The sequence below is a fragment of the Sporomusa sp. KB1 genome, assembly GCF_007830295.1.
GTDB lineage: Bacteria > Bacillota > Negativicutes > Sporomusales > Sporomusaceae > Sporomusa.
Genome location: NZ_VLKC01000002.1, coordinates 810,640 through 868,310 on the forward strand (window position 1 = coordinate 810,640; position 57,671 = coordinate 868,310).

Annotated in this window: 48 protein-coding genes and 1 riboswitch (2 of these 49 only partly in view); of the genes, 2 read left to right on the forward strand and 46 right to left on the reverse strand. The window is 42.3% G+C overall.

What is annotated here, in order from left to right; translation table 11 throughout:
* From SALPA_RS07605 to SALPA_RS07665, 15 genes are all read right to left on the reverse strand, one after another.
* Positions 1-43, reverse strand: partial view of a DUF2064 domain-containing protein gene (locus SALPA_RS07605; protein WP_145091844.1) — the start only. 785 nt of this gene lie to the left of the window's left edge; only the first 43 of its 828 coding nucleotides appear in the window; the start codon lies at positions 41-43; its stop codon lies beyond the left edge, outside the window.
* Between the two features lie 569 nt (positions 44-612).
* Positions 613-2,586, reverse strand: a complete 1,974-nt coding sequence (locus tag SALPA_RS07610; RefSeq protein WP_145091847.1) for a methyl-accepting chemotaxis protein — start codon at positions 2,584-2,586, stop codon at positions 613-615.
* 554 nt (positions 2,587-3,140) lie between these two features.
* Positions 3,141-4,703 (reverse strand): L-lactate permease, encoded by a 1,563-nt coding sequence (locus SALPA_RS07620; protein WP_222427902.1) that lies wholly within the window; start codon positions 4,701-4,703, stop codon positions 3,141-3,143.
* A gap of 479 nt (positions 4,704-5,182) precedes the next feature.
* The gene (locus SALPA_RS31405; protein WP_255450970.1) at positions 5,183-5,317 is read right to left on the reverse strand and encodes a hypothetical protein; all 135 of its coding nucleotides are present in this window, start codon (positions 5,315-5,317) and stop codon (positions 5,183-5,185) included.
* A gap of 151 nt (positions 5,318-5,468) precedes the next feature.
* The gene (locus tag SALPA_RS07625; RefSeq protein WP_145091856.1) at positions 5,469-5,819 is read right to left on the reverse strand and encodes a 4Fe-4S dicluster domain-containing protein; all 351 of its coding nucleotides are present in this window, start codon (positions 5,817-5,819) and stop codon (positions 5,469-5,471) included.
* Positions 5,806-8,133: a molybdopterin-dependent oxidoreductase gene (locus SALPA_RS07630; protein WP_145091859.1), complete on the reverse strand. Its 2,328-nt coding sequence runs from the start codon at positions 8,131-8,133 to the stop codon at positions 5,806-5,808. The genes SALPA_RS07625 and SALPA_RS07630 overlap by 14 nt, the downstream gene beginning before the upstream one ends.
* Before the next feature lie 499 nt (positions 8,134-8,632).
* On the reverse strand, positions 8,633-9,961 hold the full coding sequence (locus SALPA_RS07635) for an MFS transporter (protein ID WP_255451406.1): 1,329 nt from the start codon (positions 9,959-9,961) through the stop codon (positions 8,633-8,635).
* A 119-nt stretch (positions 9,962-10,080) separates the two neighbouring features.
* Positions 10,081-10,221, reverse strand: coding sequence for a zinc finger protein (locus SALPA_RS28840; RefSeq protein WP_169717949.1), 141 nt, complete (start codon positions 10,219-10,221; stop codon positions 10,081-10,083).
* A gap of 116 nt (positions 10,222-10,337) precedes the next feature.
* Positions 10,338-10,688, reverse strand: coding sequence for a 4Fe-4S dicluster domain-containing protein (locus SALPA_RS07640; protein ID WP_145091856.1), 351 nt, complete (start codon positions 10,686-10,688; stop codon positions 10,338-10,340).
* The gene (locus SALPA_RS07645; protein ID WP_145091859.1) at positions 10,675-13,002 is read right to left on the reverse strand and encodes a molybdopterin-dependent oxidoreductase; all 2,328 of its coding nucleotides are present in this window, start codon (positions 13,000-13,002) and stop codon (positions 10,675-10,677) included. The genes SALPA_RS07640 and SALPA_RS07645 overlap by 14 nt, the downstream gene beginning before the upstream one ends.
* A 285-nt stretch (positions 13,003-13,287) precedes the next feature.
* Entirely contained in the window at positions 13,288-13,512 is a 225-nt protein-coding gene (locus SALPA_RS07650; protein ID WP_145091866.1) for a hypothetical protein, read from the reverse strand.
* 109 nt (positions 13,513-13,621) lie between these two features.
* On the reverse strand, positions 13,622-13,762 hold the full coding sequence (locus SALPA_RS28845) for a hypothetical protein (RefSeq protein WP_186450964.1): 141 nt from the start codon (positions 13,760-13,762) through the stop codon (positions 13,622-13,624).
* Between the two features lie 452 nt (positions 13,763-14,214).
* Positions 14,215-16,242: a sigma-54-dependent Fis family transcriptional regulator gene (locus tag SALPA_RS07655; RefSeq protein ID WP_145091869.1), complete on the reverse strand. Its 2,028-nt coding sequence runs from the start codon at positions 16,240-16,242 to the stop codon at positions 14,215-14,217.
* A gap of 598 nt (positions 16,243-16,840) precedes the next feature.
* A complete protein-coding gene (locus SALPA_RS07660; RefSeq protein ID WP_145091872.1) occupies positions 16,841-18,166 on the reverse strand; it encodes an MFS transporter in 1,326 nt (441 codons plus the stop codon).
* A gap of 126 nt (positions 18,167-18,292) precedes the next feature.
* Positions 18,293-19,429 carry a uroporphyrinogen decarboxylase family protein gene (locus tag SALPA_RS07665; RefSeq protein ID WP_145091874.1) on the reverse strand — a complete coding sequence of 379 codons (1,137 nt, stop codon included), beginning with the start codon at positions 19,427-19,429 and terminating at the stop codon, positions 18,293-18,295.
* Between the two features lie 203 nt (positions 19,430-19,632).
* Here SALPA_RS07665 and SALPA_RS07670 point away from each other — a divergent pair, with 203 nt between their 5' ends.
* Positions 19,633-20,511, forward strand: a complete 879-nt coding sequence (locus SALPA_RS07670; RefSeq protein WP_145091878.1) for a LysR family transcriptional regulator — start codon at positions 19,633-19,635, stop codon at positions 20,509-20,511.
* 284 nt (positions 20,512-20,795) lie between these two features.
* Here the strand turns inward: SALPA_RS07670 and SALPA_RS07675 are convergent, their stop codons facing one another.
* The 29 genes from SALPA_RS07675 to SALPA_RS07805 form a co-directional block, all read right to left on the reverse strand.
* Positions 20,796-21,149, reverse strand: coding sequence for a hypothetical protein (locus SALPA_RS07675; RefSeq protein WP_145091881.1), 354 nt, complete (start codon positions 21,147-21,149; stop codon positions 20,796-20,798).
* A gap of 23 nt (positions 21,150-21,172) precedes the next feature.
* Positions 21,173-22,621, reverse strand: a complete 1,449-nt coding sequence (locus SALPA_RS07680; RefSeq protein WP_186450965.1) for an aldehyde dehydrogenase family protein — start codon at positions 22,619-22,621, stop codon at positions 21,173-21,175.
* Positions 22,622-22,693: 72 nt separating this feature from the next.
* Complete coding sequence (locus SALPA_RS07685) at positions 22,694-23,311, reverse strand: 2Fe-2S iron-sulfur cluster-binding protein (RefSeq protein ID WP_145091887.1); 618 nt, start codon at positions 23,309-23,311, stop codon at positions 22,694-22,696.
* The gene (locus SALPA_RS07690) at positions 23,299-25,308 is read right to left on the reverse strand and encodes an NADH-ubiquinone oxidoreductase-F iron-sulfur binding region domain-containing protein (RefSeq protein ID WP_145091890.1); all 2,010 of its coding nucleotides are present in this window, start codon (positions 25,306-25,308) and stop codon (positions 23,299-23,301) included. Before SALPA_RS07690 ends, SALPA_RS07685 begins: the two co-directional genes overlap by 13 nt.
* The gene (locus tag SALPA_RS07695; RefSeq protein WP_145091893.1) at positions 25,305-25,766 is read right to left on the reverse strand and encodes an NAD(P)H-dependent oxidoreductase subunit E; all 462 of its coding nucleotides are present in this window, start codon (positions 25,764-25,766) and stop codon (positions 25,305-25,307) included. Before SALPA_RS07695 ends, SALPA_RS07690 begins: the two co-directional genes overlap by 4 nt.
* Positions 25,767-25,902: 136 nt before the next feature.
* Positions 25,903-26,244 (reverse strand): 4Fe-4S dicluster domain-containing protein, encoded by a 342-nt coding sequence (locus tag SALPA_RS07700; protein ID WP_145091896.1) that lies wholly within the window; start codon positions 26,242-26,244, stop codon positions 25,903-25,905.
* 16 nt (positions 26,245-26,260) lie between these two features.
* Entirely contained in the window at positions 26,261-28,492 is a 2,232-nt protein-coding gene (locus tag SALPA_RS07705) for a molybdopterin-dependent oxidoreductase (protein WP_145091899.1), read from the reverse strand.
* 28 nt (positions 28,493-28,520) lie between these two features.
* A complete protein-coding gene (locus SALPA_RS28850) occupies positions 28,521-28,691 on the reverse strand; it encodes a hypothetical protein (protein ID WP_186451312.1) in 171 nt (56 codons plus the stop codon).
* Between the two features lie 726 nt (positions 28,692-29,417).
* Positions 29,418-31,541, reverse strand: a complete 2,124-nt coding sequence (locus SALPA_RS07710) for a sigma 54-interacting transcriptional regulator (RefSeq protein ID WP_145091902.1) — start codon at positions 31,539-31,541, stop codon at positions 29,418-29,420.
* A 258-nt stretch (positions 31,542-31,799) separates the two neighbouring features.
* A riboswitch (molybdenum cofactor riboswitch) is annotated at positions 31,800-31,912 on the reverse strand.
* A 162-nt stretch (positions 31,913-32,074) separates the two neighbouring features.
* On the reverse strand, positions 32,075-34,048 hold the full coding sequence (locus SALPA_RS07715) for a methyl-accepting chemotaxis protein (RefSeq protein WP_186450966.1): 1,974 nt from the start codon (positions 34,046-34,048) through the stop codon (positions 32,075-32,077).
* Between the two features lie 215 nt (positions 34,049-34,263).
* Entirely contained in the window at positions 34,264-35,508 is a 1,245-nt protein-coding gene (locus SALPA_RS07720; RefSeq protein WP_145091909.1) for an OFA family MFS transporter, read from the reverse strand.
* Between the two features lie 219 nt (positions 35,509-35,727).
* Complete coding sequence (locus tag SALPA_RS07725; protein ID WP_144034135.1) at positions 35,728-35,868, reverse strand: hypothetical protein; 141 nt, start codon at positions 35,866-35,868, stop codon at positions 35,728-35,730.
* 434 nt (positions 35,869-36,302) lie between these two features.
* The gene (locus SALPA_RS07730) at positions 36,303-37,736 is read right to left on the reverse strand and encodes an MFS transporter (RefSeq protein ID WP_145091912.1); all 1,434 of its coding nucleotides are present in this window, start codon (positions 37,734-37,736) and stop codon (positions 36,303-36,305) included.
* Positions 37,737-37,784: 48 nt separating this feature from the next.
* A complete protein-coding gene (locus SALPA_RS07735; protein ID WP_145091915.1) occupies positions 37,785-39,176 on the reverse strand; it encodes a hypothetical protein in 1,392 nt (463 codons plus the stop codon).
* 102 nt (positions 39,177-39,278) lie between these two features.
* Positions 39,279-40,667, reverse strand: a complete 1,389-nt coding sequence (locus tag SALPA_RS07740; RefSeq protein ID WP_145091918.1) for an aromatic acid/H+ symport family MFS transporter — start codon at positions 40,665-40,667, stop codon at positions 39,279-39,281.
* 217 nt (positions 40,668-40,884) lie between these two features.
* Positions 40,885-41,220, reverse strand: coding sequence for an oxidoreductase (locus SALPA_RS07745; protein ID WP_145091920.1), 336 nt, complete (start codon positions 41,218-41,220; stop codon positions 40,885-40,887).
* Between the two features lie 29 nt (positions 41,221-41,249).
* Positions 41,250-43,394, reverse strand: coding sequence for a molybdopterin-dependent oxidoreductase (locus SALPA_RS07750; protein ID WP_222427903.1), 2,145 nt, complete (start codon positions 43,392-43,394; stop codon positions 41,250-41,252).
* Positions 43,395-43,402: 8 nt separating this feature from the next.
* A complete protein-coding gene (locus tag SALPA_RS28855) occupies positions 43,403-43,702 on the reverse strand; it encodes a hypothetical protein (RefSeq protein WP_186451313.1) in 300 nt (99 codons plus the stop codon).
* Positions 43,703-44,278: 576 nt separating this feature from the next.
* On the reverse strand, positions 44,279-44,416 hold the full coding sequence (locus tag SALPA_RS28860) for a hypothetical protein (protein WP_186450967.1): 138 nt from the start codon (positions 44,414-44,416) through the stop codon (positions 44,279-44,281).
* Positions 44,417-44,773: 357 nt separating this feature from the next.
* The gene (locus SALPA_RS07755) at positions 44,774-46,861 is read right to left on the reverse strand and encodes a sigma-54-dependent Fis family transcriptional regulator (RefSeq protein ID WP_222427904.1); all 2,088 of its coding nucleotides are present in this window, start codon (positions 46,859-46,861) and stop codon (positions 44,774-44,776) included.
* Positions 46,862-47,223: 362 nt separating this feature from the next.
* Positions 47,224-47,412: a hypothetical protein gene (locus SALPA_RS07760; protein ID WP_145091926.1), complete on the reverse strand. Its 189-nt coding sequence runs from the start codon at positions 47,410-47,412 to the stop codon at positions 47,224-47,226.
* Positions 47,413-48,147: 735 nt separating this feature from the next.
* A complete protein-coding gene (locus SALPA_RS07770) occupies positions 48,148-48,396 on the reverse strand; it encodes a hypothetical protein (protein ID WP_145091931.1) in 249 nt (82 codons plus the stop codon).
* A gap of 314 nt (positions 48,397-48,710) precedes the next feature.
* On the reverse strand, positions 48,711-49,466 hold the full coding sequence (locus SALPA_RS07775) for an ABC transporter ATP-binding protein (RefSeq protein ID WP_145091934.1): 756 nt from the start codon (positions 49,464-49,466) through the stop codon (positions 48,711-48,713).
* Positions 49,463-50,272, reverse strand: a complete 810-nt coding sequence (locus tag SALPA_RS07780; RefSeq protein ID WP_222427905.1) for an ABC transporter permease — start codon at positions 50,270-50,272, stop codon at positions 49,463-49,465. Before SALPA_RS07780 ends, SALPA_RS07775 begins: the two co-directional genes overlap by 4 nt.
* A gap of 66 nt (positions 50,273-50,338) precedes the next feature.
* A complete protein-coding gene (locus SALPA_RS07785; protein ID WP_145091937.1) occupies positions 50,339-51,319 on the reverse strand; it encodes an aliphatic sulfonate ABC transporter substrate-binding protein in 981 nt (326 codons plus the stop codon).
* Between the two features lie 80 nt (positions 51,320-51,399).
* Positions 51,400-52,362, reverse strand: coding sequence for an arsenosugar biosynthesis radical SAM (seleno)protein ArsS (gene arsS, locus SALPA_RS07790; RefSeq protein WP_145091940.1), 963 nt, complete (start codon positions 52,360-52,362; stop codon positions 51,400-51,402).
* A 287-nt stretch (positions 52,363-52,649) separates the two neighbouring features.
* Positions 52,650-53,351, reverse strand: coding sequence for an aspartate/glutamate racemase family protein (locus SALPA_RS07795; RefSeq protein WP_145091943.1), 702 nt, complete (start codon positions 53,349-53,351; stop codon positions 52,650-52,652).
* A complete protein-coding gene (locus SALPA_RS07800) occupies positions 53,348-54,238 on the reverse strand; it encodes a PhzF family phenazine biosynthesis protein (protein WP_145091946.1) in 891 nt (296 codons plus the stop codon). Before SALPA_RS07800 ends, SALPA_RS07795 begins: the two co-directional genes overlap by 4 nt.
* Before the next feature lie 329 nt (positions 54,239-54,567).
* Positions 54,568-55,419 (reverse strand): YitT family protein, encoded by an 852-nt coding sequence (locus SALPA_RS07805; protein WP_145091949.1) that lies wholly within the window; start codon positions 55,417-55,419, stop codon positions 54,568-54,570.
* Between the two features lie 176 nt (positions 55,420-55,595).
* Here SALPA_RS07805 and lepB point away from each other — a divergent pair, with 176 nt between their 5' ends.
* A complete protein-coding gene (gene lepB, locus SALPA_RS07810; protein WP_145091952.1) occupies positions 55,596-56,159 on the forward strand; it encodes a signal peptidase I in 564 nt (187 codons plus the stop codon).
* Between the two features lie 98 nt (positions 56,160-56,257).
* Here lepB and SALPA_RS07815 read toward each other — a convergent pair whose 3' ends face one another.
* Positions 56,258-56,854, reverse strand: coding sequence for an ECF transporter S component (locus tag SALPA_RS07815; protein ID WP_145091955.1), 597 nt, complete (start codon positions 56,852-56,854; stop codon positions 56,258-56,260).
* A gap of 222 nt (positions 56,855-57,076) precedes the next feature.
* Positions 57,077-57,671, reverse strand: the 3' portion of a protein-coding gene (locus tag SALPA_RS07820) for a Na/Pi cotransporter family protein (RefSeq protein ID WP_145091958.1). The gene runs 320 nt beyond the window's last position; the window shows 595 of its 915 coding nt (coding positions 321-915); the start codon falls outside the window, past its right edge; its stop codon occupies positions 57,077-57,079.

Genomic DNA, 57,671 nt, shown 5'->3' on the forward strand with positions numbered 1-57,671 from the left:
CGGCCTTAGGAACTTTGGTAAATACAACTATTGCATTGCGCATTACTATTCCCCCTATAAATAAACTAAGCTACTTTAAATATATACCAAGCACAGGTAAATTTCGGTATCCTTGCATCCGCTAAGCTCAGTATTTCTCTGTTATATCGCATTCATATTATTATCTAAATACTTTATAATGCAAAATTCATGCCAATTAGTTTTCTTAATAAACAAACCCCCAAACCTCTTATAGATAAAGCATTTGCGCTTATTTTTATTTTTGTAATTCCTTTTTCTTTTTTTCATTTTGAGAAATTCCTCATTTTTATTGTCTCATTTTAAAATCAATAACGCTTCTTTTTCAGTACACACCAAAAAGGAAATTTGATTAAAATAACCACAAAGATATTTTAATGCAAATTTTATGCCAACCTAAAAAACAGCGCAAAAGCTCGATATTTCGTAGAAAAAGCTACTTTTAGTCAATAACAAGATGAACCAAATTGATTTAAATTTTCTATTTTGGGACAGCAATTCAGTCTCCTCGCAGAAGCTTAAAACTTTTGATCCCGCCTGAATAAAAAAAGCAGCCTTTTCCATAAACAAATACTCTCTCACAATTAACTAAACCTAAACTTTGAATCTACTGACTACGTTTTGCAATTGTTCCGCCAGTTCAGCCAGATTCTGACTGGAAGACGCGATTTCCTCCATTGAAGCTGACTGTTCTTCGGTTGCAGCGGAAACGGTCTGTGCCTGGCTTGCTATCTCCCGACTTATCGTTTCCACTTCTTTCACCGTCTCAAGAACCTTTTCGCTATTGAAAGCCAATTCATCCATTCCATTGGCGGCGTCTTGTGCAATGTCTGCAACTTCCTTCACATGTCCGTTGATGTCCCGGAAGGCTATACCTGCTTGATCAACGACCTCATATCCCCGCTTCACTTCCTGGGTTCCATTGGTCATAGCAGTCACTGCATTTTCTGTCTTTCCTTGAATATCGCTAATAAGTTCGGCAATCTTTTTTGCCGCCTCTTGCGATTGCTCTGCCAACTTGCGTACTTCCTCGGCTACCACCGCAAATCCTCGACCTTGTTCGCCGGCTCGTGCTGCCTCAATGGCAGCGTTGAGTGCTAACAGATTTGTTTGGCTAGCGATACCAGCGATTGTTTCGACGATTTGTCCAATTTCTTTGGAGCGTTCACCAAGCTCAACAACTACTTGTGCTGAATTATCCACTGTTTGCTTGATACTGTTCATCTGACTCACAGCAGTAGTAACAGCCTTATTGCCTTCTGCAGCTGAATTCACCGCTCTGCTGGCGATGTTTACTGCATTGCGCGTTTTATCAGCTTGCTGCCGTGCTTCACTCGTAATCTGTTGCATAAAGTCAACAGCTTTTGTTACAGCACTGGTCTGGCGTGCGGCTCCCTGAGCGGTTTCGACAATAGAACCAGCCACCTGGCTGGCTGCCTGGGCTGACTGATCGGCATTGGCGGTCAGTTCTTCCGAAGAAGCAGCTACCTGCTCTGAAGTACTGCCGATCTGGCGCACCAGGTTGTGAAGATTCCCAGTCATCGTTTCGAACGCTCTCGCCAGATGCCCCAGTTCATCTTGGGAATTGACGTTAATTTCCGCCATTCTAAGGTCACCAGCAGCGATGCCATTTGCTGCTGCCTCCAATGTTTGCAATGGTTTTGAAATACGAGAAGCTATCATCAAGATTGCCAAACTGGCGATAATAAGCACAACCATGATAGTACCAATGGAAACCCAAGTAAAAGCATCCAATTTGCCAGTCACTTCACTTGCTGGCACATTGACTCCGATTGACCAGCTAGTCCCCGCTATCGGTGCATAAGCTAAATACTTAGACGAACCGTCATAATTGTAACTTGCAAGACCACTTTCACCCTGCACCATTTTTTCCTCTGCCGCCTTCAGCGCGGGGTTGGCATTAGAATCTGTCAGCACATTTGTCTTGTTGGCAATTTCTTTATTGGGATGGATAATTGTTAACCCATCTTTACGCAGCAGGAATGCATAACCGGTCTTTCCAACTTTGATACCGAGAACCTTTTTTTCTACTTCCTCAATATTGACTGGTCCGGCCAAAACGCCGATAATTCGCCCATTAGCTTGGATAGGGACAGCGATAACCACAATGAGCTTACCAGTTCCTTTGGACATAACCGGGTCAGAAATTACAGTTTCCCCCTTTATCCCCTGTTTAAAATAGTCACGATCGGCCAGATTTCCGGTTTCACCTTTGGAATCAAAATAATTCCCAGTGCTGTCAATCCAAAGAATGTTCTCATACATCTTATTCCTGGCCAATTCTGCCCCAAGATAAGGTGCAATACCCTCACGGTTGCCGCTAACCGCGAGAGGCGACCTGGCGATAGTTGCCATCTCCGTCACAGTACCTGACAACCACATGCCGATTTCCTTACCACTGTTTTGTACCAGGTTAGTAATTTCTACTTCAATATCTTTTGTCAAAATTTTCTTTGCCTGCCAATAATTCAGTCCCGCCAAAGCAGCAAGTGTCACCACAAATAGTGTGATAATCGCCACCAGTAGTTTAACTTTAATACTTTTCATGCCATCGCCTCTATTTACTATTTCTCTTGCCTCAGATTCATGGAATTCTTTGGTACAGCCATTTCATCAGCAGCATTGTTATTGCTTGATGACGGCGGTGTATTTCGGTTGCAAAGCTTTGCCATACCATCTTTAGGAGTATCTTGATGTCTGCCACAAGGATTCACGCACTTCAGTCCGCTATAATGACACATAATGGCAGGTTGTCGAACTTGTTCCGGCAGAGTTGCACGGCATTTTTTACAGTTTTTAATACCAGCTAAATTATGACCTCCACATGCAGGACATTTTACTATTTGAATCGGTGGTTTACATTTCCCGCAAGATGGGTTACAGACCCAGCACACAATACTTCCGCCTCTCTTTCCCATACGTGTATATTTTTCTTAGTCTAACATACTCCACCTCGGTACAAGACCTTGTTCTAGTAAACATATTGTTAGTTGATAACTCTATGCCATTATTTCAGAAGATTGCGAAATCACTGTCGTTCAGACGTCTCAGACAACCTGCTTTTTAGCAGTAAAAAATCCCAGTTCAGGTTCTCGTAATACTTAAGCCAACATATAACACATAGCAGCGGTTATCAGTACTAAAACAATTGAAATTGGGAAGGTGGTTTTCATTACTTTATTCTCTTCTCCGAAAGCATCTATGACATAAGCCGCATTTTGTAGCTTTCCCGGTGAACAAACACTGGCCAAACCAGCCCCTATGCCTGTAGCGGCAGTAACAATCCGTGGATCAACATGTATCATATCAGAAGTTAATATATTATATTTAGCAAACATGGCCAAGGCCGAAGCTTCGCTTGAAGTAACAAAGCCGCCAAACATCCCCAATGGCGCGGTAATCAACGGATAAAAGGAACCAAATAGTTCTGCGGACTCCAAAGCCAGAACTGAAACCATGTTATGTGTGGGATCAACATTCTTCCAGACTCCGCCGACGTTTTCTAAACCGGTATTATTCATTAGCAAGCCTAACATAAAGAATACAGCTAATGATAATACTGGTTTGGGAGCCCTTAACAGCCAATTGTTTAGGGTTTCTTGAATCTCTTTCTTTTTAGGCTTAAGAAAAATTGCCGAAAGTAGTGTACTTATCAACACCCAGGTATAGGCATTCCAAAGCGGTCGAATCTTGATTACCTGACCGGGTACTACGGAAACTGCCATCTCAAATTCTTTAAATAATAATTTATTTAAAGGCGGATAAAAATTAACGATTAACAAGGCTGCGATCAAAATAATCCAAGGAGAAAATGCCGTAATCAAAGACATCTCCTTTTCTATTTGCAGTTCTTCCGGTGTTAAACAAGCCTTACAAATAATCGGCTTGCCAATTACTTTAAGATAAAGCATCATCACCAACATCACTGCAATACCTGCAATTATTCCGGTCAATACTACTCCCGAGCTAAAAGCTGGGATATAGGCAATAGCCACAGCCGTAAAACCTGCCGTCAAACCGGCAAGCAGACATGGAAAAAATCCTTTTACCATCGTCTTTAATCCACCCACAAGCCACATCATGGCAAATGCAATTAAAGTCGATATGACCGGTAAATATTTAGAAAAAACCTGAGCAGCTTCAACCAATGGAACACCAGTAAAATCCGAATAAGTTACTAGTGGCGCTCCTAACATTGAATACGTACAAAGGGCGTCGAATCCCAGAGCAGGCAAAGCAATCGCCATAAATTTAGAATAGCCCATTGCTACCATAATCGGCGGTAAAACAGTTACCGGTGTTGCCCCGGCTGCTACTAGCATCATACCTGCACCCAGATTAACTGTCATTATTTGTGTAGCTGAATCCGAAAGAGCTAAGGTTTTTAAAAAAACAGCAATTCTTTTCAATGCGCCGGTAGCTTCCATAAAGTTAATCTGAAGAATTGATGTGACCGCCATTAGAGTAATGGGGAAAGAAGCGATAATCCCGGCGGCACTCGCCCTCATACTAAGCTCAAAAGACGTATAAAAGAAAAAGTATCCTACCAACATGCACAATACCCAGCCAATAAGAGCACTGGTATGGGTAGCTACATTCTTCCAGGTCAGTAACAAAAAAATTATAATAATTGGTAACAAAGTTAAAAAGCTCAACAGTTCCACATAAATCCCCCTCATTTTCCTATTTGCAGCTTAGTAGCACAGATGATATTTTTTTATAAAGTAAGTCAAATCAGCCTATGGGGAAATGGGGTGGGTTCTTCCACCCAAATCACTTTGGTACATTCCAGGATTTGATAGTTAATTGCATGCGTAATAAAGCGTACTTCGTACATTACGGGTACCCCTATGTATCTGTACTATTATTTAATTTGGAATCCATTTATTAGTTTTAATTTAATTGATTCATTTTCTTCCCTTCTCGTTTCCACTATAGTCAGGTCTCAGAAACTGACTACAGTGGAAGCGAGCTTGTACTTGTGTTTTTGCATGTTGTAAAGCGATATTACAAGGGGTTCCACAAACTTATTCTTGAGGTCGCCTTGATATTTTGATATTTCCCTTACTCATTCTAAAACATGTTAGTAAGGTTCGTACCGTGCGAACCTTACTAACAATGAACCGTATTACGGCTTACCTTATTATTTTTTTTCAGCTTCTGGCTTAGGCAAATCGGCACCACACTTTTTACATTTCGTAAGTTTGGGTGGATTAAAACCTTTACAGGCAGGACATTGCGTCATCATTTTGTTTAATTCCGGCGGTCTAAAACACATAAAAACCCCTCTTTTCTTTTATTAATTTTTAATACGATATTTACTGTTAAACCGCACTTGCCACAGATAACGCATCGCTTACCGAGAAAGTGCTTGTTTACTCTTTGGTGTCAGAACTTTTACCTCATCAGCCACAATAAAATTGGATTCCTTACTTAGAAAACAGCACCATTTTAGGTTTTTCTTCCATCTTCTTAGCAAGTTCTTCAATGGTTCCATAATACATAACATTGCTTTGGCAATGGTGCACGCAGGTCGGTTTCCGGCCTTCTTCAACCCGCTTGGAACAAAGATCACAAAGCGATGTGGGAACAGGAATGTAATTCCATTCCCAGCTGCCATCTGGATTCTGACGGGGACCTTCTTCTACTACTTTAATCCCGTATTGACCTACTTGGAGGTCTAATTCTTTCTTACATGCCACTTCGCAGCTATGACAATTTGTACAATATTCATAATCGATTAGTAAGCCATAGCGACCTTTTTCATTATTTTTTGACATAGCCAAAACCCCCCAGCTTGGTTACTATTTTCGACGGTAATTCTTTATCATTCTCAGGGGTCAATTTATATACCTTACAAATGGTTGATTTATACGGAGCGCCATAATGAGTCGGACCGTGTACGCCCATCGTTGTAAGGTTGTTGATGTTGCTATCAAATACCCCAAACAAAGTAGGTTCTGCTCCCTCTTTTTCCGGGAACCACCAGCCGTGTTCGCCGCGAACTACTTTAGGATCAAGACCTGCATTAAATCTTGCGATCTGTTTGCACTTGCCACGGCGATTTTCAAGCCATACCCAGTCTCCTTCAATGATTCCCAATGCTTTTGCTGTTTCCGGGTTGATATCCATCATCGGTTGCGGATGGATTTCACGCATGGTTGGTAACTGTCTGTGTTCGGAGTGGAAGCAACCCCACAGCCGGTTACCAGTGGTAAGAATCAACGGATATTCTTTCATAAGCTCCGGTGTGGTATTAGGACCTTCATTTGGTTCAATATGGAAACCAAGGGAATCAAATCCCCAAACATCAAACAAGGTGGAGGTAATTTCGTACTTGCCGGTTGGAGTTACGAAACCTGGCTGACCATCTTTACGGAGCAAGCCTTTTTCGTATTTCTTATAGGTGTAATCCCAATCCCACCAGTCTTGCACTTTTTCAACAAGATCAGCAAAGTCATAATCTACGCCATCGTCATCTTTAAGGAAATCATCCAGGAAGTCTACGTCGGTATTGTATTGTTCAAAGCGGTCAGGTCTGATCCGCTTGCCTAAGTCAAGAACAATTTGCTCGTCTGTTTTGGTATCTTCGTAGGTGTCAGCCGCTTTAGTCAGGGCACGTAGCGGGGTCCACCATGATCTAAAGCTGTTACGTTCAACACTCATCGCAACAGGCAGAACCAAATCGGCGCAAGCCACTGCCGTCGGGGTCATGAACAAGTCAACAACTACGTTGAAAGGTACTTTTTTCATAGCCGCATATACGCGAGGCGCTTCACCGGCCATGTTGGTAATTGGATTGGTTCCTTGCATCCACAGCATTTGCACAGGATACGGCAGGCCGCTTTCCAGGGTTTCCAGAAGTTTATCAGGCGGGATAAACGGAGTGTAACCAGATTCATGGATAGGGGACTCATAGGTGCCAATTCGCTTTAACAGCATTTCTTCCGATATATTTTCCAAACCACTGCCATATTTTTTACCACGGTTGTAAGCATACCGTTGTAACACCATGCCGCCTGGTACGTCAATGTTGCCGGTGATTGCCATTAAATCTGTGATTAAGCAAGAAGCTTCCATGGCTGCCATCTGCATATCAATAGCCAGACCCCATTGAATAGCTCCATTTTTGGCATTTGCATACATACGTGCCGCTTTTATGATCAAATCTTTAGGAATCCAGGTAATTTCCGCTACTTTTTCCGGCGTATATTCCTGTACTCTTTCGACTAACTCATCAAAACCATATGTCCAATTTTCAACAAAATCTTCATCATAAAGTTTCTCATTGATAACCACGTGAAGGATACCAAGAGCAAGGGCAGCGTCAGTACCAGGACGAATCTTCAACCAGGCATCTGCTCTGGCTGCCAGCCAAGTCAGGGCAGGGTCTACAACAACTAATTTGGTACCAAGTCTCATCATATCCACAAGCCAGTGACCAAGGAAACCGTCACCATTAGACACCAGCGGATTGTTGCCCCAAACTAGAATCACTTCCGGCTTCTTCCATTCAGGACGGGCTTCACGCAGCGGGTGAGTCTGCGAGCAGTCAGCAATCAGGCAGTCACCGGCTTTAATCAAATTGGCTGTCATCCGTGGCTGATAGCAGGAGTCTGCACTCAGGAAGCCAAAGGACACATTCGGGCTACCAAAAATGGTACGCGTGATTACTGCTGGCTGCCACATAGCGTTACGGCCTGTACCAACCAAGGTAACAATGCTTTCTACACCGTGATTTTCTTTGATGTCATTATATTTGCTTTCAATCAGATCATAAGCTTGATCCCAGGTAATTCGTTCCCACTTATTCTCGCCTCTTTCCCCAACCCTTTTAAGAGGCCATTTCAAGCGTTCGGGACTGTACACCTGCTCAACCATATTGATGCAACGCAAACATAATCTGCCACGGTTAACCGGAGAATTGGGATCACCCTCAATTTTCTCCAGCTTGCCATTCTTCGTGTACAAAAGTACTCCGCAACTGCAGTGACACCCTGGAGCCGTCCACACTGCGGTACGAGTTACGTCATACTCGCCTTCCTGCCAACGGGCTGCCGTTTTATAAAGCTCTTTGTTAATTTCTTCAGACATGCTTTTCCCTCCTTAACTCTTTTGGGTAACATTAGTACAACTGAGACGCTGTTTATCGGCCCCCCTACTATCTAAAACTAAAATCAATAACATTCATGGTACCGCTTACTAATAATGCAAAATGTGTGCCAACTCTGACAACATTGTCCTAAACCCTGCTTTTTCAAGACTTTCCGCTATGTACAACCCACTCCGGTTCACTAGCTAACCGCTTCATTTGAAGAATCATTGATTTCTTTTGGGAATTTATCATCCAACCAAAACTCAGACTTCTATATGGGCATTAGCGCTTTTGGAACTATCCTTTTTGTCCATTTTTGGTTGTTTGAATCCACCTACTTTATTATTACTCATCATAATACCTCCTCTTAAAAATCACTTACTTTTTTTGTAACTCTTAAACCGATTCTCATAACTGTGTAAAACGAACTCCTATCTTGCAATCGTTCTATAAAGCAGAAGAGCCTAGCATCAAAGGTAACGTGCTCAGGAGTTTCTATCAAGCGGTCTTTTCTTCATCTGTGCTTGTTTGGCTGGCCGCACTGTATTTTTTGTTTGTCATAAGAATCCATGCACAACCAATTGCAATGATAGACAGGATCAGATTAAACCACATGCAAGCTGTAAAGGCTGAAACAGGATAAGGAGTAACCCCTCTAGAAACACTCTGAATGATTAGGCCCCAGATTTGTTGGCCTACACCTGCAGCGACAACCCACACGGAGGTGTTCAAAAAACCCATGGTTGTTCCCAGATAGGAAACAGGAAAGGCTTCACGGCAGAAGATAAAGGTGGTTGAAATTACAAACATCTGCAGCCCGCCAAGGAAAAAGTTAAATACCTTCAGCTCGGTTACACCAATCGTACCGGGCTGTGTCATCAGCCAGATCCAGTTCAGTGCTACTAAAATAACCCCATAGAACATTGTTTTCCTGGAGCCCAGCGCTTTCACAATCACCCCGCTAAGGAAACAGCCAACCACGATGCCCCATGCATACCACACCATAATGCTGCCAATCATGGGTTTTTCAAAGCCGAATACATTGGCCAGATAAACGCCTTCCCACATGCCGCCAAAGCACTGCGCATGGGAGTTCCCACCCAGTGAAAGCAAAAAGACCAGCCAGAGAAGCGGACTCTTCAATACGGTGCCGATCCCTGCTTGTTCTGCATTCGCAGCATCATCCGTGGCTATCGGAGCGATTCCTGCCAACTCATCAGGCGTTAACAAACCTTTTTCACCAGGTTTGTCTCTGAGGAACAGAAATGCGACTACGGCAAGTACAAAGCTAAAAATGGCCACGAACACCATAGCCGGGCGCCATCCCACAGTGTCCATAAGTTGGCCCAAGGGAGCTGTTCCCACTACACTTCCCAGAGCCCCAAGTCCCATAAACAGGCCCCATAGAAGAGGATACTGGGCACTAGTAAACCATGCAGAGGTGATCTTCGCTCCGCCGATCAGGAATCCTGATACTGCTAGCGCTAAAATAACACGACCGATTACCAGCATGGTGAAACCCTGTGCTCCGGCGAAAACGAACCCGCCAATACCACCCAGAATCAAAAGAGCGGTTATTCCCTTACGGGCACCGATTTTGTCCATCAGTGTTCCCACCGGCGCTTGGGCAATCGCGTAAACCCACGTATAAGCAAGTCCCATGAATCCAAAGGTTATAGCCGTTAGTTGGAGGTCTTTCATCAAATCCGGCCCCATGATTCCGGGCGTCATTCGATGAAACAACGTGAGCATATACGCTAAAATGACGATAATATACATTGGCCATTGATGCCTTTTTAACTTAGTAAGCATTTTTTGTTTATTCATATCCAAGATACTCGCCTCCTCGTATTCATTCATTTTAGAAAGATTCGCCATCCTTTAAGCGAATGGCGAATCTTCATCCACGCAATTCCACGTGGCTTACCTATGAATTTATCAGAATCTTATTCTTTGGGTTTTTCGGCACCGCACTTTTTACATTTCGTCAGTTTAGTGGAATTGAAGCCTTTGCAGGCCGGGCACTCCCAAACCAGTTTTTCTGCTAACGGTGGTACAAATCCGCCCTTGGCATTAGTTGCTCCCATGAAAATCCTCTCCTTCTTTTTAGCTTTTAGTGTGATTTAATGTTAAACTTACGTTTAACATTAAATCTCAGCTTACTATGGCGCAATGTTATTCTTCCTACTACAAAAGGTGTTCCTTACTTAGAGAACAGCACCATTTTAGGTTTTTCTTCCATTTTCTTAGCAAGTTCTTCAATGGTTCCATAATACATAACATTGCTTTGGCAATGGTGCACGCAGGTCGGTTTCCGGCCTTCTTCAACCCGCTTGGAACAAAGATCACAAAGCGATGTGGGAACAGGAATGTAATTCCATTCCCAGCTGCCATCTGGATTCTGACGGGGACCTTCTTCTACTACTTTAATCCCGTATTGACCTACTTGGAGGTCTAATTCTTTCTTACATGCCACTTCGCAGCTATGACAATTTGTACAATATTCATAATCGATTAGTAAGCCATAGCGACCTTTTTCATTATTTTTTGACATAGCCAAAACCCCCCAGCTTGGTTACTATTTTCGACGGTAATTCTTTATCATTCTCAGGGGTCAATTTATATACCTTACAAATGGTTGATTTATACGGAGCGCCATAATGAGTCGGACCGTGTACGCCCATCGTTGTAAGGTTGTTGATGTTGCTATCAAATACCCCAAACAAAGTAGGTTCTGCTCCCTCTTTTTCCGGGAACCACCAGCCGTGTTCGCCGCGAACTACTTTAGGATCAAGACCTGCATTAAATCTTGCGATCTGTTTGCACTTGCCACGGCGATTTTCAAGCCATACCCAGTCTCCTTCAATGATTCCCAATGCTTTTGCTGTTTCCGGGTTGATATCCATCATCGGTTGCGGATGGATTTCACGCATGGTTGGTAACTGTCTGTGTTCGGAGTGGAAGCAACCCCACAGCCGGTTACCAGTGGTAAGAATCAACGGATATTCTTTCATAAGCTCCGGTGTGGTATTAGGACCTTCATTTGGTTCAATATGGAAACCAAGGGAATCAAATCCCCAAACATCAAACAAGGTGGAGGTAATTTCGTACTTGCCGGTTGGAGTTACGAAACCTGGCTGACCATCTTTACGGAGCAAGCCTTTTTCGTATTTCTTATAGGTGTAATCCCAATCCCACCAGTCTTGCACTTTTTCAACAAGGTCAGCAAAGTCATAATCTACGCCATCGTCATCTTTAAGGAAATCATCCAGGAAGTCTACGTCGGTATTGTATTGTTCAAAGCGGTCAGGTCTGATCCGCTTGCCTAAGTCAAGAACAATTTGCTCGTCTGTTTTGGTATCTTCGTAGGTGTCAGCCGCTTTAGTCAGGGCACGTAGCGGGGTCCACCATGATCTAAAGCTGTTACGTTCAACACTCATCGCAACAGGCAGAACCAAATCGGCGCAAGCCACTGCCGTCGGGGTCATGAACAAGTCAACAACTACGTTGAAAGGTACTTTTTTCATAGCCGCATATACGCGAGGCGCTTCACCGGCCATGTTGGTAATTGGATTGGTTCCTTGCATCCACAGCATTTGCACAGGATACGGCAGGCCGCTTTCCAGGGTTTCCAGAAGTTTATCAGGCGGGATAAACGGAGTGTAACCAGATTCATGGATAGGGGACTCATAGGTGCCAATTCGCTTTAACAGCATTTCTTCCGATATATTTTCCAAACCACTGCCATATTTTTTACCACGGTTGTAAGCATACCGTTGTAACACCATGCCGCCTGGTACGTCAATGTTGCCGGTGATTGCCATTAAATCTGTGATTAAGCAAGAAGCTTCCATGGCTGCCATCTGCATATCAATAGCCAGACCCCATTGAATAGCTCCATTTTTGGCATTTGCATACATACGTGCCGCTTTTATGATCAAATCTTTAGGAATCCAGGTAATTTCCGCTACTTTTTCCGGCGTATATTCCTGTACTCTTTCGACTAACTCATCAAAACCATATGTCCAATTTTCAACAAAATCTTCATCATAAAGTTTCTCATTGATAACCACGTGAAGGATACCAAGAGCAAGGGCAGCGTCAGTACCAGGACGAATCTTCAACCAGGCATCTGCTCTGGCTGCCAGCCAAGTCAGGGCAGGGTCTACAACAACTAATTTGGTACCAAGTCTCATCATATCCACAAGCCAGTGACCAAGGAAACCGTCACCATTAGACACCAGCGGATTGTTGCCCCAAACTAGAATCACTTCCGGCTTCTTCCATTCAGGACGGGCTTCACGCAGCGGGTGAGTCTGCGAGCAGTCAGCAATCAGGCAGTCACCGGCTTTAATCAAATTGGCTGTCATCCGTGGCTGATAGCAGGAGTCTGCACTCAGGAAGCCAAAGGACACATTCGGGCTACCAAAAATGGTACGCGTGATTACTGCTGGCTGCCACATAGCGTTACGGCCTGTACCAACCAAGGTAACAATGCTTTCTACACCGTGATTTTCTTTGATGTCATTATATTTGCTTTCAATCAGATCATAAGCTTGATCCCAGGTAATTCGTTCCCACTTATTCTCGCCTCTTTCCCCAACCCTTTTAAGAGGCCATTTCAAGCGTTCGGGACTGTACACCTGCTCAACCATATTGATGCAACGCAAACATAATCTGCCACGGTTAACCGGAGAATTGGGATCACCCTCAATTTTCTCCAGCTTGCCATTCTTCGTGTACAAAAGTACTCCGCAACTGCAGTGACACCCTGGAGCCGTCCACACTGCGGTACGAGTTACGTCATACTCGCCTTCCTGCCAACGGGCTGCCGTTTTGTAAAGCTCTTTGTTAATTTCTTCAGACATGCCTTGCCCTCCTTAACTCTTTTTGGATAACATTAATTCAACTGAAACTGTTTTATTCGATCCCCTCTACTACTTAGAAATAAATCGAAAATATTCAATGTTACCACTTTTCTAATATTGCAAAATGTGTGCCAACCTTCACAACAGTTTTAAAACTCCCGGTTTTTCAACACTTTCAGCTAGTTATCCACTATTCCGGCTTACTAGCCAACCGCTTCATTTAAAGAATCATTGATTTCTTTTGGGAATTTATTCTGCTCCAAACCAAGAACAGATTGCAGGCAATCATTGTTCGGGATGAGTATTTTCCTTTTCAATTTCCTTTGTGATAAATTCCAATTCTTCCACCAGCCGCGACCGTTGTTCCCTAATCCAGTCTTCGCCATGTTCGCTTATGAGGCCCGTCGCACTGCGCAATACGAATGTCTCCAGTAATTTGCCACCGGGAAGCGAGTCAATCTCGAGCAATTTTAAGAGATATGGCAGTGTTAGTTTATTTTCATCATTCATATTTTTGCTCCTTATATTTATCCTTTTAGAACAATTCGCCATCCTTTCAGAATGGCGAATCTTCGTCCACGTAATTCTACATGGCGCAGCTTATGATTTTGTCTGAATCCTATTTGGGGGGCTTTTCGGCACCGCACTTTTTACATTTTGTCAGTTTTATGGAATTGAATCCTTTACAGGCGGGACACTCCCAAACCAGTTTTTCTGCTAACGGTGGTACAAAGCCACCCTTAGCATTAGTTGCTCCCATAAAAATCCTCTCCTTCTCGTGTTTTAGTGTGATTTAACGTTAAACTTATGTCTAACAATAGGCCGCCGCTTTTGCAGCATACAATCTAACGCTAACTCACAACTATCAAGATTTTTCTTTCCAATCTTCTAAGAATGCAAAATATGTGCCAAGCCTAACGTAGCGCCTTTAACTCCCGTTTCTTCAATGTTTTCGGATATTTATCCGACACTCTAGCCAATAGTCAACCGGTTCATTTAAAGAATTACTGCTTTATTTTGAGAATCCGATTTTTTTTACAAACTAAAATTGCCAAAGACAGACTACGGCGAATGTCATTACCAGAACTAGTATTGATGTTATATGGACATAAAAATACTACTTCCCGTCATACACAATATCTCTTAGCAGAATAAGATTAGTGTATATGACGGGAAGTAGAGATTACCGCAAGAATAAAATTCTTACATTAGTTAATCAATATTAATATTATATTCTTTCAGTTTTCTATAAAGCGTAGATTTGCCTATTCCCAGTAAATCAGCCGCCTTAGTTATATTATTTTTAGTTTTATATAAGACATTCTCAATGGATATCTTCTCCAATATTTCAATGGTATATACTTCTCCTATATTCCCAACAGCAGCAGTTTGAGCAGGCTCGCCATTTAGAATTATTGCCGGCAGGTCTTCCGCTTCGATAATTTGATTCTGCGCAGTATTAACTGCATAAATCACAGCATTCTCCAATTGCCGTACATTGCCTGGCCAATTATATTCACTCATTATATTTCGTGCAGATGGGCCTATTGTCGGAACTTCCCACCCCATCTTTTCACAGTATTTCTTGATAAAATATTGACCTAGTAGCGTCACATCATTTTCTCTTAATCGCAGAGAGGGAAGGTTGATTGACAAAACTGACAGGCGAAAATAAAGGTCTTCGCGAAAAAGCTTCTCCCTTATCATTTGATAGAGATCTTTATTGGTGGCGGCAACAACGCGAAAATCTACCCGTTTATAGCGCCGCCCGCCAACACGCATAACTTGCTTGTCCTCTAAAACTCTAAGCAAGACAGCCTGTAGTTCCAGCGGCATATCCCCAATTTCATCTAAGAAAAGTGTTCCACCATGGGCTAACTCTATTTTTCCTGGCCTCCCGCCACGCTCTGCACCAGTAAAGCTCCCGCCCTCATAACCAAACAATTCACTTTCAATTAATTCCCGGGGCAGTGCTGCACAGTTTACTGCCACAAACGGTCCATTGGGCCGATGTTTGCTATGTATGGCCTGGGCGAAAAGTTCTTTTCCAGTGCCGCTCTCACCAATTAGCAGGATATTTTCCGGAGAACTGGCAAAACGTTTTCCTAGTGCTACTGCTTTCTTAAATTCTTTGCTCTCACCAATAAGATCGTCAAAACTATAATTAGCCATAGCACCTGACCGGCTGTTTACCATAGCGTTTACTTTTTCGGCGCTTACCAACTTTATAACCGCTCCGTCTACTTGCCCGGTAGTAGAGTTTACCACTCGAATATTAATCATATAATTCTGCTCACTATTACAGACGCAAAGGCTCTCTTCTATATCAGCATTTTCCCCATCTGCAATCAAAGCCATGAGACGAGACTGGCTGTTTAAAAATTCACGGATATTTCTATTCTCTGTTTTTCCTTTCTCCAACCCCAGCATCTGACTGCCTTCTTTGTTTATATGAATTATCTCGCCAGTTGAATCTATGGTAATAATGCCTTCGTCGATGACCGCTAAAGTCACTTTAAGCGTATAATTAGCCATCTTTAGCCGTTCATTAGTAATTTGCAATTGATCATAACTTCTTCTTAATTTTAGTTTATTTTCAACATCGGCTGCCATGGCAGTTACCAGACCCAGAGCATGTGAATTCAAATTAACAAAAACGTCATCATCCAAAGGTTCATTCATTAAATGCTGACTCAGAACCATGATAGCAATAATATCACCGTTGTCATCTATTATGGGAGCTGCTGAAGTATTAGAATTATTAAAGGTCACACAGTAATGCTCCGGCCCCAGCAATTGCACCGGACGCCTAAGCTGCATGCTTAATATGTGTGCACAGGTACCCATAGTTTTTTCGTTCCAAACGATTCCTGTCATTGAGTTGCGTTCTGGAACTAACCTTAACAAATCGCCTTCATTTAACAACAGAACGCCATTTTCATCAAATAAATAAATAGCATATCGGGAAGCAAACATCAAGTCTTTCAATTTCACGGCTTCAAATATGGATTTAGCAACATCAATCAGCAAATGTTTTTTTTGCAAAAGCTTCTCAAGTTGCTCGGGGTCTAAACGTTCTGCTATTATCTCAGTGTAAGGGCTGATACCCATCGCTTGAGATTTAATCCAAGATTCAGCCACTTCCGGATTAATATGAATACTGCTACGTGGATCCTCATTATCTTTGAAAAATCTTATCTTGCTTTGCTGTATTTCCAGCCAACGATTTTTGAGTTTCAATCCCCTGCCCCCTCTTCATTTTAGATTCTTGGTATTCGCCAGGTGGTTGAGTCCTCAATTTTTCGAATTTATTTCGCAAATTAATCCAAGCTTCTGCCGATTTCTAAGTGAATTTCTTACAGCTTTCATTGCTAAACCGGCAGGACTAACAACTAGACGCTTTCCAAGCGTACTAAAGATAACCCTCCCCTTATAAAGATGTACTTATAGGCGGCCATAGTACATCCTTATTTTAGAATATAAAGAGCATTCACATCCTCTTGCCATACTACATTTTGGCATTAAAAAAGGCAGCCTCATTTACCAGACTTCCTTTGCATAATAAAGCAGGCATAAAAATTTACTCTTCATATCCTTCAGTCATCACTTCCATATGGGAAACAATAACTAAGAACTTCTTGTGGTAATATATGCTATTCTCGAAATTCAAAAAAAATCCTGCAACCATTTTTGATATTTTCTGATATTTCTCGATATTTCATGATATTTATTTCATATATTTAACCTTTTAATGTTTCAAAATTTAAAAATTTAAAAACCCCCGGCTTAGCCGAGGGTTTTGCTTGAACGTGTGCCACCCTTTATTACTAGGCTACACCTAAATGGCGCTAGTGCGATCTGCGGTAGATTCAGACCTATGCAAAGTTTTAATAAGATAGATTGCGCAAAATGAACTAACTACCAACGTAGCTGCTTGTACCCACATTGCCAATTCAAAGGCTTCCACCGGATAAGGTGTTTGCCCTTTTGAGATAGTGTTGATAATTAGACCCCACACTTGTTGAAATACACCTGTACCAAAAATCCAAGCAAAAGTATTACACACTCCAATAGCCGTACCTACCTGCGAGGCTGGAACAAGTTGTCTAACAACGGCAAAACCTCCTACTACTGCATACATACCACAAAAACCAATGGTTGCATAGATAATCTTTAGTTCCATAATACTAAGGGTTCGCAAATTAGTCAGCATATACAACCATGACAATAGAAATATTACTGCCCCCGATAACATGACTCCGGCATTACCAATCTTTTTACTAACCCATCCAACTACAATGCTCCCTAAAATTGCTCCCAATGCAGCATAAGTTAATATTCCTGCAACCTCCCCCTTAGTGAGACCATACACGTTGGAGAGAAGAACTCCACCCCATAAGGCTACAATAACTTGGCTAGTGGCATTCGTCCCGAGAGCAAACACCGCAATTAGCCATAAGCGCGGTTGAGCAAGCACTTGCTTGGTTGATATCCACCAGTGAACCTGGGGGGAATCCTGCTTTATTTGAAGAGTTGTATCTTCGTCAAGCTCATCAGGTGCAGGTAATCCAATATCGGATGGATGGGATTTTATTACTAGATAAGAGATTATTGCCATTGCTACACATGTAATGGTAATAATCACAAAGGAACTACGCCAGCCAGTTTGGTTTATCAAAACTTGGAGTGGTGCAGTAGCAAATAATCCACCTAATGCGCCAAAGCCCATATAAATACCATTAATTGTGGCAAACTGTTTTGCGGAAAACCAAGAGGAAATTATCTTCACACCGGCAATAAATATCCCTGCCAACGATACAGCCACCAACATTCGTCCAACAACAATCATTGCTAGAGATTCAGCCATACTAAAAATAAAACTGCCAATTGCAGTAACTAATAAACTGAGAACTAAACCTATACGGGAACCTACCCGGTCGATTATTGCTCCGGCGGGAGCATTGGCAATCGCATACGCCCAGAAGAAGGTAAGCCCTAATAACCCGAATTGTGCGGCGTCAAGTTTCAAATCACGGATCAGATCTGGCCCCATAACCGCGGGCGCTTGGCGGCAAAAAGGACTAAGCATATATGCAATGCAAATAATCGCATACATAGTCCACTGATATTTTTTTAGTTTTTCGAGCATCATGCTTTTATCCATAAACACCACTCCCAACTTATTTACTAATTATTGCCCTATTTATCTACGCATTAAATACAGCATCCTTCTCCCTAAGGAAAAAAAGAACTACGAAATACTTATAGTAGTTCTTCATACACTAGTTTCTTAGTTATAACGTCCATATTTTTCTACTGCATCAAAGAACGCTTTAACATTTTCGTGCTTCGAATTCATAGGTACCGTACAACCCGAAGAATAAAGGAAGCCTTCTCCGTTTTTAAATGTACTAAACAATTTTTTAGCATACTCATCTACCTCGTTTGGCGATGCAACAGTAAATAATCCTGCACTTACATCTCCCTTTATCGCACAATGCCCCTTTAAAATATCATGTGCTTTAAAGATATCTGTTGCGCTGTCCAGTTCAAGGACAAATTTTTTCGCAGGTAAATCTAAGAAGGTTTCGAGATTTTGCGTCCAGTCAGAGTCAAAATGCAGAATTGGTACGATATTCTTTTCGGCTAGTCTAGTTACTATTGATTTTAGATAAGGATGTCCAAATCTTTCATAATTTTTCTTTGATATGAACTGACCACTGCATCTGACGCCACCTATAAATACCCTATTTATCCCGGTGGCTTCTATCCCTTTTACCGCAGCCTCAACGGTTCCGTCACAACAAATCCAGAGTAACTCCTGAAGCTCATCGGCCATTTGGTACATATCTTTATAAAATTTCTCCATAGACCGGCTCATGGACAAAGTATCAAACGGTATCACTCCGGCAAATGAACCCCAAGTCGCACTTTGACTGCGGCGAAGTGTTGCCTCTAATTCTTTTTTCCGTATTTCAGCTGCAAGTTTGATGCCTTCTAGTACTTCTTCCCGAGTCTTTATATGAGCTCTTTCCAAAAAGATTAATCTATACTCCCCGCTTCCCCTTTCCTTTAGAATGTTATAATCCTCGCGTGTCATGGCCTCAAATTCTACCATCTGGTATTGATCGTTATCAGCCAATTCAACACCTGGATATTTACACCGCATTGAACCCACTACTTTGGCAACAGGTCCATACCGAAGTTGCTGCATATAGGCATTGCTATCCCAAATTGGGTATGCCTCTTTCACTTTGTCAATTGAGGCGAGACATTTGTTCCAATCCCAGTTAAATTCCTTGTTTGTAATACCGGCAAACTGACCAGCGTACTGTTCAATTAACGGTGCGCAAACTACTCTATCCACGGGTTCGAGATTAATCGTTGCCACAATTCGTTCTTCAGCCGTCATAACATCTTTACTCATTCAAATAATCCTCCCTATCATTTCATTTTTTAATTTTTCAGACTTATATGTACATTTCTATTATAAAACAGATTAATTTTAACGGAGATAAGTGTTATGTATAAGAGGATAATAAAATTTTATAAGATTCAGAGTTTTCATCCATTGTTCTAATATAGATAACTATGTATAATTAAAATAAGGGTACTGACTGGGGAGAGATTATGGATATAAAGCAATTACGATATTTTATCTCTGTGGCTAAGCATCTTAATTTTACCAAAGCGGCACAAGAGCATTTTATGACACAACCTGCTCTTAGCCAACAAATTGCTGACCTCGAACGTCATCTTGGAGTAAAACTGTTCATCCGTAACAGACATTCTGTTTTTTTAACTCCAGCTGCTGATGAGTTATTGCCAGAAGCGAAATATCTTGTATCTAAGTCGGATGAATTCATTCAACTTGCAAACCAGGTTCAGAGCGGTATGGCGGGCTGTTTAACAATTGGCGTTTTAGGCCTTTCTGAGCGAAGCTTTCTCCCTTCGTTAATTTTAACTTATCGCTCAAAATATCCGCATATCAAAATATCTTTACAGCTACTATCAATGGGTGCCCTAGATAAAGCCCTTGAAGCTCAAAATGTAGATGTAGGATTTACATTAATAGAAAAACCTGCACCAAGCTTTTTGAACTGGAAAACCCTCAAAAAAGACACTCTTTGCGTAGTATCGCGTAATGATAACCCATTAACAGAAAGCAACTATATTAGTTTTTCGGATTTAACTAAAGAAACAGTGTTTTTTCAGGATCGTTTAACGTCTCCAAGGGGCTTTAATAATCTAACACGAGTTTGTTCAAATAGGGGTTTTACGCCTAACGTTAACTTAGCCCCAAATTGGGGAACAGTACTTATGTCTGTTGAGTCTGGAATGGGGATCTCAATACTCCCCCGTTTAATCCCTAATACTTATGGCAGTCCCAACCTCCAGTTATCTGGCCTGGAAGGCAATGATACTCAAGTTGAGTTTGTAATCGCTTGGAATTTAGCAAATTCAAATCCGGCTATTTCCCTTTTTCTAAACGAGTTGGAAAAAAATTAATTTTTAGAAAAATAAAAAAAATTAGATAAAAAGCAGGGCTGGAAAAACTTAGAGATAAGTTTATTCACAGCCCTGCTTTATCTATATTTTTGTTTCGAAACTATATACGATGTGTTAAATATTTTTGCAGGTAGGGATGGTACATTGTCAATGCATCACCTACCGGCGCCTATGACAAGAGGCTTTTTGCCCTACTTTTCGATTGTGGAGTACAACCTATCATCACGGCTAGTTTTCTTATGCTAACCCTCCAGCATGTGATGTTCCTTTGCTGACAGACTGGATTATTTGTTTTGGGCATTCAATTTTTCCAGCATTTGAAAGGCTCTTTCATCCAGAAATCTTCTAACCAGTTTACTATCGATGCCACCTACGATGCAAGGCTCTCCATTGATGACAGTGATGGGAAAAAGCTTGCCAGCTTCAACTAATTGGCGGCATTTGTCATTCTGTATCCCTTTAACATCAGTATCGATATATTTTATGGCAACACTGTTACCGAAGCTCTGCTTTAATTCTTTAACTAAGTTTTCATACGAAGCAAGCTCCAAAGCAGCTTGCTTGCCTGCTTGATCAAGCTCAGAATTCGGGTTGGTTCCGCCATACACTTCAATTAATATACAGTCCTTACTCTTCATGTTTTTATTTCTCCATTTATTATTTATTTGAGATATCTCATAGTATGATAATCAATGTAGGCTGACAATGTAGGCTCTCCGGCCAGTTCCCTGCCCATCCCGCTGTTTTTGACTCCGCCGAAGGGCATACCCAGAGATAATGATTCAAAACTATGATTGTTTATGAAAGTCGATCCTGCTTCGATTTGTTGCCCTATTGCTAAAGCTCTTTGGATATCGCTGGACCAAACCGAGGAACATAGACCGTATTCGGTCTCATTTGCATACTCAATAGCTTGTTCTACGGTTTTGTAAGGAATGATGGGGATAATGGGTCCGAATTGCTCACAGCTAACAATTTGTGAAAGGTGATCCTCATCTTTTACTACATGCGGTAGTAGGAAGTAGCCATTATCCCACCCCTCTGGATTTAGCTTGGAGCCAAGTTCCCTCACAACAGCACCGCTATTTTTGGTATTCTCAATCATTGCCTTAACCAAATTATATTGTTTATTATTATTCAGAGGACCAAAAGAAGCCCCTTCCGCTAAACCATGCCCCACTTTGTATTCATTGACAATATCACACATGGTGTTAAAAAACTTATCAAGCATCTTTTCCTGTACATAAATACGCTTCACTGCAAAACAAATTTGACCACTTCTTGTATATACTCCCTTTAATAGCTTGGGAATAATATCTGCCGGATTCACATCATCCAGAATAATCGCTGGATCGTTGCCGCCTAATTCCAAGGTGACGGCTTTAAAGAAACTAGCTGCGTTACTGTTTACCTGTGCACCCGTTTCGGTTCCGCCTGTAAAAGCAATCTTTTTTACCAGCGGATGACGTGTTAAAGCCACCCCAACCCCTGCATCTCCATGGACAACATTTATTACCCCGTCGGGTAATATGGCAGCTATTCTTTTCAAAAGAATACTTATGGCAAGCGGTGCCGTTGGAGATGGTTTAATTACCATCGTATTACCGGTTACTAATGCAGGGCCAACTTTCATCATCGTCAAACAAACCGGCATATTCCAAGGAACGATGGCACCAATCACGCCTTTGGCTTTCTTCTCAATGCTAACCCAGCTAGAATCATCTTCAATGAACTCTGTTTTTACAAAGTTTTCACCTATACCGGCATAGTATTCCAATGTAGCCATGCCTATACCGAAATCCGTTTGAGCTTCCCATAACATGCCTCCATGCTCTCTAACCAGAAGAGGCACCAGGTCCCCCATTGAATCTTGCACAACTTTCACGGCCGCAGTTATCTTTTCAATTCTTTCCTTACTATTCGTTTTTCTCCAGTCAAGAAATGCGTTATGGGCCGCCTGAACCGCTTTATCTACATCTTCAGCAGTACCTACTGCAACCCGCCCCACTACGTCGGTAAGTTTCCCTGGATCATGTATTTCAGCATAATTCTGCGCCAGAACTTCCTGGTTGTTAATCAAAATATCAACCTGACATTCAAGATTTAACACAGATCTTACCTCCCCGAATTCAACTATTTAATCCATTCCTTTCAAAATTCATACCTTTTCTGCATTAGAATGCTACTCTTTATATAACCGAGCCTTAAAGGCATGCTCGGCATCAGGAGAAATAAATCCCGTGGGACAGATATTGCGACAGGCGCAGCAGTTTCCGCAGGAGGCTTTGTTACCCGCTCCAGGAACTAAACCAATACGCAGATTTTTGCCTCGGCCTAAAAATGTCAGGCGATTTTTGCCTATTTTCCTGCACATTCTTATACATAGTCCGCATAGTATACACCCTTCTGTTGTGGAACCGGATAACACCTGGCCGTCTGCCGTCTTGTCTTGTACGAGTTTCAACAGTAAACCTTCTGCTTCACTGTTATGGAAGGGCCTGTCGCGCAAGAGAATTTGCGCTGCCCAGGCGCGTAGACGCTGGAGACGCGGGGTAGCAGTCTTTATTTGCAGACCATCCTCGACTTCCAATAAGCAGGCATGTCGGGGTTTCCAAATAGCATTGCCCCGGATTTCTACCTCTACCATACACAGACCGCAACTGCCATAGGCTTCTAACGCTGGATAATAGCATAAAGCAGGTATGTCTATTCCATGATCTCGCAAAGCTTGCAGCACGATAGTACTCTTGGAGACAGCCAGACTCCTCCCATCGACTACTATCGCTACTAATTCTTCCATGTAAATTCCTCCGAAGTTATCCTGATGCTGTTAAAGGGGCAGGTCTCATAGCAGGCCCAGCACTTAATGCAGCGCTCAGGGTCAACAATGAAGCGGTCTGTCTTTCCCCCTCGCATTGTAACTGCTTCAGTTGGACAAACCTGATAACACGCCTTACATTCTTTGCAGGGCAGAATAATTTCAAAATCGATTAGGGGTCTGCAGGATACTGCCGGACATTTACCTTTTACATGAGCCTCATATTCGTCTCTAAAATAAGTTAGCGTTGTAATTACCGGATTCGTCGCTGTCTGACCTAAGCCACACAGCGACACTTGAGGAATAGTCAAACTCAATTCTTCTATTTCTTCCACTATGCCTTTGTAACCCTTCCCAATCGTTAATGTCAACAGCCGAGCTGCCAATTCCCGCAACCCACCCCGGCAGATGCTGCATTTGCCGCAGGATTCACTGCCCATAAAGTTTGTCATATGCCTGGCCATATCTACCATGCAGCGGTTTTTACCCAAGGGCACTAATCCCCCGGAGCCCATGATGGCTCCGGCAGCAGCGACTGTTTCATAATCGAGGGAAAAATTGCGATAAGGAACTATCCCGCCTGAGGGTCCCCCAATCTGCAACGCTTTAATAGACTCCTTATCTGCAGCCCCGATTTTTTCTACTAATACCTGAGTACTGGTACCCAATGGGACTTCAATAAATCCCGTGCGCTTGATATCCCCGGCCAGACAGAATATTTTCGTTCCCGGACTTTTTTCCGTACCTGCTTCCCGGAAGGCTTCAGCTCCGTTGAGTATAATCCAGGGGATATTGGCGAGCGTTTCCACATTATTGATGACGGTGGGATGATCATGAAAACCGCGATTAGCTGGATAGGGTGGACGAAGCTGGGATTCTCCGCGCTTACCCTGCATTACCTGCAGCATGGATGTTTCTTCACCGCACACAAAGGCTCCACCGCTCTCCACCAGGGTAATGGTAAGGCTACAGTTGGAACCCATGATATTGTTTCCTAAAAAAACCACCTTACGTGCACTCGCGATTGCTTTCCTTAGTAGCTGAACTGCCAGCGGATATTCGTGCCGCACAAATATATAGGCTTGAGCTGCGCCAACCGCCAGAGCAGCAATCATCAAACCTTCCAGTACACTATGCGGATCACTTTCTAACAGGGCGCGATCCATATATGCCCCAGGATCCCCCTCATCTGCATTGGCGATTACATAACGGACAGGATCAGGGCTCTGATAGGCCATATCCCATTTTTCTCCGGTAGGAAATCCCGCTCCCCCGCGGCCACGCAGGCCAGATGCCCTGATCATATCAATGATCGTTCTGCTTTTTAACGTAAAAAGCGCTTTCTCCAGTGCCAGATAGCCGCCCATGGCGGCATATTCTGCTATACTTTCCGGATCTAGTAACCCACAGCGGCCGCTGATGCGCCGTACCTGGGGCTGAAAGAATTCACTGAAACCTGAGTTCACTATTTTTATTAGTTCCAAATCTTGAATGCCACGAAGAATTCCAGGTTTACGTTCTTGGGCTATAGCCCATAGATAAGGGGACGTTTTGCTTCCCGGGGGCTCCTCTGCGGTTTTAATGATGCGCCAAAAGGAATTCGTGTCTATATTTCCATAAAAGTAATGTTTTCCGTCCGGTGTCCTGACATTCACCAGCGGCTCCGCATAACAGGCTCCCTGACAGCCTACTTTGTATACTCCGGCTTTTCCGTTCCAATCCCGTTTTTCTAAATTATTATAAATCTCCAGCGCTCCAGCAGCTCTGCCACAGGTAGCCGTTCCTACACTGATCCGGGATTTATGACCGCAGAGCGTTATCTTCCCTTCTTCGGCCAGACTCTGGAGGGGTACATGCACCGCAAAATTCAGCGGTTTGTACGGTTCAAATCGTATCGGTTCCCTTTTTTCTTCCGCAATAGGTTTAGCTACCTGGTAGCTATGTACGGCTGGAAACCGAAATTCTGAACGGCCAATCATCCCTTTTTCCTCAAATCTCCAAGCATCAGAGGTACCTGGTAGGATTTGATTTTACCGTTTATTTGCCCATCTACCACTACCAGCGGAGCACGGCTGCAGGCGCCAACACAATAAACGTGGTCTACCGTTACAAAACCATCAGCTGAAGTATCTTCGCCGTCCTCTAGTTTTAGCTCCGCAGCCAGGCGATCATTTAGTAAGGAAGCCCCCCGGGCATAGCAGGCCGTTCCATAGCATACCGATAGTTTGTGCTTACCGGCGGGACGACTGCGAAAAAAGTTAAAGAAGCTTACCAGTCCATGCAGTTGCGACTCCGGCACTCCTGCCTGCCGGGCCAGTTCGGTTAACCGGTCGCGCGGAATATACCCCTGCTCCTCCTGAACCTGATTAAGGATATTGATTAGCTGCTTATCGCGTTCCGGTAACTGCTCCCATTCTTCCAGATTTGTCGGCATCATTTTCCCTCCTCTGTTGACAGCTGGACTATACGAACGCCACCCGTATAACGCCGATTAGGGCTCCCTCTGCTTTGAGGGAGCCCTAATCAGCTCACTAACTCACCACTAGAGCCGGAGCAAGCATGAGTGTCTGTTTTTACTCAGGAACAAACAGTACTTGTTTGCCTTTGTTATTTAATTTGACAGCCAATTCTTCTACCGGGCCATATTCAATAACCGAAGCCTGGCAATGGTGTACACAGGAAGGTTTTTTACCAGCGGCCACCCTGTCACCGCACAAATCACAAAGTTGGGTGGGAATGGGAACATAGGTTAATTCCCATTTGTCCCCAGTATCTTTTAATTTAAACGGACCATTTTTAGCTAATTTAATACCATACTTGCCATTGGGAAGACTTAGCTCTTTTTTGCAGGCAACTTCGCAGCTATGGCAGCCTGTGCAATATTCATAGTCTATTAATAAACCATTGCGTGACATTGTTCTACACCTCCGTTTATTCTGCTTTGTAAATCTTACAAATCGTGTTCTTTAACGGGGCACCATATCCGGTGGGGCCAGTTGTACACTGGGTTGTAAGGTTGTTGATGTTGGATTCGAATGCACCATACAGGGTAGGCTCTGCAGCTTCTCTTTCCGGGAACCACCAGCCATGTTCACCATGGATAACTCTGGGGTCCCAACCCGGATCAAGTACAGCCTGCTGTTTGCATTTTCCGATATTATTTTCGATCCATACCCAGTCTCCCTCTTTAATGCCATATTTTGCAGCCGTTTCCGGGTTCATGCTCACTCTTGGATTGGGATGGAATTCCCGCAAAGTCGCACTCTGACGATGTTCGGAATGGAAGAATTCCCATTGCCGTGAGCCAGCAGTCAGAATTAACGGATATTCCTTCATCATTTGGGGCGTAGAGACTGGACTATAGGGCGGTTCCATATGGAATGGCAGTGGATCCAATCCCCATTCAGCAAAGATATCCTGGTAAAGGTTGACCATTCCGGTATCAGTGTTGAATCCAGGTTCTCCGTCTTCACGCAGCTTCCCAGTTTCATACTTCTTGTAATGAACTTCCGGCCATATCACAGTTTTTTCTTCAAGCTCTTTGAAGGTAACGCCGGCTGGTATAAGGGCCCAGTCAATCATGTCTTCCACTGTATCCCAGGGAAATGCTTCCGGATTCAGGCGTTTGCCGATGTCTAAGACAATCTCTTCATCGGTCTTGGCCTCTTCATATTGAGTAACCTTAGAAATGGAACGTAAAGGCGTCCACCAATTTCTTAAACTGTCACGTTCTACGCTCATGGAAGCTGGCAGAACCAGGTCAGCATGGGCTACCGCAGAAGGTGTTAAAACAGGGTCTACCACTACAACGAAGGGTACTTTCTTCAAGGCTGCGTAAACACGTTTTGACTCACTTGCAGTGTTCACAAAGGTGTTGGTAGTTTCCATCCAGTACATCTGAATGGGATACGGCCTGCCAGTTTCAATAGCCTCTAAGACCGAGTCGCCACGGGCTGTTGCGCACAGTCCATATTTAAACAGTGGATATTCAGCAACACCAAGTCGCTTCGCCCGCATTTCTTCAGACAATTCTGCAAGGCCCCAGTCAGATGATACATGAGCGAGACGGTCTACACCGAATGCCGTACGAATAAGATGGTTTCCGCCAGGAACATCAAGATTGCCAGTAATAGCAACCAAAGCACAAATGGCATTCGCAACGGAAACCCCGGCTCTCTGGGTGTCTACGGCCAGTCCCCATTGAACCGAAGCTGGTTTCGCTTTAGCAAAGAACCGTGCTGCCTCCCTAATTTTTTCGGCCGGAACCCAGCTGATTTCCTCTGCTTTTTCCGGGGGATATTCTTTAACCCGTTCAGCCAGTTGCTCAAGTCCATAGGTCCAGTTTTTTACAAAGTCTTTGTCATAGAGTTCTTCGCCAATGATTACGTTAAGCATAGCCAACCCAACTGCAGCATCACTACCAGGGCGCAGCTGCAGCCAATAATCAGCTCTCGAAGCAAACCAGGTCAGGTAGGGGTCTACCACGATCAGCTTGGTCCCTCTCTTTTGCATGTCAACAATCCAGTGGCCCAGGAATCCGTCTCCATTACTGATCATTGGGTTATTACCCCAGATGATAATACATTCCGGCAGCTTCCATTCGGGATTATCATAACGGCGTGGGTCTAACTGAGATGCATCAACAATAAAGAAATCCCCAATCATGGTTCCCATGGCGGCTGCACGGGGCAGATAGCAAGAGTCACCGGCCAGGAATCCCATGGAAAAGTTAGGACTCTTAAAGGCAGAATAAGTCAGTTTCGGTACGAGTGACCAGATATTACGTCCGGTTCCTATCGCGGTTACAATCGACTCCGGTCCATAATCTTTCCAGATGGAACGTACTTTTTCTTCGATAATATCATAGGCTTCATCCCAGGTAATCCGTTCCCATTTGTTCTCGCCGCGTTCACCAGCCCGCTTCATAGGCCATTTGACACGTTTAGGATCGTTAACCAGTTCCGGAGCACTCAAGCACCGCATACACAGTCTGCCAAAATTATATTGGCTTTCCGGGTCTCCTTCTACCTTAACCAGCTCATTTCCCTTAGTGTAATAAAGAACTGAGCAGCCATCATGACAACCTGGCGCTGTCCATGAACATGTACGGGTTACAGTCAAATCGCCTTCTTGCCACTGTACTTTTTTACTATCACTACCCATAATTGCCTGCCTCCTTATATTAGTTTTTCTATTTTTCCTTTTTGGGAACGTCTGCCCCGCATCTGCGGCATTTTTCAAGGGCCGGTGGATTAAACATCCCGCAGGAAGGGCACTTTACATTTTTAGTTGCATAGTCACTTAAACTGTAATTCGCATTATTCAGCATACCAGGATTTCCCTCTGTCTTTTTCCTATCCATACCCGCAAACCTCCTTCTAACTGTCACAATCTCCGCCCCGCGGCCCAACCCGGCGCTATCTGGTTAGATAATCTGGGCCGCATTGCACATTCTCACTTTGGTTACAATTCCCCCTTTCACATGTTGCTGTCCAATATGTTTATCCCTATATCAGGGCACATTTTGGCTACATCCAAACTGAATACGTTTTTTAATGAGTTTACCTATTTCTCGTTAGTCACGTCTTTCGCTTTCGGCATATCCACTCCGCATTTTTTGCATTTTTCAAGGGTCGATGGATTGAACATTCCGCATGAAGGACACTTTACCGCTTTGGCTGCGGATGGTGGTCTAAAACACATGACATCTTCTCCTTCCCGGTTTGAATTTGCAATTCTTTGTTTGTAAGCTGCATAACCTTATATATAGCATTAAGTGTGCCAATTAGTCTTCATATCCCATACAGGGCAATACATCAGGGTTTTTTAAAAAAATGCCTACTAATTTGCCATTCTAAAATACGATTATGACAAAATGCTGCTCCTATTTTAAAAAACTTTTTCGCTGTTTTGCAAAAAGTTATACCTACGCAGGCACTAGCAAACGCTGTCTGGCAAATACTGAAAATGCCCACATACAATAAGGGTGTGGTTGAACTTAAAATGCCCTCCCAGGTAGAATTGAAGAATCTACCTGGGAGGGCATCTTTTACTATTTGTATCGCCAGCGGTAGCGGCGAATTGGAGGTTATAATGTAATATCGTACTCTTTAATTTTTCTATACAGTGTGGATTTGCTTATCTGCAGGATGCTTGCAGCGTGAGCAATAGAATTATTGCATTTTAATAAAGTACTCTTTATTGCTGCTTTTTCCCAGACTTGCAGCGGAAGTATTTCCTCAGTTTCAGTAGAATTATTTTTATCATTGCTAAGTTCCCTGCCGTCTTCTACCATTTCATAAGGTAAGTGCTCTACATTAATGACGTCACTCTGAGTAATATTAATGGCATAAATAATTGCATTCTCCAATTGCCGCACATTTCCCGGCCAGTTATATTCCAATATTTTTTTTATAGCAGCAGGGCTCAGTTGTGGTTTTGACCTGCCGGTTTTATCACAATAAGTGTGGATAAAGTACTGACACAGCAGTATTATATCATGTTCACGCTGACGTAAGGGAGGGATAGAAATTCTCAGCACTGATAATCGATAATATAAATCTTCCCGAAACTGATTTTCTTGGACCATTTTAAGCAGATTACGGTTCGTTGCGGCTACAACCCGGAAATTAACTTCTTGATAACGCTTCCCGCCTACTCTCATGACTTGTTTATCCTCCAACACCCGCAGCAGTACTGCCTGAACCTCATAAGGCATATCGCCTATTTCATCCAGGAAGAGGGTGCCACCATTGGCCAACTCTATTTTACCAGGTTTACCATGGCTATCGGCGCCGGTAAATGAACCGCCTTCATACCCAAACAGTTCGCTTTCAATCAAGCTTCTGGGCATAGACGCACAATTAATAGCAACAAAAGGGCCTTGAGGACAATAATTGTTATGGATTGCTTGCGCAAAGAGTTCTTTCCCCGTGCCGCTCTCACCAATAAGTAAAATGTTTTCCGAGGACAAAGAAAACCGTTGAGCTATATCCTTTACCTTCTTTATTTCGTTACAATCGCCAATAATATCATTAAAGCCAAACTTGGCCTGAGAACCTGCTCGCAGGCTTGCCAGAGCATTAATTTTATCTGGATGAACGATTCGGATTACTGCTCCCCGGATTATTTGGGGGTCTTGACTATGCGTACTTCGAATAGTCAAAATGTAGGATTCCTCACTTTTACCAATTTTGAACGTTGTCTCCCGATAACTAATAGGCTCACCACTAGTAAGGGCCTTTGTTATAAACGACTTGTCAGTAAGAAAGTCTGAAATATTTCTACTGATAGCTTCAGAGTGTGTCAGCCTCAATATCCGACTAGCTTTCTGATTAATATGAGTAATATTACCGAATCTGTCCACTGTAATTAGTCCCTCATCTGTGAATGCCAGGGTAGCTTCCAGCATATTATAGGAAGTTTCTAGGCTCTCATTAACTTGCATTAAATTACTATTGGCAATAATAAGATTGTCACTGCTCTTTAAAAGTTTTATTTGAGTTTCAATAGCCACACCCATAGCAGTAATAAGGCCAAGGGTATGCAGACTTAGCCTTGGCAAGCTATCTTCCCAGGTGGAATTTGATAAAGCTTTACTTAACAACACCAGGGAGGCAATTACTTCCCCATGTTCATCAAATAAGGGCGTAGCTGAGGCAATATTATTCTGAAAAGCAGCCGAATAATGCTCCGGTCCCAGCAACTGCACCGGTTCCTTTAGATACATACACAGCATGTGGGAGCTGTTGCCCATACTAGTATCATTCAAAATTAATCCAGTTAATGATTTTTGTTTGGAAAATGGAACTAAGCTCTCCCAATCACCCTCCAGGAGAAGTATTATCCCATTTTTATCAAACAAGTATATAATATAATCAGAATAAAACATTACATATTTAAAGTTTTGGATAATTGAATTGGTAACTTCAATGAGAAGACGGTTTTTTTCTATCGTTTTCTCCAGTGCTTCGGAATTTAACCACTCTCTAGTTACCAGGGCATTAGGTTTTATACCCCTATCACGCGAGTTTATCCAGGACCTAGCTATTTCCTTGTCAACATATTGACTATTTCGGGGGTCTTCTGCATATTCGAAAAAGTTAAGTCTACATTGCTGTATATTTTTCCAGTTCTCCTTGGAAAAGAACTTATCTCTATTGATTGAACTGAAAATATCATTGATATCCGATTTCTGACAAACTAAGATCATTAAAATACCTCCATTTCGTCAATAAATCCGTATCAACTCAACAAAGTCATATATACACAACTGGAACTAGTCAACTATCTTGCAAATTATGAATCACAATAAAACTGATTGCTGAGTCAAAAACATAGCATCACCCATGGTTTTGATTATTATCATGTGATAAAATCCACAGGACTCACTCTGTCGGACAATTAATTTTTTCGCTATAATCTCCGACATTTAATTCCCCTTATTTTTAGTTAAAGTTAAAAAAAGGAAGCCTGATTTACCAGACTTCCTTCGCACAATACGGGCAGGCACGAAAATTACTCTTCATACCCTTCGGTCATCACTTCCACATGGGCAATGATGACTTGGAACTCATCTTATGATTATAATCATTCTTGATATGACTATAAAATCCTGCCAGAAATTAATTATTTAATTAAAAATATTTTGACAACTGATGGCTTTTGAGAGATTGACATTTACGACAGTACTTTATTTCGAAAGTACAACAGAGTTAACCACCTTGCTTTGTTTATCCTGCCGCCTTACATCCTAAACTTATTAACAGCTCCTTGTAACTGCTCTGCCAATTGAGCTAAATGGTGGCTGGAAGCAGATATTTCTTCCATTGACGCCAATTGCTCCTCTGTGGCAGCAGAAATACTTTGTGTCTGACTAGAAATCTCGCGGCTAAAGGTTTCAACTTCTTTCATTGATTCAACTACTTGTTGACTGGAAGCAGCAAGCTGCTGCATGCCGTCGGCTGCCTCTTGTGCAATGGAAGCAACCTTTTTTATATGCAGGTCAATATCAGTAAAGGCTTTACCAGCCTGATCAACCACGTCTGATCCTGTTTTTACTTCTTGGGTGCCGTTAGCCATTGCAATTACAGCTTTATCTGTTTTACTCTGAATATCACCAATGAGTGTTGCAATTTGTTTAGCGGCTTCTTGGGATTGCTCAGCCAATTTTCTAACTTCTTCGGCTACGACGGCAAATCCCCGGCCCTGTTCGCCTGCTCGTGCCGCTTCAATCGCAGCGTTTAAGGCAAGTAAATTAGTTTGACCAGCAATACCGGAAATTGTTTCGACAATTTGTCCAATTTCTTTGGATTGTTCTCCTAGTTCGGCAACAACCTGGGCAGAATTGTCTACAGTCTGCCGGATGCTATTCATTTGACTAATAGCACTTGCAACAGCATGATTTCCCTCTGCTGCCGCACTCACAGCCTTAGCAGCAATATCGATTACATTACCTGTTTTAATGGCCTCTGCATGAGCTCCAGACGCAATTTTTTCTACAAGCACTAGTGCCCTATCTACAACAGTTACCTGATCTCCGACTCCCTGAGCGGTACCTGTAACTGAAGTACTTACCTGACCGGCTACTTGCGCTAACTGCTCGGCATTAGCGGTTAGTTCTTGCGAAGATGTGGCGACCTGTTCAGACGATCCGTTGATCTGTTGTACCAGACCACGTAAATTACTTACCATCGTTTCAAAGGCGTGGGCCAAATGCCCCATTTCATCCTTAGAGGAAATATTGATACTAATCAAAGAGAGATCACCATCAGCAATGCCCTCAGCTGCATCCTTGAGTTTTTTCAATGGCGTAGCGATTTTAGTCGCCACTATCAACACAATAATGGCGGCGATAAGTAACACAATCAAACTTATGGTTAGTGATGTCCAAGTAAATGTATTTAATTTTGCCTTTACTTCACTACTCGGAACATTTACGCCAATTGACCAATTATATCCGGGAATCGACGCATAAGCTAGATATTTGGTAGTTCCAAGATAGCCGTAGCTTACAATTCCCAGTTCTCCCTTAGTCATCTTTTCAGTAGCTGTTTTTAATTCCGGAGGTGCATTAGGGTCAGTCATGCTACTGATCTTGTTGACTAATTCTTTGTTAGGGTGCACTATTATTATCCCATCTCCCCGAATTACATAGGCATACCCCGTATCACCAGCTTTTATTTCCAGAACTATTTTTTCGATTTCCCCAATATTAATTAGCGCCACAAGTACACCGGTGATTCGATTTTCAACACGAACAGGAGTCGAAATAGCAACTACTAATTGATTGGTTCTTTTCGAAACTACAGGATCAGAAACAACAGCTTCTCCCTTAATCGAGCGTTGGAAATAATCACGCTCCGCTAAAGTTCCTGTTTCTCCGTTATAATCAACATAATTACCTTTCTCATCGACCCATATAAGGCTTTCGTAAATCTTAGCATTGCTTAATTCTGTGTTCAAATAAGGAACGATCGTTTCGCGAGTGCCGTTAGTAATGATCGGCGAACGGGCAAGTGTTGCAATATCCCGCTTATTGCTATCTAACCACCCTCCGATTTGAACGGCACTACCTTGCGCTTTACCGGCAAGTTCTGTTTCTACATCTTGTAGTATGATTTTTTCAGCTTGCCAAAAGTTAAGCCCTGCCAACAAGCTTAATGCAAATATAAACAGGGTAATAACAATTACCCCAAGTTTTACTCTTATACTGTTCATTACTACTCCCCTTGAGATCAGTGTGACTCCAAGAATATACGCATTGGTAATTGAATACTTCACTCTTGATCTTATGTTATCCGAATATCTCCTGATAAAGAACTGGGTGGACCCGGCGAGGTACATAATTTACAGTGTCATTATAAGTTTAAGTATCTTGCATTAGTAAAATTTCTGTAACTAGCCGGATCTACCCCAAACTATGGTAAACTACCTTATTTCGAAATGGTTACTCGGGTTACCACTTTACTCCGGTTATCTAAAGTTCTAAAAATGAAAGCAAAAACCAGACCTACTATATTTAGACCCAAGGCAATCCAGAAAGCCTGCTCATAAGTTCCAGTAGACTGTCTAACTGTAGCAGCCGTCATCGGTCCAAAAATTGCTGCTAAGCTAAAACCAATAAATGTAATTCCATAGTTTACCCCGAAGTTCTTTAGTCCATATCTTTCACTGATAATGGATGGCATAGTACTCATGAAACCGCCAAAAACAGCCCCAACTCCAATAGCCGAAACAGCAAAACCGGCTACGGAACTTGTAAAAGTCAGATTTAACATACCCAAGGCTGAGATGACATACATGATCATAATGGTATTGGAACGGCCAATTTTATCCGATACGGCGCCAAAAATGATCCGTCCCAAGGAATTAGATACAGCAACCAAACTGACGAACAGCGCAGCATCCATCGGGTTCAATTTAAACATCTGCTGCCCAATCGGCGAAGCGAAAGCCGTAATCATAAGTCCTGATAAAGCCCCACAGGTAAGCATAACTAAAACAACCCACCAAGTACTATCCCGCAGCATTTGAGTCCAGGCCATATCGCGAGCTGCTGATTTAGTAGTTTTAGCTGCAACCGGGGGATTCCAGCCCTCTGGCTTGAAACCTGCCGGAGCATTCTTTATAAGCAAAGAACATAACATAATAACAACAAAAAATACAGCACCAAGAATCTTGAAGGTGGTTAGTACACCAAAACTGGCAATCATCGAACTAGCAACAGGGGCAACAATGGTAGCTCCTGAACCATAGCCAGCCGCAACCAGACCTGAAGCTAAGCCTCGCTTATCCGGGAAGAACTTCACGGTATTACCGAGTGTTCCTGAATAAACACACCCGCCACCAATACCGGCAAGTACGCTATAGGTAATGTAGAGCATCTCAACGCTGGACACAAACCCAGTTATAAATAACCCCACACCAAACATAATCCCACCAATGATAACATTCGCCTTTGATCCTAAACGGTCTTGAATGTATCCTCCACCGATCATAGCAACCGGACTTAACGCATGGTTAATTGTAAAGGCCAACGCAATGGAGGTTGCAGCCCAACCAAATGTTTTTCCTAATGGTAAGGCAAATACACTCCAGGCGTATAAAGTTCCAATACAAATGTTAATTACAACCGCGGCACCAAGAATTAGCCAACGATTATACTTTTGTTCTGACATTTTTTTACCCCTTCCTGATTATGAAGTTTTGTTTACTCTTTATTGGCACTAAACTGTCTAACACAAAAACGATATTCCTTAAATGAGCATTGAATAGATGTTTATTTAAAAATTCTGTATTTTTTTGTTTTTGTAAAGGCAGGCCCGTTTATTAACCTGGCCTGCCTTTATTAACCTACAGTTCTCGTCAAATAAATCATTTACCGAAAACTGATAATCTTACTTTTTGTCTTCGTCTTTTGGTAATTCAGTCTTACAAAAAGGACAAACTTTTTGCTTAATACCTGCCATCGCTGCGATTTTCTTACCACAATTCGGGCATATTGTCGGCTTGGATAATGCTGCTGGTCTAAAACACATTATATTGTACCTCCTTTATTGTTAGTAATGCTCCCATCGTTTTTGCGTTTTGTTTTCTACCCACCTCCCTTAGCGCTGTTTCGGGTTAATTTCTCATTATCCCTCAAACGTACTAATTTCGGCTTGCTAATAATAAAATAGCGATCGCCTGAATAAAAATTAGAATTGCCAATCATTCTTCAAAAGTATTATGCATTAACTATGCCAACCTATTGCAGTCACAGATAAACCCGCGTATTACAAGGATTAGTCTCTATTTTTCCTGCCGCTTACTAGTACCTGCAGGATCTCGTTTTGAGATTTAAAAACCTTTGCATAAAAGCTCGCAAATCAGAAAAATCAACTGATATAAGCTACTTTTTTTTGAAAATCACAGTATCATTTTAGGATTTTCACAAATACCTGCCAGCACTATTTTTACTATTACAAATCATTTAGAAATTATAAGGATCGTGCCTGTAGCTTTGCGATCCTTGATTCAAAGCTTCAGCCTTATTTTCAAATCGCTTGCCACTTCGACAACAAAATACCCCTACAATACAAATTGCGGTAAATACAATATAAGCAGTCCGAAAACAAGCTACTAGCATTTGATCATAGCTCGCCCTATCGACCCCATCTAGGTAAACCGACATAACCAACGTCACAATAGCCATACTTATTGACTGCCCAATATTCCGCATAGTTCCCGCTATCGATGAAGCAACTCCATAATCATTCTTATCCACAGCCCCCATAATAGCGCTATTATTAGGTGCTGCAAATAAAGCAAATCCGACCCCCGCAATCACTAAACTACCTACAATTAACAAAAGAGACATTTCTGAAGTAGTAAAGATGAATGAGAAGAGTCCTAATGCACTCAGCGCCATACCATAGGAAGTCACTATATGTGGATCAAAATGATCGGCTAGATATCCACCAAAAGGAGCTAACAAGGCCGTTACTAACGGCTGAGAAATCATAATCAGGCCAGCTAAATAGGAATCACATTTCATAACAAGTTGGAGATGAAGTGATACAAGAAATGCTATCGCAAATGTAGCGCTATAGTTGATCATAGCTGCTAAATTACAATAAACAAAAACAGAGTTTTGATGGAAAACCCCCATCCGGAGAAGCGGACAGTCCTGCTTTGACTCATAGATGAAAAAAAGTGCCATAAGTACTAAACCCAGAAACAGACAATACTTTGCCCCTTCCATTTGAGCCAATGATGAAAAACCATATAACGACAACACAAGAGCTAATACGTAGCAAATACTTCCCAGAATATCAAAAGATTCCCCTTTAGCCCCTATCCACTCGCCCTTCAGATGCCAAGCAGCCAGCAAAGTTGCTACTACACTTGCAAACCCAGTCAAATAAAAAATAATTCTCCAGCTGAAATAGTGATTAATCACTCCACCGAGAGAAGGCCCCAGTGATAGACCAATGTATGCAACTGCGGTACAGAGGCCTAATGCTTGCCCTCGCCTATGAGGTGGGTAGATAGCTGTTATGATAGCCATGCCGGTACTATAAATCATAGCACCGGCGATTCCCTGACATATTCTAAAAAAGATCATCCACCCTATAGACCAAGCCGCTCCTGATAATAAAGTAAAAAAGGAAAATAAAAACATCCCTGTTACAAAGACCCTTTTCCGTCCAATATTGTCGCTTAGTTTACCGAATGGAAGCAAAAAGGCAGCAGTAGCAAGTGAGTAGCCTGTTACTAACCAGCTAAGAAGCAATGTCTGGCTGAAAAATTCAGTGCCAATGGCTGGAATGATAAGATTAACAGCACTGGTCATAAAAGGGGTTAAAAAATAGGCTGCCATTACAACAACTGTTGCTGTTTTTTCCATTGTAAGTTGTAGTTTCATGTTTATTTTCCTTCTTTGTAGACTAGCTTCGCTTTATCACTAATTTCCTTAGAATCTAAGGCGGCCCCAAACATAAGCGAAAACAATCCCCTCAATAAAAAACAGCAAGCTATAGAGCCAATTCCACCGTAAGGCAATATCGAATGTCCGGCAGTTAATAAATTTAGCCAGTGTAAGAACAATCCCGGCAAAAGGAGAAATTATATAAGAAATACTGCCGCCTAAGGCCAAGCATAAGGCTATGGAAACAGGTGCAATCGGCAGTTGTATTGTTGTGAGTATCTGACCAAATAACACAATGGAAACAAAGGGATGAATTCCCGCAATTGCACACAAAATCATTAGTATCGGAACCAAAACCATCGACCACAGTCCCATTGCATTAGCGATAACCTGCAGCGTAGGCTGAATAAGATCAAATAATCCAGCTTGTTGGACAGCCGTAGAAAATATCCCCATTGCAACGAATAATGGGGCCAGATCAACTGCCTTTAGCAATCTGTTCTGCCAATATGCTCGTAAGGCCGCCTTAAAACTTGGCCGTCTTACAAAAAAAGCAATCCAGGTTAAAACAACAATGAGGCCTGCAAGCATAATCTGGTTAGTACTTGAACCCACATTCATTTTTGCAAATAGTATTGTACCAGCAATAAGACTCAGCACAACCAGAATGATATGATAAGCCTTTCCCCGAGTGGGTGCATCGCTTAGCTTGCTGTCACTTCCGTACTCGCCTACTATAGTTCGCTCAGCAGATAAGTTCAGTTTCCGTTCTATACTATAGGAAGTGACAATACCAATCAGACTCAAAATCAAACCGGGAATAACTAACTCCAGCCAGCCAACCCCTGTTGCTTGTACCACTAATAATAAATTAATTGCGCCCGGCGCCCATAGGACAACTAAGGCATAACTGCGTGAAATAGCCGTTGAAATAAACCGCTCATAATTGCTTACGTTACGTTTTAACGTTTTTTCCAACAACGAAATCATTACCGGAATGGTCCCAAATGACAAAAAACTTGAAACGATATGGGTAACAATGGTAGCCAGTAAAAAGAGTCCCGCCTCTCCCTTGTGTGCCTTTAATAACCAATACTGCATAGCCGAATTGTAACCACCGACTTCAATCGGAATTGAAAACATTTGCATAACAAAGAGTATTGAAATTACATTCATCATTGAATTAGTCGCCATAACCCAGATAGTAAACGGCTGTCCAGAATAAAGAAGCAGAGTCAATCCCCCAAAAAGAAACACCAACGTTACTCCTTTAAAAACTTTGCCCATAAGCATAATACTGGACACCAAAACAGTAATAACCACTACAAATTCTAGTTTTGATAAATCATTCCTAATAAATGGAGCCACAAGATTTATCACAGTTAAAAACATCATTGCACTTTTACAGAGAAACGGCACGCTATCCACTTCCTTCATTATCACGCTGCCAGCATGCTAATGCATAATGCCATAACGGTCCCATTAAAGGGACCAGTCATGACACTTTAGCCATATACTATTAATTTATCAACTTACCGCTCAGTCAGCCTCTCCACAAACCATTTTTATACGAACTTCGGTATTTTCTTCGGCAAGTTGGTCGAGGGATTTTCCTTTAGTCTCTTTTTTAACAAAGAGATAGGCGGCTAATCCACCGATAACTGCCGGTATAATATAGAATAAAAATGACATCTGAGGGCCTAGGTTCATTGCCATAATTAACCCAGCCACCATAGGTGCCAAGGCCCCTCCGAGCCGACCAAAGGCCTGGCACCAGGATACCCCTGTATTTCTAAACTCTGTTGGGTAACTCTCTGCCATCAGAGGTTGTACAGCGGTAATCGCATAGTTAATAGCAAAACCCATAAATATATTGGCCGCCAGGATGACTGCAAAATTACTGGGAACGAAAGCCATAATTAAAATAGAAGCACCACCAATAAAATAACTGCAAATGAGATTTTTTCTGCGCCCAATGATTTCAGCGACAATGCCAGTCGAAGCATTGGCAAGTACTGCGGCAGCATTATTGGCAATTGCCAGCCCATAGGCAGACGATAGTTTTAAACCCTTTTCTAACATGAGAGAAGGCAGCCAGGCATTAATTCCATAAACAATGAAGCAACCACAAAAATATGTGAGCCAGATACCGGCAGTTGCTAACCTATAGTCTTTGGAAAAAAGAGCTTTAGGGCCGACAACCTTGGACTTTGACGGCACAATCAAAGAATTAGGATCCCAATCAGTTACTTTTCCAGTGGCGATTCTTTCAATATCTTGGAGAACCTTTACGGCGTCTTCCTTCCGTCCTTTATTAGCCAGCCAGTGAGCAGACTCGCGCATTTTGAAATGCAGGAAAATGGCATATAAAAACGGTATTCCTCCTATTAAATAGCAAAGCCTCCACCCATATAAAGGCACAACGAATGTGGGTATAAGGCCGCCCAGCACCCAACCAACAATCATCCACGCCATACCAAATGTTATAAATAGGGCCCGGCGGTTGGTCGGCGTAGTCTCTGAAAACATTGTTGTTACAACAGGAATGCAAGCGCCTAGCCCAACTCCAGTCAACACGCGAAAAAAAGCATACCATTCAAAACTCTGGACAAAGTAGATAGGAATGGTTAACAGTGAATACGCGGCAATTGAGTAGATCAATGTTTTCCTTCTACCAATTTTGTCAGAAATGATGCCGGCAAGCGCTCCCCCGATAATCAAACCGAAGAGACTCCAGGAAGACAGACTACCGGTTTGTACTTTGCTTAACGCCCATTCAGCAGATATTTGCGGCATAGTGTAAGAAACAACCATGTAATCGTAGCCATCGAAAACCATCGACATACCGAGAAAGAAAAAGATAGACCAAGTAAATTTATTAACCCCGAAAGAATCAATTACTTCTGAAATGGTAAAGTTGCTCGCCATTTTATTCTCCTTCCGTTAGCACGTTGCGCACCTAAATATTCTAAAACTACTGATAATTATCCACATAGAAAATACTCAATCCCAGTTGTCATTATATTGATGACGCTAGCCTATGCTGAATGGTTACACTTATAAGAGTAATGCCATAACGGTCCTGCAAAGGGACCAGTCATGGCATTAAGTATACTAGTACTATGTTTGTTGAAAGAACTTATGCTTAAGGAAGAAATACAGCTACTCTTGTACCCTTTTCAGCAGCTTTTTTAGCCAGTTCTTCAATAGGGCCTATTTCCATACATTGACCTAGGCAATGAAGCGCACATGCTGCTTTTTCACCTTTAGCCAAGCGGTCTTCGCATAAATCACAAAGTTGAGTAGGGACAGGAACAAAGTTCCATTCCCACTTATCGCCTTCAACGTTAAAGGGACCAACTTCAGTCATTTTAATCCCCCATTTGTCTTTGGGGATTTTTTTCTCGTTTCTGCAAGCAACTTCGCAGCTACGGCAACCTGTGCAATATTGATAATCGATCAAAATACCGTTCTTTGACATCCTTTTCCCTCCATTCCTCTTCTATAATCTTAGTCTTCTACCTTGTAAACTTTGCAGAGTATGCTCTTAAACGGAGCACCGAAGCCAAGTTTACCGATATGTTTATGCGGGATTAGGGTATTGATGTTGGATTTCCAAACACCATATAAGTTTGGCTCTTCGCCATTTTCTTCTGGATACCACATGCCATGGGTTGCATGAACAACATCTGGCTTAATGGCAGGCATCAGATGAGCTTTTTCTTTACATTTACCAAATTGGTTTTCAATATAGACCCAGTCGCCCTCTTTGATACCAAGTTTTGCAGCAGTTTCCGGATTAATTTCCAAAATCGGATCTGGATCGATAGTACGTAAAGTTTCGATTTGTCTGTGTTCTGAATGGAAGGAGGTTACTTTTCTAGCACCGGTAGTCAGTACCAATGGATATTCCTTCGCAATTTCAGGAGTGCTTACCGGGCTATATGGTGGCTCTTTGTAATAAGGAAGCGGATCTTCGCCCCATTCTTCAAAGAGTGTCGAGCAAAGTTCAACTTTGCCTGTTACTGTATTAAAGCCAGGTTCACCGTCGTATCTCAACAGGCCTTTTTCATGTTTACGATAGGTGTAACCAGGTTGATATACACCGGCTTCTCTCAAACCGTTGAAGTCAATACCAAGTTCTGGTTTGAGCTGGTCGGTGAAGAAATCTTCAACGCTTTCCCAAGGCCAGTTTTCAGGATTGAGGCGTTTACCCAATTCAATGCAAACCTCAATATCAGATTTACATTCGCCAACAGAGAATGCTTTGTTCATTGCGCCTACGAAAATTGCATTCCGACCAAAGTGAGTCAGAACTACACCATCATGCTCGGCAAATGTCGGCAATGGCAGGAAGACATCGGCAAAGGCCATAGCGGTCGGCGTCATGAAGCAGTCCTGTACAACGTTGAATTCCAAGGTTTTAAGAGCTTCGTACCATCTTTGAGGAGCAGCCGAGTTGGTAGGAGTGATAAAGTTACTGCTGTTGAACCACCCCATTCTGAGTTTGTAAGGTTTACCTGATTCCAGAGTATCCAGAGTTTCATCCGGATGAGTGGTAGCCAAAGCCGTAGCCAGAGCAGGCCATTCCTTTGCTCCGATACGTTTATCCCAAAGTTCTTCAGAAATCTGAGACCGGGTTTCAACACGCCATTTGCCAAGTAATGCAGCGGGTGGCCCTAATGTAATGCCACCAGGCACATCGAGGTTGCCAGTGATGGCAGAGATCGAAAGAATAGCATGACCAAGTTGAACGCCATTCGGATTTTCGTCGACAGCCAGACCCCACTGGATAGCAGTAGGTTTAACTGTAGCCATAGCTCTAGCACATTCTCTGATTTTTTCAGCAGGGATACCAGTAATTTCTGCCACTTTTTCCACTGGATATTGTTGAACGCGTTCTTTAAGTTCTTCAAAACCATAGCACCAGTCTTCAACAAACTTATGATCATAGAGATCTTCGTTGATGATGACATTCAAGAAGCCAAGAGCCAGTGCGGTATCTGTGCCTGGTCGTAATTGCATCCAATAGGCTGCCCGGGAAGAAAGGAAATTCAACCGGGGGTCAATGGAAATAATCTTGGTGCCGCGTTTCATCATATCAATAATGGAGTGTCCATAGAATCCGTCAGGGTTTGACCATAACGGCATTTTGCCCCAAAGCACTAAATATTCTGGCACTTTATATCCAGGATGGTCATAACGGTCTGGGTAGTGACCCGCAAAGTCGATTTCCGGATAACCTGCGCCTAGGATATAGTCAGTGATAGCGCAGCGAGGTCCGTAGCAAGACCAACCGCTCAGTGGGTAGCAAACATTTGGCGTTTGCAGTGAGGAGAAACCAAGCGGATAATAGTACAAGCAAGCTTCCCTACCGGTACCGCCGAATACGACGATCGACTCAGCACCATGATTTTTCTTAAATCCGTTTACTTTCTCTACGATGATGTCCCAGGCTTCATCCCAGGTGATTTTTTCCCATTTATCTTTACCGCGATCCTCAGGAGCACGTTTCATAGGATAAATAATGCGGTCGGGATGATGTACAAACTCTGGTAAGGATAAGCATCTTACGCATAAACGTCCCTGGCTAATAGGATGCTCAGGGTCACCCTCAACTTTAACCAGCTTGCCATCTTTAACAGTTAATTTCATGCCACAACCTACGGGATGATCTCCCGGGGGCGACCAACCACAAGTTCGAACTGTATAACTACCGTCCTCGTGTATTTTTTTCCATTCTTTTTCCACGATCTCACCAACCCTTTCAAAAACTCTCTTTTACTTTGAACAATCCAAGCATTTGGTTTTGCTTCTAAACACCTCCTCAGGCGTTTGACAGACCAGAGCACCTTTCTTCCCAGGCTCGATATTTTTCTTGCAAAATGATGTATAGCCTGCCTATAGTCTGGATATCCGTTCAGCTGCTTGTCTGCCCGAAGAAGTATTAGTGCAATAAACATGCCAACTTTCCTTACAACCGAAAAGGCGGCTTTTTCCCTGGATTACTCGGCGTTTTTCCCCCATTGACAAAAACGCAACTATTCTTTTTTTAGGAATCATAAACTCCAGCTTTTACGTCCACAAACCCCGGAAAACACCAAGTATAAGATAATCCTTTTTTGCGACCCGTATGTCATAATAGGATCTCATTTAGCGATAGCATTGCTCGATGTTAGCAGCAAATAACAGCATATATTTTTTGAAAAAAATTGTATTGCCGCTGGATAAATTGCGATAAGAATAGACTTGGCTTGTGCCAAGTCCTTTAGGACGCTGGCAGAAGCCTTAGTCGTTCAATCCAGGGAAAGTTAAACTTTCCATCTGGGTCAGAAAGACGACTACATCCTCCCGCATTCGAAGTAGCCATCTTTCTGATTCTTTAAGATAGCAAGAAAGCATTAAATTGTATCTTCCGCTTTCGGTTAATCCAAACCGAACATACAAAAACTGCCTTTGCTATTCTCAAAGACACTTCCGACTTAACTGATCACAATTTATCCACTCGCTTCCGGTGACCCTGTGCACATTAGACAGAATTATTTTTTTGTGAAATTTGCTGAACCGTAGTTCTGTCCGGGTTTGCGCTTTGATGGTGGCAATTGAGAATTATCAACGGCTTTTTCTTTGCCAGCCTCCTCTGTCTTTGGAGCCTTTTCTTCTTTATTTTCAGTCATAGAAACTCACCTCCTTTATGTCAGAACTAGTAAGCAATAATCATGCCAGCTTGTTAATATTCCTGCAAACCCGCATACCTTCAGGGTTTATAGCATATTTACTTTAACAAAAGTAACCATTACTTAATCTCTTTTTAGGATGGTTAGAGTATTGCCTGCTGCTCTGTAGTGCAGGAGAATCGCTGAAAATCAGGCAGTCTAAAATTAAGAGCATAATGTCATTTTAGGATTCTTAACCCTGATGGGGTTAATTGGACATAAAAAAAACCGCTTGCGCGGGGCCTCTGGCTGGCAGAAGTAGCAAAATACTCCTTGAATGCAAGGAGTATTTTCTGGTTTGACATGTAATTTATCGCATTAGCCATATTCAATATTATAGTCTTTCAATTTTCGATATAAGGTAGATCGGCTTATACCCAATATCTCGGCTGCAGCAGGTACGTAGTTATTAGCATGCATTAGCGCCGTTTCGATAGCAGCTTTTTCAAGATTCTCCAGGCAAAGCATTTCTCCCAGGTTTCCATTGCTGCTAGATATATCCTCAATTTTTATCGGGCAGGTTTCCAAAATAATATAGCTCGGCAAATTTTCCGGCTTGATTATGCCTCCCAGGGCAGTATTGACGGCATAAATCATCGCGTTTTGCAATTGCCGTACATTGCCCGGCCATTCATATTCATCAAGTTTTTTCTGTGCTGCCAAACTAATTTTCGGAATATCCCAGCCATTCTTCTGGCAATATTTCTCAACAAAGAACTCACTAAGAACTTTGATATCTACCCCTCGATCCCTTAGTGATGGTATGTTAATCGTTAATACAGATAAGCGAAAATAGAGATCTGCACGGAATCGATTTTCTTTTACCATTTTATTGAGATTCTTATTTGTGGCTGCAATTAATCTAAAATCAACTTTTTTATAACGACTGCCGCCAACTCGCATAATTTGCTTATCTTCCAACGTTCTTAGCAAAACAGCCTGAAGCTCCAGCGGCATATCACCAATCTCGTCTAGAAACAGCGTCCCCCCGTGCGCTAATTCAATTTTCCCAGGTCTGCCGTTTCGTTCCGCACCAGTAAAGCTGCCACCTTCATAACCAAATAGTTCACTTTCAATTAATTCCCGGGGCATAGCGGCACAGTTTACTGCCATAAACGGTCCTTGAGGACGATACACGTTATGAATCGCCTGGGCATAAAGTTCCTTCCCTGTACCGCTTTCCCCAATAACGAGGATGTTTTCCGGTGAACTGGCGAAGCGCCGCGCTAAAGCCATACTCTTCTGAAATTCCTTGTCCTGGCTTATGATATTCTCAAACGTGTAAATAGCCACGTTGCCTGGTTTGCCGCTTTTCTGAGTAGCTAACTTTTCACAAGAACTTAGTTTTAACACAGCGATATCTAACTCTTGGGTGTATTTGTTTAGAATTGGCCGGATATTCACCTGATAATCGTCCTTCTCAAAATCCATCCCGAAGCGTTCTTCAACAGTTGCATTTTCGCCCTTTTTCGCTAAATCCATTAAACAAGAATTACTCCCTAGGAATTCATTAATATTTCTAGCATCAACTTCTCCCTGTCTGAGCTTCAGAATACGCCTACCTGCCGGATTGATATGAAGAATTTTCCCTTGTTGGTCAACTGTTACAATGCCCTCATCAATACAAGCCAACGTAGCGTGCAAGGCATTATTAACAGTATTGTACCTATTTTTAAGGTTAAATTCATTCTCTATAGTAGTTGCCAGAGTAGTTACCAAACACAAACTATGTGGCCCCATCTTTTTAATGGTGTCTTCCTCAGGTGTATTTAGCAAGGGCTGACTTACCAGCACCGCTACAGCCTGAATGCTACCATTTGCATCTTTTATTGGAGCTGCCGAAGCAATACTATTTTGGAATGCAATGCAATAATGTTCCGGACCAATTAACTGAACAGGACGCTTAAGCCGCAGGCATAATTCATGAGCAGTAGTACCCTCGGATTCTTCATTGATAAGCAAACCTGTCCGAGTATCGAATTCAGGAAGTTTTACGAAACTATCCAAACATCCATTATTTAATAATACCACTCCGTCTTTATCAAATAAGTATAAAATATAGCCACAGGCTAGAATGACCTCTTGCAAAGATTTTGTCAACGAATAGGTAATGTCTATGAGTCCACGATTTTTATCCAAAATTTCAGATAATTCAACCGGGCTCAAATTGGAACCTGTCACCACCGAATAAGGATTAACGCCTCTATTACGTGATCTAATCCAGGAAGCAGCTACTTCCTGATCCATATAGGAATATTGGCGTGGATCCTCAGCTTCATTTTGTAGAAACACCTGTTTATATTGGAGTATAGCCTGCCAACGCTCACGCGATAATAGTTCGCTGTTAATAGTAAGAAAATTAGCTGGTGCATTTGAGATACTATGAGTATACACTGCAACAGTCACCTACAGTCCCTCCCTTACTTTTACCAGATATTTTTTCGTTAAAACTCATGCTATGTAACTACAGAGTTATTAAACTATAAGTGCCATTGGAGCCAGATTTTTAATCCTGAAATATTGAAAAAAAAGAGGCAGCCTTTACAGACTTCCTGCGCACAATAGGGCGGTATGAAAATTACTCTTCATACCTTTCGGTCAGTCTTTTCCATGGGAAAAAATGACTCGGAACTCATCTATAAGTAATGATTCTTGAATCTTCTATAAAATCCTGCAAAACAAACATGTAAATGTTTAAAATTTCCGATAATTCCCACTCTTGATTTTTAGTAAAATTCTACTGTGTCTATATGGAATTATTAGTATTATCATGGTAATAGATATTCTAAATGTTCCATTTTGATTTTTCTAAGCTTCACTCTTGCTTCCTCCGACGTTTTCCCCAGCGGGCAACTAGTTTTATCTACCATATTAAGCAGTACATATTCACCCTGCGAAAGGATAATTGTTTCGGTACCAAATCCGGAATTTGTAAAAGAAGGGTAATCCATCTCCATATTCATTTCTCCTTTTTATCTATATACAACGCGTTAAAGTTTTTGCAGGCGGGGGTGCGTTGTCAATACACCAGCCGCCTGTTAGGTTTGTTAAACCACAAAAGACACAAAGAGCACAAAGGGATACGAAGGGTAGATTGTTTAATAAATAAACCTTTGAGAACTTTGGAAACTTTGAGTACTTGGCGGTAACAATCCTTAAAACAGGCTTGGCGCTTGTAAGCTTCTTTACTGCGGAATATATAGTTTTTTTAAGCAATACTTTTATCAAAAATAGGTTACGATCATTCTGAGTTATCTGACGTATTGGGAGGTGGAGTACGATATTTACACGTCTTCACGATACCATCTTGAGAAGGCTTTTTATGCTTATTACAGGGGTTCGCACATAAGTCATCAACATATAAACACATAACGGTTGGACGTTTTGGAAGTGGAGGCAGCTCTGTTCCACACCTTTTGCAGTTCTTACGTTCGGGGAAGTTATAGGTACCGCAAATAGAACATGCTCTTGGCTTTTCCTTTGGCGGCTTACATCCCCCACAATATGGATTGCAAGACCAACACATACTGCTTCCTCCTTAATTCCTCTTCACTTCTAGATCCTGGCAGTCATAGTAGCAAATAAAGAGCAATGATTTATTGTCCTATTTTGAGACTAGCGCTCAGACACTCTATGTAATATCCAGTAGTGATTACTAGCTTTCTATTATCGAAGTAGCCGCGATACAGCAGTTATTTCGTGTCAAATCGGCTAAGTGCAGCTAACAGTGTTGTTTTAAGATGCATTGCGTGGCTTTTTTCCGGATACTCTACCTCTGCTGCCTTAAAAAGCTCACGCAGCCTTCTTTCCAAATCTTCATTGGATTGGTAATCCCCTATATCCATTGCCATGTTCCCCATGAATACCGACGGGGAAGTTGAACCGCTGTTTTGATGAAGCTTATTCCAAACGGCCGCCGCATCTTGCAATGTGAATGCCATACTATAACCCTCCTCTAATTCTTACTATTTTGAGTATTACACTAATTGGACACAGCGTCAAGAATCAAAATAGGACGGTTTATCGCCTTTTGTCCTATTTTAAGATTCTTGAAAATATGTCGGTCCCCTAACACCAATCAATCAAGCCCAACCAAATTCCACTAATCGGAAAAATAGGGAGGATAAAATTAAGTGCATAAGTTCCAGCGAACTTACACACTTAATTTTACCCTCCCTTACGGTGGCTGTAGTTTTTGTTTATAACTCTACCATTTTCTTTAATTTCTTTCCTCACCCTGATCGTTCAGATATATTTACACCAAATCAGCATAAAACTCCCGGTAAATCTCCTTTCTTACCTGCTGAAAAGCCACCTCGGAACGATTTCTAGGTCGCGGGAGTTCCACCAAAAACTCCCTTTTAATAGTTCCTGGACGCTCTGACATTACAATAATTCGATCTCCCAGAAATACGGCTTCCTCAATATCATGGGTAACCATGATCATCGTAGTTTTTTCTTTTTCCCATATATCAAGGATTTGTTGCTGCAGTTTTAGGCGGGTTAGAGCATCTAATGCGCCAAAAGGCTCATCTAGAAGCAAAATGTCAGGCCGGTTAACTAAAGCCCGGGCAATTGCAACCCGTTGTGCCATCCCCCCCGATAACTGATTCGGATAGGCTTTCTCAAATCCGGCAAGCCCCACTAGTTTAAGATGGCCGGCAATAAGGTTGGCCTTTTCTGCCTGTGTTCCCGTTTGCAATGCAAACTCCATATTTTCCCGCACTGTCAACCAAGGCAATAACCGGTGTTCTTGAAAGACAATTCCCCTGTCCAGACCCGGACCGCTGATTTTTGTTCCCCCAACACGAACCGCCCCATTATACTCCCTGTCAAGCCCGCTAAGGATACGAAGCAGAGTACTCTTACCACATCCGCTGGCACCAACAATACATAGAAATTCATTTCGGGACACATTGAGAGTTATTCCATTAAGTGCTAATACATCGCTATTTTGTTTTTTATATGTCTTGGATAAGTTGGCTATAGCTACATGATTGTTATCTCTCATACCCCGGTAAATGACTCCTTCCAGCGGATAATTCTCTTTTCCATAGCACGAAGCATACTGTCCATGATCTTGCCAATCACACCAATGGCCAGCATCCCTACCAAAACCCTATCAGTTTGAGCTAGCGCCCGGGCATCTGTCAACATATATCCGACGCCTTTCATCCCGGCAGACAATTCTGCAGCTACAACGCACATCCAGGCATAACCAAGACCAATCCGAAGTCCGGAAATAATGAAGGGAAGGGCACCAGGAATAACGACTTTTGCAATAAACTTGCGTCTGGGTACTTCCAGCACTTGAGATAATTCAACAAATTTGTGGTCTGTTTGCCGTATGCCGTCTAAAACATTGATAAAGATGGGGAAAAATGCCCCGATGATGATGATAAATATTTTTGATCCTTCCTCAATACCAAACCAGAGAATCGATAAGGGTAGCCAGGCTATCGGCGGGATAGGTCTAAGCAATTGAATTAATCCATCCAGCAATTCAAACATAAGTGGAAAGATACCCAGTACCAGGCCTAACCCTACTCCTAAAAGCGCAGCCAGGATAAACCCTTCCAGCACCCGTATCATGCTTGTTCCTAAATGAGTGGCCAATTCCCCGTTAGCTAGCATAACAACCAAAGCATCAAATACCTGAGCCGGAGATGGCAGCAAAATTGGTGTTACCATGCCGCTGGTAGTAATGCCATGCCATACGGCGAGCAAAATACAAGGTAACAAAACCCGTTTCCAGTGCTGACAGCCGGTAATCATACCGATCTTGTATACTTTAGCTATTTTTAGCACCATTTCCATTATCTCATATCTCCCTTACCGCATCTCAACATATGCTACTTTGCCATGGGTTGTTCCAATATATCCTTATTTCCTGGGAATAAAGGATTGAACATCCACCTGGGCTTTGATCAGGCCGTTCTTACGCATAAACTCTTCCGTATCCTTCATATCTGTCACAAATTTATCAGTGATTGTCCCGTCATAATTGAATTTACTGATAATCCTGGTCAACTGCGACTCCGGTATTTTTATATCTTCCATCAATAATTTGATACATTCATCCGGGTTTTGCTTTAAGTACTCATCTCCCCGCTGGAATGCCCGCAATACAGCATCCACCGCCTCCGGATTCTTATCAAGCATATCCCCGTTTGCCATCAATACGGCATAGGCTTCATAAATGCCTGTCCCATCAGCGACAATCTTGATTTCACCGGCTTCTTCCATACGGGTTATTAAAGGATCCCATATAACACCTGCCGCGACGTCACCACGCAGCAACGCTGTGGCAAGATCGTCCATTGACATGTGAATGAATTGAATATCATTCATCGTCATACCATTTTTCTCTAGAAGAAGTGACAATAACTTCTGTCCATATGCGCCTTTGGTCGTAGCGACTTTTTTCCCTTTTAAATCAGTTACATTAGTAATAGCCGAATCCTTTTTTGCAACCAATGCCAAAGCTTTCGGTGCAGCAGAAGCAATTGACACAATTCGGTAGTTCGTGCCGCCAGAACGGCCAATAAAAGCGGGGAAATCTCCCATGACCCCTATGTCCAAATGCCCAGCCGCAAAAGCTTCACTCACCATTGGTCCCAGACTAAACGGCTGCCATTTCAGCTTAAAGTCGACTTTTTGCAGTTCCTCATCAATAAATCCTTTCTTTTTCGCCACCCACATATGAGCGTAATGTGGCAATGGTACAATGCCGACACGAATCTCCTTTAAGGCAGACATATCCTTCTTGGGCTGTGTTACAGGGGTACTTGTACAGCCGCTTACTGCCAAAACAGACAATAATATAACAAAGATCACAGTAAATAATTTCCATTTGCGTATCAAGCTGACACCTCTTCCTTACATAGTAGCAGCCAACATTACCGAAGTTCCTTGCGAACATGTAAATAGTCTTTTGTGCTAACTTATACAGCCTTATTGTCCAAGCTTCCCTGGCAGCTGCTTCCAGCACCGGCAGCACAGGTAAAGCAGTGATCCCCCAATTTGATAGGCATCCCCACCAAATCTTTGGCCTTAATATTACCGATGTAGTTATCGCTGGCTTCAATCGGCAGTTTTAATACATGGTTAAAATCGCAGTCATACACTTTTCCTTGCCAGTCTACACTAATCAAATTTCGACACATCACCTTTGCCAAATTCGCCGGATTGAAGTTGTCGGCCAAGAGCTTCATATAACCGTCCAGCAAACCTTGTTTTTCTAAGTCGATTCGGAACCGGCCAATCGGTGCATTGGTAATCGTGTACAGGCTGTTAAAGGTAATCCCGAAGCGTTCTCCTAAGCTTTCCTTGTAGGCTGTTTCCAATTCGTGCTGAGGACCCGGCAGGAAATTACCGCCTGGATTATAAACTAAATGTAGTTTAAGGCCTTTGCTCCCATATCCCAAACGATTGAGTTTCTGCAATACCTTAATATTCCTGTTATAAACACCCTTACCACGCTGAAAGTCCACGTTGCTTTCCAAATAACACGGCATTGAAGAAATGATTTCCACATTGTTTTCCATAAAAAAATTTGGCAAATCAGCATATTCGGCTTGATCCAAAATAGCCAGATTACTTCGCAGTAAAATGCTTTCCACCGAGCTTAACTGCTTTAGCCCCCGAATTAAGTCGCGCAAATGGGGGTTCATCTCAGGAGCCCCACCTGTAATATCTATTACTTTTACACCTGCAGCTTCGACAAAGCGCAAACAGTCTTCAATAACTGCCAGGCTCATCTTCTCCTGGCGATCAGGTCCTGCTTCTACATGACAGTGACTACATTTTAAATTACAAGCATAGCCCATGTTCATTTGCAAACACTGAATTTTATCCTTTATCAATAATTTACCAGAGTTAGTAACACACCTTTTAAAATTTACCATCTAAATCCCTCTTTTCGAAGTTATCTCCCCTATTCTTCATCTTATATAACATTATATAATAAGAAAGCTATTAATTGCAAGTTAAAATTAATTTGCAATTAATAGCTTTCTTTATTATTATCTAATCCCTATTTGGTTTCTGTTGCCTGCTGAAACCTCTTTCAAAAGGATGTCCATTTTTTTACCTTACAATATTATTATATAATAAAAGCGTATCGGTTGCAAATTATTATTATTCTGCAACCGATACGCTTTTATGAACAAAAAGATTTATGCAAATGATGTTATCAATTATTGTCCTTCAATGAATACTCAACAGCCATTGCCGCGTGAAGCGTTGTTGTATCAAATACCGGCGCAGCTACAGCAGCCTGTTTGATCAACAGTGGGATTTCAGTACAACCCAGAACAATTCCCTCTGCTCCCAGCTGTAACAGTTTGTTGATGATTTTTTGCAATTGCTCCTTTGAATTTTTTTTAAAAACACCCATACATAGTTCCTGAAAAATAATCGCATTGATGATTTCCCGTTCTTTTTCTGCAGGAATCATAACTTCAATACCATGATTTTCTTTAAGACGCTGCCGGTAAAAATCCCCTTCCATAACAAATCGTGTTCCTAACAGCGCGACCTTTTTGATCTTTTGTTCTTTAATTTTTTGCGCTGCCGCATCAGCAATATGAAGCACAGGCATACCAGTCTGCTCAATAATGCTGTCCGCACATTTATGTATTGTATTAGAACAAATAATGATAAAATCTGCCCCGCCCTGTTTTAAATGAAGAGCTGCATCAACCAGTATCTTGTTTACCTGTTGCCAATTACCTCGCCGCATCAGTTCCTCAATAGGTCCAAAATCAACCGAAACCATCAAACACTGGGCTGAATGTAGCCCGCCTAGTTTTTGCTTCACACCTTCATTAATAAGACGGTAATATTCTACTGAAGATTCCCAGCTTAGACCGCCGATAAGACCAATTGTCTTCAAAATTGCATAGCCCCTTCCATTATGCGAATAGCCGCACCACCAACCTTAATTGTCCTGACTTGCCCGGACTGTATGCTAACTATAATATTTACTCGCCCTGGACGCCCCACTTCCAGACCGGCTTCACCGGTCAAGGCAGTTTCGCCGCTAATTACAATTAGATTATGGGCAGCAATATAAGCGGCCGCCGAACCATTCCCCGTCCCACATACCGGGTCTTCATTAATTCCATCTAAGGGACAGAAAGCGCGTGAATGAAAGCTGCAGTCAGGCTGAACGGTCTCAAGGCAAAATGGCACAAAGCCCTCCACGCCGCACTTTTTGCTCATAGCGGCAATAGCAGAAAAATCCAAGTGAGCATTGCTTAACTTAGCAAGACTTTTAATGCCTACTACCAACCACCACAGACCTGTTGATACTTTCATTGGCTGTGTTTCTAGTAGATCCTCGACCGTAAGCCCTAACCCTGCAGCAATTTCCGCCCGGGTAAGCTCTACCTCAGTAAATTGAGGGACAGCCTGTGTCATCATAAACATCACCTGACTGTCTGTTTTGATTACCTCTACTGGTAAAACCCCGGCTTTGGTTTCCTGATAAAATACGCTTTTGGCCTGATCCAGTTTCCCCTCTTCATATAATGTGGCAAACGTGGCAATGGTTGCATGACCACATAAAGCAACTTCCACATTTGGCGTAAAAAACTGCACTTTAAAGTCAGCTACATTGGAGTGTGAGACAAAAGCTGTTTCCGAAAGGTTCATTTCCCGGGCAATCCTCTGTTTAACCTCATCAGACAAACCATTGGCCTCAGTCACTACGCCAGCGGGATTGCCACCAAACAGTTCGGTAGTAAAGGCATCTACTTGCTTAACGTTTACAGTACCCATTACATTCGCCTCCTGACATTTTACGACTAATTAAACCAGCGGTTTTAAAGGGGTATCCGCATGACGATTGATTGAAATGCGCATCCGATCACTCTTCCTGGAAATAATTAGATTGGTACCATCCAGTTATCATTTTAACAGACTAATCACAAAAATAAACTACCAATTGGAATATTTTACAGCCATCCAATCTTATAGTAATTACAGCTTGCCCTAAGCCTTACAACGCGTTAACGTTTTTTACAGGCAGGTGGTGAAATACTAGCTAAAAAACAGTGCCCAATTTACTATTAGTAAATTGGGCACTGTGAGATAGTCTCGCTTACCAGCTACATTTGCCTACTTCCCGGTAGGGTGAAACCGTGACCCATAACTTCAGCAGCATCCTGCACAATCATAAAGGCATGGGGATCAACCTCATTAACCAGTTGTTTAATCTTAGCAATTTGGGTTAGACTGACAACAACAAACAATACTTGCTTAGTCTGGCGGGTAAATGCGCCTTGTCCATGCAGAATGGTAACACCCCGCCCTACCTCTTTTAAGATGACATCAATAATAGCATCTGTATTATAGGAAACGATAAAAACAGTTTTTTTGCGATTAAAACCTTCTACCACTTTATCAGTAAGGTTAGCACTAATAAACATAGAAATCAATGTCAGCATCGCCAGCTTAAGTCCAAACAGCATGGCTGCCACACCCATGATTAAACAGTTAATTCCAAAACCCACGGCCCCAAAGTTAAGCGAATAGTACTTTTTTACAATTGCAGCAACAATATCTAAACCACCTGCGCTGCCGTTCACGCGAAAAATTAGACCACTGCCAATACCTGAGAGAACACCACCAGTAACAGCCGAAATGATAGGATCATCAATTAGGTTGAATTGTGAAACAAACATCGTGGCATCCACTGCCAAAGAAAAGAGGATCGTTCCATAGATGGTACCAATTGTGTACTCTCTGCCTAAAAGCCGGTAGCCAGCATATAATAGTGGAATATTCATCAACAGAATTTGCACCCCAATTGGAAAACCAAAAAGAAAATAAAAAATAATAGCCAAACCTGAAACCCCGCCGCTTAAAAGATGGTGTGGCACCAAAAAAGCATTAATGGCAAGACTACTGAGTAAACACCCAATGGCTACCCATACATATTGCTTAATCTTATTTTTCATATATCCTCCATTACTCTTCATTACTTATTCAAATTTTACCACACTATTCAAATGCGGTGAATATCCTCCAATAATATATCTGGTACTATCGTTTGATTATTTCAAGCTAACTATCAATATTTCTTGCTACTGCCCGTTCAATCTGGTAGAATTTTAATATTAGGGGGAATTTAAGAATGAAACTACTTAAAGAAATTGCTGACTGGACATACAGCCTGGCCATAGCTCTGGCAATGGCGATTGTGATTAATGCTTTCGTATTTCAACCCACCCGGGTTGTAGGCAGTTCCATGGAACCAAACCTTCACAACAATGATTATGTTTTTGTATCTAAGTTATCCCATACCTTTGTCGGCACACCAGACTATGGTGACATCGTCATTATTGATAGCCGCGTATTTCGTGACCGTGGTGTAAAAGATGATCTTGCCGACCCGGTCTCCACATACCTTAGCGTTGTCAAGCTGGCAGAGGTTGATACTCATATCTGGATTAAGCGGATTATCGGCAAGCCTGGCGATACCATTGAGATTAAGGATGGTCAAGTATACCGCAATGGTAGTGTGCTTGATGAACCATATATCAAAGAAACCATGCGTGCTGCCGCTCCTAAGAAAGTTACTGTACCGTCAAACCAGGTATACGTGCTAGGCGACAACCGCAACAACTCCAGCGACAGTCGTTATATCGGGCCTGTTCCTGTCAGTCATGTACTGGGAAAAGTAGTACTAGTGTTATAGTTATAAGACAGATTACAAATCAAAATACCCTATAGAGTAGACTTTACCTTGTCACTCTATAGGGTATTATTTTATTCTGAGCCTCAGGCTTTTATGTTTTAGTTTCTATACCGTTTCTTAATGGCCCCCACAACAGGAATACTAATAGCGGCAGCAATAATGGCTTCCGGAATACCGTTAATTAACGCAATACCATAAATGACTTGAATGGCTGCATCCAGATCAATTCCTCGCGCCGCAGCGAATTGGGCGGCATATAAGACATAAATCATGGTCAGTACACCAAACGTATTGGTGAGCGAACCAACAACCGCACTTACACCAATGCGAACTCCCTCGTGTTTGCTCCGTGTCCACTTATAAGCATAGTATGCAGTAATACCAATAAACACGCGAGGCAGCACCGATACCAGGGGATTGATAAAAGCAAAAGAAAGAATATTAGGGGCAGTTAAGCTTTGAATAATGCTAAATAGACCAAAAATCAGGCCAATCATGGCTCCAACAACCGGACCTTCCAAAATAGCGCCAATAATAACCGGAATCTGCATAATAGTTGCTTTAGCCGTAGGCAGTGGAATAAATCCAAAGCCCGAAAGCCCCAGAATGATAGATATGGCTGACAACATACCAATAATCGCAATCTGCCGCACCCCAAATCTACCTGTTCCTCGCAGCGACACCAATTTTTCCATAATTCATTACCTCCGTTCTTATTCCCTTGTGGGATATAAGTCGATTTCTCCAGAGCGTACCAAGCCGTCAGTCTGGTTTCCATTAAATACCAGCTAGTAAAGGCAGCTTGTCATACTCCGTTTAACATGTTACCACATTTATAATAAAATTTGTATATTTTTTTTACAAAATCCTTTTTAAGAACACAACCAGTAAAGAAACAGATCCCCTTATGTACCTTATCACTTAGACTTGGGAATGAGAAAAAAAACCAGTTTGGTGAATTGATCAAACAGCAACAATCCTGCTATCGAAGATAACAGATTAAACAATATATGGATAGCTGCCACCTGGCCGCTGAAATCTATTGTAATCCACTCTGCGACAATAATAAAAAACTGAGTTATGGGCAGAAAACTAACAACCCCCAAGACATTCAGCAGAATGTGAGATAGGGCCACCCGCCTGGCCGCCAGCGGCGCTACCGCACTGAAAACAACAGATGATACACAGGAACCGATATTATTGCCATAAACAATATACACGGCTGTAGTTATATCTACTACTCCCCGATCAGCAAGCACCATTAGTAAAGCAGTAGCCGCACTGCTTGATTGGAATACTATTGTTACAATCAAACCGCCCAATATACCATAAAACGGCTGCGTTTTAGCAAGGATAAGGTACTCTGTTACCTGTTCCAACTCTGAGATACTTGCAATCCCCTGCACTAGCAGTTCAATTCCGGCAAACATACTTAGCAATCCTATACAGGCAAAACTTACATAGCGCATTCTCCTAAATATACCCAATACAAAGCAAAATAGCATCAAAACC

Bases quoted from the DNA above. Each gene is read 5' to 3' on its own strand.
- SALPA_RS07610 (WP_145091847.1), bottom strand. From the start codon at position 2,586: ATGAAAAGTATTAAAGTTAAACTACTGGTGGCGATTATCACACTATTT.
- SALPA_RS31405 (WP_255450970.1), bottom strand. From the start codon at position 5,317: ATGTGTTTTAGACCGCCGGAATTAAACAAAATGATGACGCAATGTCCT.
- SALPA_RS07625 (WP_145091856.1), bottom strand. From the start codon at position 5,819: ATGTCAAAAAATAATGAAAAAGGTCGCTATGGCTTACTAATCGATTAT.
- SALPA_RS07630 (WP_145091859.1), bottom strand. From the start codon at position 8,133: ATGTCTGAAGAAATTAACAAAGAGCTTTATAAAACGGCAGCCCGTTGG.
- SALPA_RS07635 (WP_255451406.1), bottom strand. From the start codon at position 9,961: ATGAATAAACAAAAAATGCTTACTAAGTTAAAAAGGCATCAATGGCCA.
- SALPA_RS28840 (WP_169717949.1), bottom strand. From the start codon at position 10,221: ATGGGAGCAACTAATGCCAAGGGCGGATTTGTACCACCGTTAGCAGAA.
- SALPA_RS07640 (WP_145091856.1), bottom strand. From the start codon at position 10,688: ATGTCAAAAAATAATGAAAAAGGTCGCTATGGCTTACTAATCGATTAT.
- SALPA_RS07645 (WP_145091859.1), bottom strand. From the start codon at position 13,002: ATGTCTGAAGAAATTAACAAAGAGCTTTACAAAACGGCAGCCCGTTGG.
- SALPA_RS07650 (WP_145091866.1), bottom strand. From the start codon at position 13,512: ATGAATGATGAAAATAAACTAACACTGCCATATCTCTTAAAATTGCTC.
- SALPA_RS28845 (WP_186450964.1), bottom strand. From the start codon at position 13,762: ATGGGAGCAACTAATGCTAAGGGTGGCTTTGTACCACCGTTAGCAGAA.
- SALPA_RS07660 (WP_145091872.1), bottom strand. From the start codon at position 18,166: ATGGATAAAAGCATGATGCTCGAAAAACTAAAAAAATATCAGTGGACT.
- SALPA_RS07665 (WP_145091874.1), bottom strand. From the start codon at position 19,429: ATGAGTAAAGATGTTATGACGGCTGAAGAACGAATTGTGGCAACGATT.
- SALPA_RS07670 (WP_145091878.1), top strand. From the start codon at position 19,633: ATGGATATAAAGCAATTACGATATTTTATCTCTGTGGCTAAGCATCTT.
- SALPA_RS07675 (WP_145091881.1), bottom strand. From the start codon at position 21,149: ATGAAGAGTAAGGACTGTATATTAATTGAAGTGTATGGCGGAACCAAC.
- SALPA_RS07685 (WP_145091887.1), bottom strand. From the start codon at position 23,311: ATGGAAGAATTAGTAGCGATAGTAGTCGATGGGAGGAGTCTGGCTGTC.
- SALPA_RS07690 (WP_145091890.1), bottom strand. From the start codon at position 25,308: ATGATTGGCCGTTCAGAATTTCGGTTTCCAGCCGTACATAGCTACCAG.
- SALPA_RS07695 (WP_145091893.1), bottom strand. From the start codon at position 25,766: ATGATGCCGACAAATCTGGAAGAATGGGAGCAGTTACCGGAACGCGAT.
- SALPA_RS07700 (WP_145091896.1), bottom strand. From the start codon at position 26,244: ATGTCACGCAATGGTTTATTAATAGACTATGAATATTGCACAGGCTGC.
- SALPA_RS07705 (WP_145091899.1), bottom strand. From the start codon at position 28,492: ATGGGTAGTGATAGTAAAAAAGTACAGTGGCAAGAAGGCGATTTGACT.
- SALPA_RS28850 (WP_186451312.1), bottom strand. From the start codon at position 28,691: ATGGATAGGAAAAAGACAGAGGGAAATCCTGGTATGCTGAATAATGCG.
- SALPA_RS07710 (WP_145091902.1), bottom strand. From the start codon at position 31,541: ATGATCTTAGTTTGTCAGAAATCGGATATCAATGATATTTTCAGTTCA.
- SALPA_RS07715 (WP_186450966.1), bottom strand. From the start codon at position 34,048: ATGAACAGTATAAGAGTAAAACTTGGGGTAATTGTTATTACCCTGTTT.
- SALPA_RS07720 (WP_145091909.1), bottom strand. From the start codon at position 35,508: ATGTCAGAACAAAAGTATAATCGTTGGCTAATTCTTGGTGCCGCGGTT.
- SALPA_RS07725 (WP_144034135.1), bottom strand. From the start codon at position 35,868: ATGTGTTTTAGACCAGCAGCATTATCCAAGCCGACAATATGCCCGAAT.
- SALPA_RS07730 (WP_145091912.1), bottom strand. From the start codon at position 37,736: ATGAAACTACAACTTACAATGGAAAAAACAGCAACAGTTGTTGTAATG.
- SALPA_RS07735 (WP_145091915.1), bottom strand. From the start codon at position 39,176: ATGAAGGAAGTGGATAGCGTGCCGTTTCTCTGTAAAAGTGCAATGATG.
- SALPA_RS07740 (WP_145091918.1), bottom strand. From the start codon at position 40,667: ATGGCGAGCAACTTTACCATTTCAGAAGTAATTGATTCTTTCGGGGTT.
- SALPA_RS07745 (WP_145091920.1), bottom strand. From the start codon at position 41,220: ATGTCAAAGAACGGTATTTTGATCGATTATCAATATTGCACAGGTTGC.
- SALPA_RS07750 (WP_222427903.1), bottom strand. From the start codon at position 43,394: ATGAAATTAACTGTTAAAGATGGCAAGCTGGTTAAAGTTGAGGGTGAC.
- SALPA_RS28855 (WP_186451313.1), bottom strand. From the start codon at position 43,702: ATGTTTATTGCACTAATACTTCTTCGGGCAGACAAGCAGCTGAACGGA.
- SALPA_RS28860 (WP_186450967.1), bottom strand. From the start codon at position 44,416: ATGACTGAAAATAAAGAAGAAAAGGCTCCAAAGACAGAGGAGGCTGGC.
- SALPA_RS07760 (WP_145091926.1), bottom strand. From the start codon at position 47,412: ATGGAGATGGATTACCCTTCTTTTACAAATTCCGGATTTGGTACCGAA.
- SALPA_RS07770 (WP_145091931.1), bottom strand. From the start codon at position 48,396: ATGGCATTCACATTGCAAGATGCGGCGGCCGTTTGGAATAAGCTTCAT.
- SALPA_RS07775 (WP_145091934.1), bottom strand. From the start codon at position 49,466: ATGAGAGATAACAATCATGTAGCTATAGCCAACTTATCCAAGACATAT.
- SALPA_RS07780 (WP_222427905.1), bottom strand. From the start codon at position 50,272: ATGGAAATGGTGCTAAAAATAGCTAAAGTATACAAGATCGGTATGATT.
- arsS (WP_145091940.1), bottom strand. From the start codon at position 52,362: ATGGTAAATTTTAAAAGGTGTGTTACTAACTCTGGTAAATTATTGATA.
- SALPA_RS07800 (WP_145091946.1), bottom strand. From the start codon at position 54,238: ATGGGTACTGTAAACGTTAAGCAAGTAGATGCCTTTACTACCGAACTG.
- SALPA_RS07805 (WP_145091949.1), bottom strand. From the start codon at position 55,419: ATGAAAAATAAGATTAAGCAATATGTATGGGTAGCCATTGGGTGTTTA.
- lepB (WP_145091952.1), top strand. From the start codon at position 55,596: ATGAAACTACTTAAAGAAATTGCTGACTGGACATACAGCCTGGCCATA.
- SALPA_RS07815 (WP_145091955.1), bottom strand. From the start codon at position 56,854: ATGGAAAAATTGGTGTCGCTGCGAGGAACAGGTAGATTTGGGGTGCGG.